The 56,368-nt window shown below is 63.5% G+C and carries 50 protein-coding genes and 1 pseudogene; 34 read left to right on the top strand and 17 right to left on the bottom strand.

The features are described from left to right. Window positions 1-189 precede the first annotated feature (189 nt). Window positions 190-1,188 carry a polyprenyl synthetase family protein gene (locus tag AC4CS3_RS20910; protein ID WP_490785080.1) on the bottom strand — a complete coding sequence of 333 codons (999 nt, stop codon included), beginning with the start codon at window positions 1,186-1,188 and terminating at the stop codon, window positions 190-192. An 89-nt stretch (window positions 1,189-1,277) separates the two neighbouring features. Beyond that, complete coding sequence (locus tag AC4CS3_RS20915) at window positions 1,278-1,466, bottom strand: hypothetical protein (protein ID WP_308193892.1); 189 nt, start codon at window positions 1,464-1,466, stop codon at window positions 1,278-1,280. Window positions 1,467-1,488: 22 nt separating this feature from the next. Between AC4CS3_RS20915 and AC4CS3_RS20920 the strand changes: the two genes are divergently transcribed. The 24 genes and pseudogenes from AC4CS3_RS20920 to dnaE all read left to right on the top strand — a co-directional run bounded on the left by AC4CS3_RS20920 (window position 1,489) and on the right by dnaE (window position 28,910). After that, a complete protein-coding gene (locus tag AC4CS3_RS20920) occupies window positions 1,489-1,791 on the top strand; it encodes a hypothetical protein (protein ID WP_490785049.1) in 303 nt (100 codons plus the stop codon). Between the two features lie 182 nt (window positions 1,792-1,973). Beyond that, window positions 1,974-3,176, top strand: coding sequence for a DNA polymerase IV (dinB, locus tag AC4CS3_RS20925; protein ID WP_490785081.1), 1,203 nt, complete (start codon window positions 1,974-1,976; stop codon window positions 3,174-3,176). Between the two features lie 235 nt (window positions 3,177-3,411). Beyond that, entirely contained in the window at window positions 3,412-3,777 is a 366-nt protein-coding gene (locus AC4CS3_RS20930) for an SCO2097 family morphological protein (RefSeq protein ID WP_059389148.1), read from the top strand. Between the two features lie 377 nt (window positions 3,778-4,154). Beyond that, window positions 4,155-4,586 (top strand): division/cell wall cluster transcriptional repressor MraZ, encoded by a 432-nt coding sequence (gene mraZ, locus AC4CS3_RS20935; RefSeq protein WP_490785050.1) that lies wholly within the window; start codon window positions 4,155-4,157, stop codon window positions 4,584-4,586. Window positions 4,587-4,765: 179 nt separating this feature from the next. Continuing rightward, the gene (rsmH, locus tag AC4CS3_RS20940) at window positions 4,766-5,764 is read left to right on the top strand and encodes a 16S rRNA (cytosine(1402)-N(4))-methyltransferase RsmH (protein WP_490785051.1); all 999 of its coding nucleotides are present in this window, start codon (window positions 4,766-4,768) and stop codon (window positions 5,762-5,764) included. Beyond that, window positions 5,761-6,426, top strand: coding sequence for a cell division protein FtsL (ftsL, locus tag AC4CS3_RS20945; protein WP_490785052.1), 666 nt, complete (start codon window positions 5,761-5,763; stop codon window positions 6,424-6,426). Before rsmH ends, ftsL begins: the two co-directional genes overlap by 4 nt. Before the next feature lie 54 nt (window positions 6,427-6,480). After that, window positions 6,481-8,277: a peptidoglycan D,D-transpeptidase FtsI family protein gene (locus tag AC4CS3_RS20950; protein ID WP_490785053.1), complete on the top strand. Its 1,797-nt coding sequence runs from the start codon at window positions 6,481-6,483 to the stop codon at window positions 8,275-8,277. A 159-nt stretch (window positions 8,278-8,436) separates the two neighbouring features. Continuing rightward, window positions 8,437-10,074: a UDP-N-acetylmuramoyl-L-alanyl-D-glutamate--2,6-diaminopimelate ligase gene (locus AC4CS3_RS20955; protein WP_490785054.1), complete on the top strand. Its 1,638-nt coding sequence runs from the start codon at window positions 8,437-8,439 to the stop codon at window positions 10,072-10,074. 6 nt (window positions 10,075-10,080) lie between these two features. Then, a complete protein-coding gene (locus AC4CS3_RS20960; protein ID WP_490785055.1) occupies window positions 10,081-11,571 on the top strand; it encodes a UDP-N-acetylmuramoyl-tripeptide--D-alanyl-D-alanine ligase in 1,491 nt (496 codons plus the stop codon). Then, entirely contained in the window at window positions 11,568-12,677 is a 1,110-nt protein-coding gene (gene mraY, locus AC4CS3_RS20965) for a phospho-N-acetylmuramoyl-pentapeptide-transferase (RefSeq protein ID WP_437773203.1), read from the top strand. The genes AC4CS3_RS20960 and mraY overlap by 4 nt, the downstream gene beginning before the upstream one ends. Beyond that, a complete protein-coding gene (gene murD, locus AC4CS3_RS20970; RefSeq protein WP_490785056.1) occupies window positions 12,659-14,260 on the top strand; it encodes a UDP-N-acetylmuramoyl-L-alanine--D-glutamate ligase in 1,602 nt (533 codons plus the stop codon). Before mraY ends, murD begins: the two co-directional genes overlap by 19 nt. A gap of 2 nt (window positions 14,261-14,262) precedes the next feature. Further along, on the top strand, window positions 14,263-15,567 hold the full coding sequence (gene ftsW, locus AC4CS3_RS20975) for a putative lipid II flippase FtsW (RefSeq protein ID WP_490785057.1): 1,305 nt from the start codon (window positions 14,263-14,265) through the stop codon (window positions 15,565-15,567). Between the two features lie 6 nt (window positions 15,568-15,573). Then, on the top strand, window positions 15,574-16,680 hold the full coding sequence (murG, locus tag AC4CS3_RS20980) for an undecaprenyldiphospho-muramoylpentapeptide beta-N-acetylglucosaminyltransferase (RefSeq protein WP_490785058.1): 1,107 nt from the start codon (window positions 15,574-15,576) through the stop codon (window positions 16,678-16,680). 95 nt (window positions 16,681-16,775) lie between these two features. Then, a pseudogene (murC, locus tag AC4CS3_RS20985) lies at window positions 16,776-18,050 on the top strand (UDP-N-acetylmuramate--L-alanine ligase); the annotation flags it as partial. After that, entirely contained in the window at window positions 18,043-18,882 is an 840-nt protein-coding gene (locus AC4CS3_RS20990; RefSeq protein ID WP_490785059.1) for a cell division protein FtsQ/DivIB, read from the top strand. The pseudogene murC and the gene AC4CS3_RS20990, both read left to right, overlap by 8 nt. Before the next feature lie 215 nt (window positions 18,883-19,097). Continuing rightward, on the top strand, window positions 19,098-20,327 hold the full coding sequence (gene ftsZ / locus AC4CS3_RS20995; protein WP_236816900.1) for a cell division protein FtsZ: 1,230 nt from the start codon (window positions 19,098-19,100) through the stop codon (window positions 20,325-20,327). 38 nt (window positions 20,328-20,365) lie between these two features. Next, complete coding sequence (locus tag AC4CS3_RS21000; protein WP_490785060.1) at window positions 20,366-21,061, top strand: purine nucleoside phosphorylase YfiH/LACC1 family protein; 696 nt, start codon at window positions 20,366-20,368, stop codon at window positions 21,059-21,061. Continuing rightward, window positions 21,054-21,803, top strand: a complete 750-nt coding sequence (locus tag AC4CS3_RS21005) for a YggS family pyridoxal phosphate-dependent enzyme (RefSeq protein ID WP_490785061.1) — start codon at window positions 21,054-21,056, stop codon at window positions 21,801-21,803. Before AC4CS3_RS21000 ends, AC4CS3_RS21005 begins: the two co-directional genes overlap by 8 nt. An 88-nt stretch (window positions 21,804-21,891) precedes the next feature. Next, window positions 21,892-22,422 carry a cell division protein SepF gene (locus AC4CS3_RS21010; RefSeq protein WP_345446866.1) on the top strand — a complete coding sequence of 177 codons (531 nt, stop codon included), beginning with the start codon at window positions 21,892-21,894 and terminating at the stop codon, window positions 22,420-22,422. 104 nt (window positions 22,423-22,526) lie between these two features. Further along, entirely contained in the window at window positions 22,527-22,814 is a 288-nt protein-coding gene (locus AC4CS3_RS21015) for a YggT family protein (protein WP_490785062.1), read from the top strand. A gap of 164 nt (window positions 22,815-22,978) precedes the next feature. Next, entirely contained in the window at window positions 22,979-23,659 is a 681-nt protein-coding gene (locus tag AC4CS3_RS21020) for a DivIVA domain-containing protein (RefSeq protein WP_437773212.1), read from the top strand. Window positions 23,660-23,751: 92 nt separating this feature from the next. Further along, window positions 23,752-24,372 (top strand): signal peptidase II, encoded by a 621-nt coding sequence (gene lspA, locus AC4CS3_RS21025; RefSeq protein WP_490785063.1) that lies wholly within the window; start codon window positions 23,752-23,754, stop codon window positions 24,370-24,372. Continuing rightward, the gene (locus AC4CS3_RS21030; RefSeq protein ID WP_437773214.1) at window positions 24,365-25,291 is read left to right on the top strand and encodes an RluA family pseudouridine synthase; all 927 of its coding nucleotides are present in this window, start codon (window positions 24,365-24,367) and stop codon (window positions 25,289-25,291) included. Before lspA ends, AC4CS3_RS21030 begins: the two co-directional genes overlap by 8 nt. 61 nt (window positions 25,292-25,352) lie before the next feature. Next, window positions 25,353-28,910, top strand: coding sequence for a DNA polymerase III subunit alpha (gene dnaE / locus AC4CS3_RS21035; protein WP_490785064.1), 3,558 nt, complete (start codon window positions 25,353-25,355; stop codon window positions 28,908-28,910). Between the two features lie 51 nt (window positions 28,911-28,961). On the opposite strand, the gene AC4CS3_RS21040 is transcribed toward dnaE, so the two are convergent. Then, window positions 28,962-29,420, bottom strand: coding sequence for a flavin reductase family protein (locus tag AC4CS3_RS21040; protein WP_441414828.1), 459 nt, complete (start codon window positions 29,418-29,420; stop codon window positions 28,962-28,964). A gap of 158 nt (window positions 29,421-29,578) precedes the next feature. Between AC4CS3_RS21040 and AC4CS3_RS21045 the strand changes: the two genes are divergently transcribed. From AC4CS3_RS21045 to nrdR, 3 genes are all read left to right on the top strand, one after another. Continuing rightward, window positions 29,579-30,130, top strand: a complete 552-nt coding sequence (locus AC4CS3_RS21045) for a hypothetical protein (RefSeq protein WP_490785065.1) — start codon at window positions 29,579-29,581, stop codon at window positions 30,128-30,130. Window positions 30,131-30,139: 9 nt separating this feature from the next. Beyond that, window positions 30,140-31,513 (top strand): histidinol dehydrogenase, encoded by a 1,374-nt coding sequence (gene hisD, locus AC4CS3_RS21050; protein WP_490785066.1) that lies wholly within the window; start codon window positions 30,140-30,142, stop codon window positions 31,511-31,513. 170 nt (window positions 31,514-31,683) lie between these two features. Next, on the top strand, window positions 31,684-32,196 hold the full coding sequence (gene nrdR / locus AC4CS3_RS21055; RefSeq protein WP_234753861.1) for a transcriptional regulator NrdR: 513 nt from the start codon (window positions 31,684-31,686) through the stop codon (window positions 32,194-32,196). Between the two features lie 50 nt (window positions 32,197-32,246). Here the strand turns inward: nrdR and AC4CS3_RS21060 are convergent, their stop codons facing one another. The 3 genes from AC4CS3_RS21060 to map all read right to left on the bottom strand — a co-directional run bounded on the left by AC4CS3_RS21060 (window position 32,247) and on the right by map (window position 34,776). After that, complete coding sequence (locus AC4CS3_RS21060) at window positions 32,247-33,005, bottom strand: SDR family oxidoreductase (protein ID WP_490785067.1); 759 nt, start codon at window positions 33,003-33,005, stop codon at window positions 32,247-32,249. A gap of 16 nt (window positions 33,006-33,021) precedes the next feature. Further along, complete coding sequence (gene ppgK, locus AC4CS3_RS21065) at window positions 33,022-33,825, bottom strand: polyphosphate--glucose phosphotransferase (RefSeq protein WP_272909619.1); 804 nt, start codon at window positions 33,823-33,825, stop codon at window positions 33,022-33,024. 72 nt (window positions 33,826-33,897) lie between these two features. Continuing rightward, complete coding sequence (map, locus tag AC4CS3_RS21070) at window positions 33,898-34,776, bottom strand: type I methionyl aminopeptidase (protein WP_490785068.1); 879 nt, start codon at window positions 34,774-34,776, stop codon at window positions 33,898-33,900. A gap of 115 nt (window positions 34,777-34,891) precedes the next feature. On the opposite strand from map, the gene AC4CS3_RS21075 reads away from it, so the two are divergent. Further along, on the top strand, window positions 34,892-35,056 hold the full coding sequence (locus tag AC4CS3_RS21075; protein ID WP_345446838.1) for an SPOR domain-containing protein: 165 nt from the start codon (window positions 34,892-34,894) through the stop codon (window positions 35,054-35,056). A gap of 12 nt (window positions 35,057-35,068) precedes the next feature. Here AC4CS3_RS21075 and panB read toward each other — a convergent pair whose 3' ends face one another. Further along, window positions 35,069-35,980, bottom strand: a complete 912-nt coding sequence (panB, locus tag AC4CS3_RS21080; RefSeq protein ID WP_490785069.1) for a 3-methyl-2-oxobutanoate hydroxymethyltransferase — start codon at window positions 35,978-35,980, stop codon at window positions 35,069-35,071. Window positions 35,981-36,170: 190 nt separating this feature from the next. Between panB and AC4CS3_RS21085 the strand changes: the two genes are divergently transcribed. From AC4CS3_RS21085 to AC4CS3_RS21095, 3 genes are read left to right on the top strand one after another with little or no spacing between them, the layout of a single operon-like run. Next, entirely contained in the window at window positions 36,171-37,511 is a 1,341-nt protein-coding gene (locus AC4CS3_RS21085) for a glutamine synthetase family protein (protein ID WP_234753871.1), read from the top strand. A gap of 9 nt (window positions 37,512-37,520) precedes the next feature. Beyond that, window positions 37,521-40,532 (top strand): bifunctional [glutamine synthetase] adenylyltransferase/[glutamine synthetase]-adenylyl-L-tyrosine phosphorylase, encoded by a 3,012-nt coding sequence (locus tag AC4CS3_RS21090; RefSeq protein ID WP_490785070.1) that lies wholly within the window; start codon window positions 37,521-37,523, stop codon window positions 40,530-40,532. A 50-nt stretch (window positions 40,533-40,582) separates the two neighbouring features. Further along, window positions 40,583-41,104, top strand: coding sequence for a GNAT family N-acetyltransferase (locus tag AC4CS3_RS21095; RefSeq protein ID WP_490785071.1), 522 nt, complete (start codon window positions 40,583-40,585; stop codon window positions 41,102-41,104). Window positions 41,105-41,111: 7 nt separating this feature from the next. Here the strand turns inward: AC4CS3_RS21095 and AC4CS3_RS21100 are convergent, their stop codons facing one another. The 3 genes from AC4CS3_RS21100 to glnA form a co-directional block, all read right to left on the bottom strand. Further along, window positions 41,112-41,372, bottom strand: coding sequence for a hypothetical protein (locus tag AC4CS3_RS21100; protein WP_490785072.1), 261 nt, complete (start codon window positions 41,370-41,372; stop codon window positions 41,112-41,114). Window positions 41,373-41,748: 376 nt separating this feature from the next. Further along, complete coding sequence (locus tag AC4CS3_RS21105; RefSeq protein WP_490785073.1) at window positions 41,749-42,060, bottom strand: hypothetical protein; 312 nt, start codon at window positions 42,058-42,060, stop codon at window positions 41,749-41,751. 100 nt (window positions 42,061-42,160) lie between these two features. Then, window positions 42,161-43,585, bottom strand: a complete 1,425-nt coding sequence (gene glnA / locus AC4CS3_RS21110) for a type I glutamate--ammonia ligase (protein ID WP_234753877.1) — start codon at window positions 43,583-43,585, stop codon at window positions 42,161-42,163. 319 nt (window positions 43,586-43,904) lie between these two features. On the opposite strand from glnA, the gene AC4CS3_RS21115 reads away from it, so the two are divergent. Next, window positions 43,905-44,342, top strand: coding sequence for an RDD family protein (locus tag AC4CS3_RS21115; protein WP_490785074.1), 438 nt, complete (start codon window positions 43,905-43,907; stop codon window positions 44,340-44,342). 66 nt (window positions 44,343-44,408) lie between these two features. On the opposite strand, the gene AC4CS3_RS21120 is transcribed toward AC4CS3_RS21115, so the two are convergent. From AC4CS3_RS21120 to lipB, 3 genes are all read right to left on the bottom strand, one after another. Further along, window positions 44,409-45,173 carry a DUF4191 domain-containing protein gene (locus AC4CS3_RS21120; protein ID WP_236816957.1) on the bottom strand — a complete coding sequence of 255 codons (765 nt, stop codon included), beginning with the start codon at window positions 45,171-45,173 and terminating at the stop codon, window positions 44,409-44,411. Between the two features lie 89 nt (window positions 45,174-45,262). Continuing rightward, the gene (lipA, locus tag AC4CS3_RS21125; protein WP_437773224.1) at window positions 45,263-46,282 is read right to left on the bottom strand and encodes a lipoyl synthase; all 1,020 of its coding nucleotides are present in this window, start codon (window positions 46,280-46,282) and stop codon (window positions 45,263-45,265) included. Continuing rightward, on the bottom strand, window positions 46,279-46,947 hold the full coding sequence (gene lipB / locus AC4CS3_RS21130; protein ID WP_269993404.1) for a lipoyl(octanoyl) transferase LipB: 669 nt from the start codon (window positions 46,945-46,947) through the stop codon (window positions 46,279-46,281). Before lipB ends, lipA begins: the two co-directional genes overlap by 4 nt. Before the next feature lie 193 nt (window positions 46,948-47,140). Between lipB and AC4CS3_RS21135 the strand changes: the two genes are divergently transcribed. Further along, a complete protein-coding gene (locus AC4CS3_RS21135) occupies window positions 47,141-48,715 on the top strand; it encodes a serine/threonine-protein kinase (protein ID WP_490785075.1) in 1,575 nt (524 codons plus the stop codon). A 4-nt stretch (window positions 48,716-48,719) separates the two neighbouring features. Here the strand turns inward: AC4CS3_RS21135 and AC4CS3_RS21140 are convergent, their stop codons facing one another. Continuing rightward, window positions 48,720-49,619 carry a TIGR01777 family oxidoreductase gene (locus tag AC4CS3_RS21140; RefSeq protein WP_490785076.1) on the bottom strand — a complete coding sequence of 300 codons (900 nt, stop codon included), beginning with the start codon at window positions 49,617-49,619 and terminating at the stop codon, window positions 48,720-48,722. An 83-nt stretch (window positions 49,620-49,702) separates the two neighbouring features. Between AC4CS3_RS21140 and AC4CS3_RS21145 the strand changes: the two genes are divergently transcribed. After that, entirely contained in the window at window positions 49,703-53,251 is a 3,549-nt protein-coding gene (locus tag AC4CS3_RS21145) for a S41 family peptidase (RefSeq protein WP_490785077.1), read from the top strand. A gap of 87 nt (window positions 53,252-53,338) precedes the next feature. Here the strand turns inward: AC4CS3_RS21145 and AC4CS3_RS21150 are convergent, their stop codons facing one another. The 3 genes from AC4CS3_RS21150 to sucB all read right to left on the bottom strand — a co-directional run bounded on the left by AC4CS3_RS21150 (window position 53,339) and on the right by sucB (window position 56,177). After that, window positions 53,339-53,767, bottom strand: coding sequence for an OsmC family protein (locus AC4CS3_RS21150; RefSeq protein ID WP_490785078.1), 429 nt, complete (start codon window positions 53,765-53,767; stop codon window positions 53,339-53,341). Window positions 53,768-53,980: 213 nt separating this feature from the next. Then, entirely contained in the window at window positions 53,981-54,334 is a 354-nt protein-coding gene (locus tag AC4CS3_RS21155) for a hypothetical protein (protein ID WP_059389121.1), read from the bottom strand. A 124-nt stretch (window positions 54,335-54,458) separates the two neighbouring features. After that, a complete protein-coding gene (gene sucB / locus AC4CS3_RS21160; protein ID WP_490785079.1) occupies window positions 54,459-56,177 on the bottom strand; it encodes a 2-oxoglutarate dehydrogenase, E2 component, dihydrolipoamide succinyltransferase in 1,719 nt (572 codons plus the stop codon). Window positions 56,178-56,368: the final 191 nt, after the last annotated feature.

Raw genomic sequence — 56,368 nt, forward strand, 5'->3', positions numbered from 1 at the left:
CCGCCGCCGGCCCCCCCGGCCCCCCCCCCCCCCCCCCCCCCCACCCCCCACCCCCCCCCCCCCCCCCCCCGCCCCCCCCCCCCCCCCCCCCCACACCCCCCCCCCCCGCCCCCCACCCCCCCCCCCCCCCCCACCACTGTATTTAAGGCAGGTATTTAGACTGCCCTTAACGTGGATTTCTCCAAGAGTTCACGCGGCCCGGCTGACGGCGGCTTCGGCCAACTGCCTGAGCGCGGTAAGCGGGAGTTCAGCCAAGGGGAGGCTTTCCAACGCCTCGAAAGCTTCGTTGCTGAGTTCCTCGATCATGGATTCCGTGGCTTCGAGCGCTCCGCAATCCACGATGATCCGCCGGATCTCGGCAACCTCGGCCTCGCCAAGGTCCTGCCGTCCGAGCATGGTATCGATGTAGTTCGAATCAGCAGCCCCGGCCTGGTTGATGGCGAAGCCCACCAGCACAGTCCGTTTGCCTTCGCGGAGGTCATCTCCTGCAGGCTTTCCTGTCGTCCCGGGGTCTCCGAACACCCCCAGGACGTCGTCGCGGAGCTGGAAAGCTTCACCAAGGGGCAACGCGAAAGCGGAATAGCCTTGCAAGAGCTCTTCGCTGGCACCGGCCAAGGCGCCACCCAGGGCCAAGGGGTGTTCCGTTGAGTACTTCGCCGATTTGAATCGGATGATGGACTGTGCGCGGCGGACGGCACCAGCGCGGTCCCGCACGGGGCCCGCAACTTCCTCCAGGATGTCCAGGTATTGGCCGGCCATGACCTCGGCGCGCATCAGGTTGAAGATCCGCCGCGCAGGCGTGCCTGTTGCAGCCCTGCCACCAATCTCGGTGAACGCTTCCTCGCTGAACGACAGGCAGAGGTCTCCGGTGAGGATCGCGGCCGCATGTCCGAAGCGTTCGCTGTCGAGGGCCCAGCCCTCGCCCTCATGGAGCTGGCTGAACCGCTTGTGGACGCTTGGACCGCCACGCCGGGTGTCAGAGCGGTCGATGATGTCGTCGTGAATCAGGGCTGCAGCCTGGAAGAGTTCCAAAGCGCAGCCGGCAGTAATGATGTCCGGATGTGCGGACTCGCCTCCGGCACCTCGCCACCCCCAGTAGCACATCAAGGCCCGGAGCCGTTTGCCACCTGTCACGAGGCTCGTGATTGAGCCCATGAGGGGAGCGACATCGGGGGAGATGGTGGCCATGGTTTCTTGTTGCACCCCAAGGAAACCGTTAAGTTTGGCCGCGACGTCGGCCACGAAACGGCTCTGTTCCGAACCCAGGCTCTCCGTGGTCACTTGATTGACCCGGCGGCCACGTTGGCACCGATGGTGAACGTGGATTTGCCCGCTGTTTCCACTACCGAGATATTCACGGTTTCATTGTCGCCACGGAGGAAATCCTTTGATTTGATACTTCCCACGGTGCTGCCGGGAACTTCCTTAAAGCCCTGCGCCGTGAGCGCTGAGGTATAAAAAGCCACTACTGCGTCCGATGGGGACGCAATGGTGCCGACCAGGGCCACCGACGCCGGGGAGGAGTTCTTGTCGAAACTGCTGGATTCCACCGCTGCCTTGGGCATCAATGGAATCAGTTGCTGCGGGAATCCCGGAACCAGGGCGCCGACCGTCGCCGAAGCTCCTGCGGCCGCCGTGGACGTGGTGGCCGGCGCCGGACTTGCCGAGGCAGTGGCCGCCCCGGACGATGTTGGCGCAGCCCCTTGGGATGCCGTGCCTGCGGGGGACGACCCGCAAGCCGAGATGGTCAACGCGACGCCCGTGGCCAACAAGGCCATACTGACGGGTTGAGGCTTTCCAAAGAGCTTCACAGGGATTTCCTCCTGGGGACGACGCCGGATGCTGCCTCCAGTTTAGGGCGCCGGATGCGGCCACCAGTAACCAGTCCCGCGGCATAGGATTTCCTTGTGAGACCACAAGCAGAGAACAACGGGCGGGGCCACGGACAAGAATCCGCCCCGGATCCCGCTGCCCTGTGGGAACTGAGGCGCACCAGCATCCTCCACGTCGACATGGATGCCTTCTTTGTCTCGGTGGAATTGCGCACCCGGCCTGAACTCAAGGGAAAACCCGTCATTGTCGGCTTCCCGGTGGATCGCTCAGTTGTACTGTCCGCGTCGTACGAAGCACGGGCGCTGGGCGTGAAGTCTGCCATGCCCATGGCCAACGCTATGCGGATGTGCCCCAACGCTGTCATCATCGAGCCCCGCCACAGCCTCTACTACGAGGTGTCCCGGGAGTTGATGGGCATATTCGAATCGATAACGGACCTCGTGGAGCCCTTGAGTGTCGACGAGGCTTTCCTGGATGTCGGTGGCGCGATCCGGAGGCTTGGTCCGCCTCTCCAGATCGGCCATTTGATCCGGCGCCGCGTTGCGTCCGAGCTCGGAATCACTGCGTCCGTGGGAATAGCGGCCAACAAGTTCGTTGCCAAAATTGCTTCTACGCGCTGCAAACCCGACGGACTGCTGCTCATTGAGGAAGGGCAGACCGTAGCCTATCTCCACAGCCTGCCGGTGAACGCCTTATGGGGAGTCGGGGCCAAGACCGCCGATGTCCTCGCCAGGCTGGGGATCCGTACCGTGGCTGACGTTGCGGCCACGCCGCTGTCTTCCTTGAAAAAGGTCCTGGGAGCGTCGGGCGAGCACGTCCACCGATTGTCGATGGGCTTGGATCCGCGGCCGGTCACGCCTACCCGCCTCGAGAAGAGCATTGGTTCCGAGGAGACGTTCGCTGTTGACACCCCGGATGACGCACTCCTGCAGCGCGAGTTGCTAAGGCTCTCCCACCGAACCGCTTCACGGCTGCGGACAGCCGGAATGTTGGCCCGGACCATCGCGTTGAAACTGCGCTATGCGGATTTTTCGACAATCAGTCGCAGTAAGACAATGCATACGCCTGTAGACAGCGCCCAGTTGATCTATCAAGTTGCGAACCAGTTGCTGGCGTCCTTGGGGGAGCGGCCCATGAGCGTGCGCCTTGTTGGAGTCAGGGCTGAGCAGCTCGAACCGGCGGAACACACCTCGCTGCAGTTGAGCTTCGACCGCAGGGACGACAACTGGCGGGCGGCTGAACAGGCGCTCGACCGTGTCACCGAGCGATTCGGCAGCAAGACTGTCCTTCCGGCGACGCTTCTGGAGCCGCATGCGGAGCCCGACGGGCCGGGCGATCCCTAGGCTTCGAAGAGCCCTCGCGTGCCCTCCGGCGTGTCTTTCAGAACGGCGGCCAACAAACTATCCTAGAGGTACACAGATTTAGACCGTCTGGATAAATTGCCATGTTGCGTCTGTTCCGTGAGACCGTGTTCACAAGACCCGGTCTTCGGGAACCCTTTTTTGGGTTCGTCCGTTCAAGGGAACAGAGGCAACGGCCGCGGCGTATCCAGACGCTGGCCGACTAAAGGAGGTCGCGATGCCCCTCTCGGAGCACGAACAGAAGCTCCTCGAGCAACTCGAGAAGCAACTGCATGAGGACGATCCAAAGTTTGCCAATTCAATGGGCTCTGACCCCATTCGCTCATGGTCGACCAGGCACATCGTTATTGGCGTTCTAGGCACTATCGCCGGGATTCTCTTGTTGTTGGTAGGTGTGTCCTTGCAGAACATCTTCCTTGGCGTGCTGGGCTTCATTGTGATGGGCGCCGGCGTTTACTTTGCCACCCTGAGAAGGGCAGCCGGCGGGAAGTCGAAGAGTGCCAAGCCGGGCAAGTCAAAGAACTCATTCATGAGCAACCTCGAAGAACGCTGGGACGAGCGCCGCCGCGGCGAGGAGAGCTGAACGCTCCACCAGGGGCTTGTCGTCCACGGGGATGCCGAGTCCTCCACATTGCACCACCAGGCTCCGGCCTGATTGCGAAAAGACCCGAATATCGGGTCTTTTCGCATTTAACGCCACGTTCGCCGCACATCGTGAGCCTGCAAGCGCGGCTGGCGAAGCCGCGTCGAGCGCTTCCCTAGAGCGCCGCCGCACCGCGTCCTCCACCACCAATCACCACTGAGATCCAGGTGTTTTCAGGCTCCCGCGTTCGAAAGTGGGGCAGAAACACGCCGGATTGCGTTGACTGTGGGGGCTTGTGGAGTAAAGTGGAGCAAGTAAGAGGGTAGTGGCGGCGTGGGGCAGGTACGGGCACCTTTACGGATGGGGGCGGTGGGCCAGTGTTTCTTGGCACGCATTCTCCTCGTCTGGACGAAAAGGGCCGGATCATCCTCCCCGCCAAGTTCCGCGAGGAACTTGCTGACGGCTTGGTGCTCACAAGGGGCCAGGAACGTTGCATCTACGTCTTCAGCCAGCGGGAATTCGAACGTATTCACGAATCCATGCGGGAGGCCCCCATTTCCTCCAAGCAGTCGCGTGACTACATCCGGGTTTTCCTGTCCGGAGCCTCTGACGAGATACCTGACAAGCAGGGGCGCGTGACGATTCCGCCGGCGCTCCGGAGCTACGCAGGTCTTGAGCGGGAATTGGCGGTCATCGGCGCCGGAACCCGTGCAGAGATCTGGGATGCCCAGGCTTGGGATGAATACCTGGCCGAGAAGGAAGCCGCCTTCTCGGAGACCGACGACGACAACCTTCCCGGGTTCATTTAGAAACCGGGACAGGAAGCAGCAATGCTTCTTGGACGGGATCTCCAGCCGCCCATCACATTGTTTTCCTGGCTCACCTTCCCCGGAGCCAGGCGGACGCTGCGATAGGCGCGGATGGGGATCCGGCTCAAGAAGCGACCCGCCCAACTGACAGACGAACGATTCAGCTCTGAGGAGGCCGCATGGAGGAGCAAGACGCGCCAAAACCAACCTCGGAGCGACATGTACCGGTCCTGAAGGACCGGTGCATCAATTTGTTGGCACCAGGTTTTGAGGCCGCCCGCAACCGTGGCGAGACGCCCGTCGTCATCGACGCCACGTTGGGAATGGGTGGCCACTCCGAAGCGATGCTGCAGCGGTTCCCCGATCTGCACCTTGTTGGCATAGACCGGGACGAAGAGGCCCTGGCCCTCGCCGGTGAGCGCCTGCAACCCTTCGCGGCCCGCACTGACCTGGTGCATGCCGTCTATGACGAAATCGAAGATGTCCTCGTGGACCTTGGAATCCCGGAAGTGCACGGCATCCTCATGGATCTGGGTGTGTCTTCCCTCCAATTGGACGAGCGGGAGCGCGGCTTTGCCTACTCCTACGACGCGCCGCTGGATATGCGGATGGACACCAGCCGCGGCCAGACTGCCGCCGACGTCGTCAACAACTATTCCGAAGAAGACCTGGTACGGATTATCCGCAAGTGGGGCGAAGAGAAGTTCGCCGGCAGGATCGCAAACCGCATCGTCACGGCAAGGGCCGTCAAGCCTTTCGCCACCACCGGGGAGCTCGTCGAGCAGATTCGCGGCGTTGTTCCTGCGGCCGCCGCAAAGTCCGGCGGGCATCCGGCAAAGCGGACTTTCCAGGCCCTGCGGATTGAAGTCAACGAGGAACTCGACGTTCTGGAGAGAGCAGTGCCTGCCGCCCTCTCGGCCTCGGCAATGGGCGGGCGGGTAGTGGTGATGTCTTACCACTCACTCGAAGACAAGATCGTGAAATCGGTCTTCCAGTCCCGGTCCAAGTCGTCGGCCCCGCTGGGCTTCCCCGTGGAGCTGGAAGAACACAAACCGGAATTCAAGACCCTGACCAAGGGCACGGAAGTGCCCACACCTGAAGAAATCGCCGAAAACCCGCGTGCGGCATCTGCCCGCCTGCGGGCCGTGGAACGCATCAAAGCGAGGAGAACAGCATGAGCACCGCTGCCGCGAAGATCCTGCCGACCACGGTGGGGAACACCGCGCGTGCCCTGCCCGCCCGGGGACCGGAACGCGACACGACCCGCAAGGCGCGGACACCGCTCTCGCTCGTCCAGAGTGTTCCCGGACGACGGCGGACTCCCTTCGTCGTCTTTTGCTTCGGCGTGCTGGCGGCCGCCTTGTTAACTGTCCTGGTGCTCAACATCTCCGTTTCCACGGCCCAATACGACCTTGTGAAGCTCAGGAACGACGCTGCATCCCTGAACAAGCAGAACCAGGATCTGACACAGCAGGTCCAGAACTACCAGGCTCCCCAGAATCTTGCCGCCAAGGCCGCAGAATTGGGCATGGTAGCTTCCACTGCCACGGGCCAGATCGATCTGGACAACCTGACAGTCACAGGAAAGGCCACGCCGGCAACCAAGGGACAGAATCCCGGTGCCGTCATCGCTGCTCCTGCGGTTGCAGGCCAGTCCAGCGTCGCAGCTCCTGCACCCGCCAAGAACGATTCACTGGACAGCCGTAAGCCCAACGGTGCCGCCGACTCCACCGCGGCCAAACCGCAGGCGCCCGCGGTTCCTGCGGCACCGAAGCCGCCGGTTGTGGATCTCCATGGTGGTTCGGTCCCCGCTCCGCAGCAGAAGGTACCCGGGCAGTAGCGTCCAGCCGACCTGATTTCAGGTGACCAGCAAGGCAAGCAGCAAGGAATCGACGTGGTGCAGAAGACCGGCAAATCGAAGAACAAGAGGACGCCGGTGGCGAAGAGGCGCCTGCGCCTCGGCCTCGGAATCATGCTGACACTGTTGCTGGTGGTCGGGGGCAAATTGTTCCTCGTCCAGGGGCTGGACGTCGGTGGCCTGGCCGAGGCTGCCTACAACAACCGGCTGACCACCACCGTCCTGCCGGCCGAACGCGGCAAGATCCTTGACGCCAACGGCACCGTGCTCGCCAGCAGCGTGATCCGTTACAACATTGTGGTGGACCAAACGGTCAACACCAACACGTCTGAGTTTTCGCGCTACAACACCCAGACCCAAGCCATCGATAAGATCTCCAGGACCCAGGGGATAGCAGAGCTTTCCAGCGCCCTGGGGATGGACGTCAACCAGGTTACTCAGGCCGTGACCGGCGAGAAGAAATACAACATCGTGGCCAAGGAAGTGAAGCCGGACCTCGAGGACCGGATATCCCAACTCCACATCCCGGGTGTCGTCTCGGAGGGCATCAGCAAGCGCGTCTATCCCAACGGCAGCGTCGCCGGTGGCATCATCGGCTTCCTCAAGGACGGCACCACGGGCCAAGCCGGCCTTGAGCAGACCCAAGACGACCTCCTCCGCGGCAAGGACGGCAAGCGCGTCTTTGAGATCGGCGCCGACGGTCTCCGTATCCCCGTGGCAACCGATCTGTTGACCCCGGCTGTCAACGGCAAAGACGTCAAGCTGACGCTGAACACGGACATCCAGTACTTTGCGCAGCAGGCCATCCAGACCCAAGTCAACCAGCTCAATGCCGAGTGGGGATCAATCGTCGTTGAGGACATCAAGACCGGGAACCTCATTGCGATGGCGGATACGAACGCCCCGGATCCCAACGACCCGGGCAAAGTAGCGGCTGCGGACCGCGGCGTGCGGTCGGTGACGGCCGCCTATGAGCCTGGCTCGGTGGAGAAGATGATCACCGCGTCCGCTGCGATCAATGAAGGAAAGTCCAGCCCATTGGACACCGTTACCGTTCCTCCTGCCGTGACCATCGACGGCCAGACGTTCACCGATGCTTTCCTCCACGGAACCGAACAGCGGACCCTCGCCGGTATCCTCGGCTATTCGATGAACACGGGTACCGTGATGATCGGCAGCCGGCTGAGCAAGCAACAGCGCTATGACTATCTCCAGCGCTTCGGCATCGGGGAAGCCCCGGACATTGGCCTTCCCGCCGAAGCGTCAGGAATCCTGGCCAAGCCCGATCAATGGGACGACCGGCAGCAGTACACCGTCCTGTTCGGCCAAGGCGTTTCCCAGTCCACTCTGCAGACCGTCCGGGCATACCAAAGCGTGGCCAACGACGGCGTGATGCTGCAACCCAGGTTGATCGACGGCTACGTCGGGGCCGACGGGGTCGAAGCGAAAGCACCTGCCAAGGACGCCCGGCAAGTCGTTACCAAGGACACCGCGCAGCAAGTGCGGGACATCCTGGAGAGCAACGTGACGATGGGCGAAGTGAAAGATGCTGGCATCGACGGATACCGGGTGGGCGCCAAGACAGGAACCTCCGAGGCACCCCGCGAAGACGGCCTGCCTGGCTTCGATGGCTTCACGGCCTCCATCATTGGGATGGCGCCCATGGAAAATCCACGGTTCATCGTCGAGGTTGTTGTCCAGAGGCCCAAGGGCAACATCTACGGCATCACGCAAGGACCGATTTTCCGCTCGGTGATGGGCCAGGTCCTGCGCACCTACAACGTCCCGCCGTCCACCGGCACTCCGGCGCGGTTCCCCCAATACGGCAAATAAGGACCAGGACTGCAAATAAGGCCAGTACGGCAAGTAGTTCAGTTTCGCCAAGTAAGCTTGTTGGGCATCTGTCCGGCCACATTTAGATCAACCCATGCCGTTTGCGGGAGCCCAAGGGTTCCCGCGCGGCCAGTTTTACGAGTACCAACGGAGACCACCTTGTCAGAGCAGAATGATGCCGTATCGATCCCTACAGGGAACCCGCCGGCTACGGACAAACCCGGCTTCCGTCCAGCCGTCGTGGCGCCGGTTGCCCTGGAGGCCATCGCATCGTCCCTCGGAATCGCGCTGACCCCGGACTCAGCCGGTACGTCGGTCACTGGTGTGTCCCTCAACTCGCGCACCGTCGAGCCGGGAGACCTGTACTTGGCCCTGCCCGGTGCCACACGCCACGGGGCAGACTTTGTCACCCAAGCGGTGGCGGCCGGTGCTGTGGCCGTCGTGACCGATGAGGACGGCGCCCGTCAATTGGCACTCGAGGACCTTGCCGTTCCGGTGCTGATCGTTGGCGATCCCCGTGCAGCCGTCGGCACCCTCGCTGCCCTCGTTTATCGAAGCCAGCCGCTCGATGGGGTTTCGCCCACGCTTTTCGGTGTAACTGGTACGAACGGCAAGACAACGACGACGTATTTCATCAACTCCTTGCTCCGTGCCTTGGGCATGAATCCCGGCCTGATCGGGACGATTGAAATTCTTGCGGGGGGCGAGGCCATTCCGAGTCTGCTGACCACGCCGGAGTCAACGGACGTCCATGCCTTGCTCGCCCTCATGCGTGAACGTGGGTTGGAGGCGGCTTCCATGGAGGTCTCCTCCCATGCTCTTTCGTTCCACAGGGTCGACTCGGTGACGTTCGACGTTGCCGGCTTCACCAATCTGACGCAGGACCATCTCGATCTCCACGGAAGCATGGACGAATACTTCCGGACCAAGGCGGAGCTGTTCACGAGAGCGCGCGCACGGCGGGCCGTAGTGACCGTGGACGATCCGTGGGGGCGCTTGCTGGCCGAAGAGGCGGAAATTCCCCTGACCACGCTGTCGGCCACCGCCGGGAGCGAAGCTGACTGGACGGTCGAGTCTTCCAAACCACGCGGACTTGGAACGGACTTCGAATTGCGCCACCGCGATGGATCTGTCCTGCGCGTCCATACCGGATTGCCGGGAGATTTCAACGTCGCCAATGCGGCACTGGCCACCATCATGGTGCTCGACTCCGGCATCGACCGGTCGGCACTTCAGGCGGCCCTGGACAGCCATGATCCCTTCACGGTTTCCGTACCCGGCCGGATGCAGCTGATTTCCGATGCCCCGGCTTCCGTTGTCGATTTCGCGCACAACCCGGACGCGCTGGCGCGGGCCCTGAGCGCCATACGCCCGCAATCACCCGGATCCCGCGTGATTGTCGTTTTCGGCGCCACTGGACAGCGCGACCAGGGCAAGAGGCCGACCATGGGCGCCATAGCCGCCCGGCTCGCGGACGTCGTGATTGTCAGCGACGACGATCCTCATGACGAAGACGCTGCGGCGATCCGTTCGGAAGTCATCGCCGGCGCACGTGCCGCCCGCGAGTCGGAGGACCTTGACTGCGAGATCGTGGAAGCGTACCCCCGGGACGTCGCCATCCGCCAAGCCGTGGATCTGGCCACCGAGAAGGACACCATCCTGATCGCCGGCCGAGGACACGAGGTCTGGCAGGAAGTGAAGGGCGTCAACCTTGCCCTCGACGACCGGGTGGAACTGCGGGCGGCCTTGACAGCCAGGGGATTCAAGGTTTCCACGGACGAGCGGATAGAGTCCTAGACCGAGATGATTGCACTTACTGCGGCGGAGATCGCCGATATTACCAATGGCCGATTGGCAGCGGACCCGGGCATTGTCCCGGCGTCCATCGTTACCGACTCCCGTGAGGCGGCGGCCGGATCGCTGTACGTGGCCAAACCAGGTGAGAACGCTGACGGCCATGCCTACGTGGGCGCCGCTTTCGAGCGCGGGGCTGTCCTGGCGCTGACCGAGCGCGACGTTTCCGACGACGACGGCCGGCCGTACCCCGCCGTCGTCGTCGATGACGCCGTGATCGCGATGGGTGCCCTGGCCGCAGAGTCCGTGCGCCGCATCCGCGCCGCACGTGCGGCCCAGGGGGAGCCCTTCACTGTCATCGGGATCACAGGCTCGGCGGGCAAGACAACTACCAAGGACTTGCTCGCGGGCATTCTTTCCCGGGCCGGCGCCACAGTGGCACCGCAGGGTTCGTACAACGGTGAAGTCGGCGTGCCGCTCACCGTGTTCGGAGCCGATGCGGGCACGCGTTACCTCGTGATCGAAATGGGCGCCACCGGGGTCGGCCACATCAAATACCTCGCCGAGATGGTTCAACCGGACATCGGCGTCGTTCTTTGCGTCGGCACCGCCCACGCCGGCGAGTTCGGTGGGGTGGAGAACATAGCCAAGGCCAAGGGCGAACTCGTCGAAGCGCTGGGGCAGGACGGAACCGCCGTCATCAACCTCGACGACGCGCGCGTCGCGGCGATGGTCTCCCGCACCCAGGCCAAAGTGCTCGGAACCACCGCTACGGGCATTTCCGGCTCGGAGGTCGAAGCCAGGAACGCCGATATCGATGAGGACGGCCACCCGGAGTTCGAACTCATCCTTCCCGACGGCGGGGTCCCCCATCGCGTCCACAGCAAGCTGATCGGTGCGCACCACGTCACCAACCTGCTTGCCGCCGCGGCCGCCGCGTTCGCGGCAGGCCTCCCTGCAGCCGGGATCGCCGACTCGCTGAGCGAGCAGTCCCCGGCCAGCCGGTGGAGAATGGAACGCACTGAGCGGGCAGACGGCGTCACCATCATCAACGACGCGTACAACGCGAATCCGGAATCCATGCGTGCAGCCTTGCGCACCCTCGCCGACCTCGGCCAGGGACGCCGCACCTGGGCGGTGCTGGGCGCGATGCTGGAACTCGGCGAAGATTCCATCCGCGAACACACCATCGTGGGGACGCAAGTGGTTCGCTTGAACATTTCCAGGCTCGTGGTGGTTGGCCGCGAAGCCCGGGCGCTGTACATTTCCGCGATCCAGGAAGGCTCCTGGGGCGACGAATGCATTTTCGCTGAAACGGCCGACGAGGCCTACGAACTGCTGCAGGCCGAGCTCAAAACAGGCGACTTGGTGCTTTTCAAGTCCTCGAACGGGGTCGGCTTAAGGCATTTGGGGGATCGGATAGCATTACCTCCACAGGTCAGTACGAGTGCGAACACCGCGGCTGCAACTGCGGCCAATGAAGGGAACGAGCTGCTGTGATTGCACTGTTGATCGGCGCGGGCGTCGCCCTCCTGGTGGCTTTGGTCGGAACGCCACTCTTCATCCGGTTCCTCGTCACCAAGGGATACGGCCAGTTCATCCGCGACGACGGACCCACCTCGCACCACACCAAGCGCGGTACTCCCACCATGGGCGGGACGGTCGTGGTGGCCGCCGTACTCATCAGCTATGGGTTGACCCACCTGATCATGTGGATGATGAACCCGCGATCACCGGGCCCGTCGGCTTCGGGCTTGCTCTTGTTGTTCCTGATGGTGGGTATGGGATTCGTTGGTTTCCTCGACGATTTCATCAAGATTTCCAAGCAACGCAGCCTCGGACTCAACGCCAAGGCCAAGCTGATTCTCCAAGCATTTGTTGGCATCGTCTTCGCAGTACTCGTCCTGAACTTCCCCGACTCGCAGGGGATCACGCCGGCCTCCACCCATATTTCCCTTGTGCGGGACATTCCCTGGCTGAACCTGGCCTTCGGGGGCACCGTCCTCGGAGCCATCCTGTTCGTCATCTGGTCGAACCTGATCGTCACTGCGGCAACCAACGGCGTCAACCTGACGGACGGACTGGACGGCCTTGCCGCCGGCGCCTCCATCATGGTCTTCGGGGCGTACACACTCATGGGAATCTGGCAGAACAACCAGGCGTGCGGTTCACCCCGCGAGGCGGGCAGCGGCTGCTATTCGGTCCGCGACCCGCTCGATCTGGCGCTCCTGGCAGCTATTTGCAGTGCCGCGCTGGTGGGCTTCCTCTGGTGGAACACGTCTCCGGCGAAGATCTTCATGGGAGACACCGGTTCCCTGGCGATCGGCGGGGCGGTGGCCGGCTTTGCGATCCTTTCCCGCACCGAACTTCTTTTGGGCATCATCGGTGGGCTTTTCGTCCTCATCACGCTGTCAGTCATCATCCAGGTGGGCTACTTCAAGCTCACCAAGGGTAAGCGGGTCTTCAAAATGGCGCCCCTTCAGCATCATTTCGAACTCAAGGGCTGGGCCGAGATCACGGTGGTTGTCCGATTCTGGATTCTTTGTGGCTTGTTCGTGGCCGCAGGCCTTGGGATTTTCTATGCTGAATGGGTGGTGCTGCTATGAGCGCAAGTCCTCAAACCAAGCCTTCTGCCAACGACCGGCTCGAGAACCTCGTCAGTTGGGACTCCGACTGGAAGGGCCTGCGCGTCGTCGTGACCGGCATCGGCGTCTCCGGTTTCGCGGCCGCCGATACCTTGATCGAACTCGGCGCCCGGGTGGTGGTTGTTGACGCTGCCACGAGCGCCAAAGCCCTAGCGCAGGCGGACACCTTGAAGATCGTCGGCGCAGCCGACGTCCTCCTCGGCCAGGACGCCGTCAAAACGCTGCCCCGCGTGGACGGTGAAAAGCCCGAACTCGTCGTGACGTCGCCGGGCTGGCGGCCGGATCAGTCCCTCCTGGCAGCTGCCAAAAGGGCCCACGTACCGGTGTGGGGCGACGTCGAGCTCGCCTGGCGGGTGCGCGAACGCGAGGGCCGCAAGACGGCGGACTGGCTCACGATCACGGGTACCAACGGCAAAACCACGACGGTGGGCATGACCGAAGCCATGCTGCAGGCAGCAGGGCTCAAGGCAATCGCCGTGGGGAATGTAGGCACCCCCATCCTGGACGCACTCCGTGACCCTGTGGAGTACGACGCTTTCGCGGTTGAGCTTTCCAGCTTCCAATTGCACTGGATCGAATCGCTCTCCCCGGTGGCGAGCGTCTGCCTCAACGTCGCCGAGGACCACGTCGACTGGCACGGCTCCTACGAGTCCTACCTCGCGGACAAGGCAAAGATCTTCGAGAACACCCAGAAGGCGTGCATCTACAACGCCGAGCAAATCGAGACCGAACGCATGGTGGAAAACGCCGACGTGGTCGAGGGTTGCCGGGCGATCGGTTTCACCACCTTGACTCCGGCCATCAGCATGCTCGGCGTGGTCGAGGGCTTGCTCGTGGACCGTGCGTTCATCGAAGAGCGCAAGAGTTCTGCAGAGGAACTCGCGTCCCTGGCGGACCTGGGCACGGCTGCGCCGCGACACATGGTTGCGAACGCGCTGGCCGCCGCCGCACTGGTGCGCGCCTACGGCGTCGAACCGGCCGCAGTGCGTGAGGGGCTCAGGAACTATCTCCCCGGAAACCACCGTATCCAGCCTGTGGCCAAGCAGAACGGCGTCCTCTGGGTCAACGACTCCAAGGCGACCAATCCGCATGCTGCTTCTGCGGCCCTGTCGGCGTTCGATAGCGTCGTCTGGATCGCCGGCGGTCTGTCCAAGGGCGTCAACTACGACGACTTGGTCAAAAGCAACGCGCGCAGGCTCAAAGCGGTGGTGCTGATCGGCTCCGACACCGCGGACCTGGAAGCCTCCCTCAAGCGACACGCAGCGGATGTGCCCGTAATCGGGCAGCCCAAGGGCGACACTGAAATGGTGCAGTCCGCCGATTCAGCTGGTACCGCCGCGGAACCGTCTCCGATCTTCGGCGACACCGTGATGGCCCATGCTGTCGAGTCGGCAGCTAGTATCGCCGAGTCCGGCGATACCGTGCTGATGGCTCCGGCGGCTGCCTCCATGGACCAGTTCTCTTCCTACGCTCACCGTGGCGATGCTTTCATCCGGGCAGTGCGCGAGCTTGTGGAAGGCCAGGCACAGACCACCGAGGAGTAACAATGGTCAGCACGCCCACGCGCAGCGGGCCCGGGCGGACCCGGGCCGGCAAGGCAGACCCCGCCGGACGCGCGGCAGGCGTGGCGCGGGCCTCGCTGCCGTCCCGCATCCGCACGGGGATTTCCGGGTTTTGGTCGACCCTCGAAGGAAGCGGTAAATCGAGCGGCGGGTCAACCTACTACTTGATTCTTGGAGCTTCGCTTGCCCTGACGGCCATCGGGATCATCATGGTCCTGTCGGCGTCGAGCGTCGAAGCGATTGCGGCCGGCGAATCCCCGTACTCCATCGCCACTAAGCAAGGCATGTTCGCCGCGATAGGCATCGTTGCGATGCTGGTGCTTTCGCGGGTCAACGTCCTGTGGCTTAAGCGATTCGCATGGCCCTCGATCATTCTTGCCGGCGCCTTGCTGGTGCTGGTCCTGGTCATCGGCAAACGTGTTCTGGGCAACCAGAACTGGATCGAGATCGGCGGCTTCACCTTCCAGCCATCGGAGTACGCCAAGTTCGCGCTGGTGCTCTGGATGGCCACGGTTCTTTCCGTCAAGGCAAAACTTCTTGACAAATGGATGCACGCGCTGATCCCTGTCGTGCCGGTCTCCGGCGCCATCATCACCTTGATTGTCCTGGGACATGACCTCGGCACCTCGCTGGTGGTCATGCTCATCATGGCTGCGGGATTGTTTTTCGGCGGCGTCAACCTGAAGCTTTTCGCTGCGGCCGGTGGTGTTGCCGCAGCTGCCGCCCTGATCCTGGCGTTTACGAGTGGAAACCGAATGTGCCGGATCACCTCGTGGATGGGGCAGAGCTGCGCAGGGGCAAGCGACATCGGATTCCAGAGCGAACAAGGGCTCAGCGCCCTTGCTTCGGGAGGTTGGCTTGGTGTTGGACTTGGCCAGAGCCGGCAAAAATACCAGTGGATTCCCGAAGCCCACAACGACTTCATCTTCGCTGTCATCGGGGAAGAACTCGGGCTTGTGGGGACGATCGTGGTCCTGGTGCTTTTTGCCTTGCTCGCGGTTGCCATCTACCGGGTCGTCAGCCACCAGGAAGACTTGTTCGCCAGGGTGCTCGGCGGATCGATCATGGCGTGGATGCTTGGACAGGCCGCGATCAACATGGCGATGGTGGCAGGCCTGCTCCCCGTGATCGGCGTGCCGCTGCCTTTCATTTCCTATGGGGGTTCAGCGTTGGTGATGTCGCTATGCGGCGTGGGCGTAGTGTTGTCTTTGGCCCGCGCCCAAATGGCTCCTGCCAGCCGCTCCAAGCCGCGCTGGCGATTTGCGAAAACTGCACGAAAGCGTACATAGCACTCCATGAATTCCCAGCCCAAGCCCCTCTCCGTGGTCCTCGCCGGCGGCGGGACCGCCGGACACATCAGCCCCTTGCTTGCCATTGCCGATGCCATCAAGTCGCTGCGGCCCGATGCCAGGATCCTTGCCGTCGGCACACCCAACGGCATGGAAACGCGTCTCGTTCCGGCTGCCGGCTACGAGTTGGCCACCATCGACCGGGTTCCGTTTCCCCGGAAGCCTTCCGCGGATCTGCTCAAACTGCCCGGCAGGCTCGCGGCCGCCGTCAAGCAAGCCGGGCGCATTCTAGACGACGCGCAGGCGGACGTCCTCCTCGGCGTCGGCGGCTATGTCTGCACTCCCATGTACCTCGCGGCCTGGCGTCGCAGGATCCCCATCGTCATCCACGAGGCGAACACGCGCGCCGGGCTTGCCAACCGGGTAGGAGCGATGTTCACCAAACGTGTGGGTGTGGCCTTCCCCGAGACCCGGCTACGGCACGCCCGCCACGTGGGGATGCCCATGCGCAAGGCCATCGCCGGTTTGGACCGGGCGGCTTGGCGAGCGGACGCCAGGCAGTCGCTCGGTCTGGACGCCGGACAGCCTGCACTCATCGTGACGGGTGGTTCCTCCGGCGCCCAGAGCATCAACCGGACCATTGCCGGAGCCGTCGCCGCTTTGTCGGAAGCCGGTATCCAGACACTGCACATCACCGGCCGCGGCAAGGCAGTGACGAACGACGACGGCGCCCCCTTGGCTGCCGACGGCTACCATCAGGTGGAATACGTGGACGGCATGGAAAACGTCTACGCGGCCGCAGACGTCCTCCTTTCCCGATCCGGCGCGGCAACCGTCAGCGAGGTGGCCGCCGTCGGGCTCCCTGCGGTCTTCGTTCCGCTGCCCATCGGAAACGGCGAGCAGGCAATGAACGCCTCCGCGCTGGTCAAAGCCGGGGCGGCGCTTTTGGTCGATGACCGGGCCCTGACCGCGGAATGGCTCAAGACCGAGTTGATTCCGTTGCTCACGGATCAAGCCCGCCTTGAGGATATGGCCAGCAAGGCAAAGGAACTTGGCATCAGAAATGCTGATCGGCGGATGGCCGATCTCGTCTTGGAAGCGGTAACCGAATGACCCAGCCCCTCGCAGACATCGATTCCCTCGGCAGGGTCCATTTCATCGGCATCGGCGGCGTGGGCATGTCTGCCGTCGCACGCATCATGGTGGCCAGGGGCGTTCCGGTGAGCGGTTCCGACGCCAAGGACCTTCCCGTTATGCACGACCTCGGGTCCGCGGGGGCCCGGATCGCAGTCGGCTACGCCGCGGAAAATCTTCGTGACGCGCAGACCGTCGTCGCGGGTTCGGCCATCAGGGCGGACAATCCGGAGCTGGAAGCGGCCCGGGCGGCCGGCCTTCCGGTGCTCCACCGCTCGGAGGCCCTCGCGGCGACCATGGGCGCAGACCGTGTGGTGACCGTGGCCGGCACGCATGGCAAGTCCACCACCACCTCAATGGTTGCCGTGTTGCTCAAGGAAGCGGGCCTCGATCCGTCCTTCGCCATCGGCGCCAACGTACCCGCCCTCGGTGTCAACGCAGCGCACGGCACCTCGGACATCTTCGTTGCCGAAGCCGATGAATCGGACGGTTCTTTCCTTAACTACCGGCCCCTCATCGCCGTCGTCACCAACGTCGAGGCCGACCACCTCGACTACTACGGCACGCCTGAGGCTGTCTACGCCTCTTTCGACAGCTTCGCGGCACTCCTGCCCGCCAACGGCGTTCTTTTCGCCTGCGCGGACGACGACGGCGCCCGGGCCCTCGCGGAACGGACCCGTGCTGCGGGCAATACCCGGGTGCTGAGCTACGGGACCGCGGAGGACGCGGATATCCGCCTGCACGATGGGGGACCGGGCGATGTCCTGGTTTCTATCGACGGGCAGGAATACCGCCTTGATCTTCAAGTGCCCGGGCGGCACAACGCATTGAACGCGGCGGCCGCGTTCGGCGTCGCAGTCGAGCTCGGCGTGGCGCCCCAGGCTGCCGCGGCCGCCCTCGGCCACTTCACCGGAGCATCGCGGCGATTCGAATTCAAGGGACAGGGGAGGGGCGTGCGTGTCTACGACGACTACGCCCACCACCCAACGGAAGTCCGGGCCGCCTTGTCAGCTGCCCGCTCTGTGGCAGGCGGCAACAAGGTGCACGTGCTCTTCCAGCCCCACCTGTTTTCGCGCACCCGCGAGTTCGCGGAACAGTTCGCAGAAGCGCTTGGCGAGGCGGATACGGCCCTCGTGCTGGACATCTACCCTGCCCGCGAGGATCCCATTCCAGGAGTCACGAGTACCTTGATCACGGGGCGCCTCAAGAGCGGCAGGCTCGTGGCTGGCGGACAGGAAGCGCTGGACGCGGTTCTTTCGGCGGCCGGCGAGGGTGACATCGTCCTGACCGTGGGAGCCGGCGACGTGACGGCCTACGGGCCCCGGATCGTGGAGCTGTTGGGTGGCTGACACCCGGAAGCCCACTTTCAAGCCGCAGGCGGGCACCCGGCCCGGAGTCGTCAGTGCTGAACGCAGCCTCGACGATCCCGTCGGGAGCGCTTCGGGGTCCGCCGGCAGCAAGGACAACAATGTCCTGGCCTTTCCGGAGCCCAAGGGACGCAAGCGGCGGCGGACGGTGATCACGGCCTTGGCCATTATTGTGGCCCTGGTCGCCGGAATAATCGTTGCGGCGATCTACTCGCCGGTGTTCGCCGTGCGCACGGTGACGGTCGACGGCACCAAGCTGCTCCAGGCGGGGAGCGTCCAGAAGGCCCTGGAACCGGTGAAGGGAAAACCCCTTCCACAAATCAGCGACGCCGAGATTGCCGCGCTGCTCAAGCCCCTTGTCCAGGTGCGCTCCGTCAGTACCGAAGCCCGCCCGCCGTCGGAACTCTTGGTCCACGTCGTCGAACGGGTACCCGTGGCCCTGGTCAAGAGCGGCGACAACTATTCACTGGTTGACGTCGACGGCGTCCAGCTCGGATCAACCGCCGATACCGCATCGGTTGCCTTGCCCCTCATCGATGGGCAAGGAGCCAACCAGAATCTCTTCCGGGCGATCACTGCGGTTCTTGCGACCCTGCCGGCGGATGTCCTGGCCAAGATGGCCAGCGCGTCGGCCTCGTCGCCGGACGCCGTCGAGCTCAAGCTCACGGACGGCAAGATCGTTGTGTGGGGGAATGCGGACGAGAAGGAGCTGAAGGCGCGCGTCCTCCAGGCGTTGCTTAAGGCTCCCGCCAATCCAAAAGTTCCGGTGAATGTCTACGATGTCAGCGCACCGAGGCACCCGTTCACCAAATAGGCCATTTCAGGAAGTAACCCCACTGACGCACAGGGCTATTTTTCGGACTTTCACACGACACGCGGAGGCGGTCATTGAATGTCGGATTCATAGCCCATACCGTCACTTAAGAGTTACTTGACATAACTATAACCTTCAACTAGAGGGTTAAGGTCCAAGAATTCAAGTTGGACTCGATCTGTTTCGCTATAGGACACAAGCAAGGGGCACGAAACGTGGCAGCACCGCAGAATTACTTGGCCGTCATCAAGGTCGTCGGCATCGGCGGCGGTGGCGTGAATGCAGTTAACCGAATGATCGAAGTCGGCCTCCGCGGCGTCGAGTTCATCGCCATCAACACCGATGCCCAGGCTCTCCTCATGAGCGACGCCGACGTCAAGCTTGACGTCGGACGCGAGCTCACACGCGGTCTGGGAGCCGGCGCCAACCCCGACGTCGGACGCCAGGCAGCCGAGGACCACGCCGATGAGATCGAAGAGGTTATCCGCGGAGCCGACATGGTCTTCGTCACCGCAGGCGAAGGCGGCGGCACCGGAACCGGCGGCGCCCCCGTCGTGGCCCGGATCGCCCGCTCGCTCGGCGCCCTGACCATCGGTGTCGTCACGCGGCCCTTCACCTTCGAAGGCCGCCGGCGCGCCGGTTCGGCGGAGGCTGGAATCGACGCCCTGCGCGACGAAGTCGATACCCTCATCGTCATTCCCAACGACCGCCTCCTGTCCATCAGCGACCGTAACGTCTCCGTCCTGGACGCTTTCCGTTCCGCTGACCAAGTACTCCTGTCCGGTGTCCAAGGCATCACGGACCTCATCACCACCCCGGGCCTGATCAACCTCGACTTCGCCGACGTCAAGTCGGTCATGCAGGGCGCAGGCTCCGCGCTGATGGGTATCGGCTCAGCGCGCGGCGAGGACCGCGCTGTCAAGGCCGCAGAGCTCGCCATCGCTTCGCCGCTGCTGGAAGCGTCGATCGATGGCGCCCACGGCGTCCTGCTCTCCATCCAGGGCGGTTCGGACCTGGGTCTGTTCGAAATCAACGAAGCCGCAAGGCTCGTGCAGGAAGTGGCCCACCCCGAAGCCAACATCATCTTCGGTGCCGTCATTGACGACGCCCTGGGTGACGAAGCACGCGTCACGGTCATCGCCGCTGGTTTTGACGACGTCAAGGCCACGTCACCGTCAATGAACCAGTCTGCTGCCCAGCAGCCCGGTCAGCACCAGGCCCCGGCGGCCCCGGATCGTCCTGCACCGTCAGCTGCACCGGCCTATTCCGCGCCGCAGCACGTTTCCGCCGGCGTCGGCGCCTCCGGCTTGAGCAACTGGGGCCAGCAGCGCCCTTCGGCGTTGCCGGCTGACTCGGGCTTCGACGTCGACCTCCCGGCCGTCGTCGAACCGGACCTTTCGGGAAGCCGCACCGACGACCTCGATGTTCCGGACTTCCTGAAGTAGCAGGTCTGTTCAAACCCACCCAGGAGAGTTAGCCAGTAGTGTTTTGGTGGCGAAAAGAAGTGCGGCCCGGAATTTCGGTTGCCTTCTCCGATGACGATGCGGGCAACCTTGCACTGCACGTGGCGGACAATTCTGGCGATGTCATGGCGCGCCGGGTCCGGCTGGAAGCAGCAGCGGGGCTCGGCGAACGCCATTTCCAATACATGAACCAGGTCCACGGAAAAGCCGTCGAATTCATCTCCGTGCACGGGGACGGACCAACGGCCGACGCCATGGTGTCCAGGGGACAGCCTCTTGCGGTCATGGTGGCCGATTGTGTCCCCGTCGTGCTATTGGGCGACGTGGAGGACGAATCCGATCCGGTTCTTGCTGTGGTCCACGCCGGCCGGCCCGGGGTTGCCGCGGACATCGTTTCGGCCACGGTGGTCAATATGCGAAGCCAAGGTGCGGCGACCATCAGCGCCTGGGTGGGCCCTTCCATCTGCGGTGAATGCTACGAAGTTCCCGAACAATTGCAGACGGACGTAGCTGCCGCGGTCCCGGAAACCTGGTCCACAACCTCCTGGGGTACGCCGGCACTGGATCTGCCCGCAGGTGTGCGCGCCCAGCTGGAGGCCCTCGGCGTCACGGTCGAGTACTCGGGGGAGTGCACGCTGGAGACTGCTCGGCTTTACTCGTATAGGCGCAATCAGCAAACGGGCCGATTTGCAGGTTTGGTGTGGACGCATGAGTGAGAATTTCCCGACAGCGGAAAGCGCCGCGGGCGATCCACGGACCGCCGAGCTGCGCGAACGGCTCGCCGCGGTCCGCCAACGGATTTCGGCGGCAACCGCGGCGGCCGGGCGAAGCGAAGAGCCGCAACTGATAGTCGTCAGCAAGTTCCATCCCGCAGCTGACGTAGCCCGGCTGGCGGCACTTGGCGTGACCGACGTCGGCGAAAACCGCGACCAGGAAGCGGCCGCGAAGTCTGCCGAGCTGGCCGGACTCCCGGTACGTTGGCACTTTATCGGTCAACTGCAAAGCAACAAGGCCAAATCCGTCGCGAAATACGCGTTTTCCGTGCAATCGATCGACCGTCCGCAACTCGCCGAGGCCCTTGCCAAGGCCGTTGCACGCCAGCAATCCGAGTCCGGCAGACAGGACCTTGACTGCTACATCCAGGTCAGCCTTGAGGACGACGGCGGCGCCCACCGCGGCGGTGCCGCTCCGTCCGACGTCGAGCGCCTCGCCGAATCCATCGCCCTTGCCGCCGGGCTGCGCCTGGCCGGAGTGATGGCCGTCGCGCCGCTCGGCGCGCCCCCGGAGGAAGCGTTCGAGAAACTCGCTGCCATTTCACGGGATTTGCGGAGGCTGTATCCGGACGCCGTGGGGATATCCGCCGGGATGAGCCAGGACCTCGAAGCCGCCGTTCAATTTGGTGCGACACACCTGCGAATTGGCTCGGATATTCTCGGTTCGCGTCCGCGGGTGGGGTAGCGTCAAAGTATTGGAAGCGACGGGCCGGGATTTCAGCGATGTCAAGTCATGGGCGGCCCGCCTACTGCAGACACGATAGGAGTCCAGCATGGCTGGCGCATTGCGCAAGACAATGGTTTATCTTGGGCTCGCCGATGGCGATGAACACTACGAGTCTGAGCAGCACATGCAGCACGCGGACGAGGACCGGTCTGTTGACCACAATCGTGAAGAGCGCCGCGCTCCTGCACCTGTACGTGAAGTAGTTCGTGAAGTCCCCCCTGTCGCCGAAGAGGAATACCGCGCACCCGTGACACCTATCAAGCGTGCGGCATCTAGCCGCGAAGACGCCTCCGGACTGAGGCAGATCACCACCGTCCATCCCCGTTCCTACAATGACGCCAAGATCATCGGCGAAAGTTTCCGGGACGGCATCCCCGTGATCATGAACGTCACCGACATGGGCGAGGGAGATGCCAAGCGCCTCGTCGATTTTTCCGCCGGGTTGGTCTTCGGACTCCATGGCAGCATTGAGCGCGTCACCAGCAAGGTTTTCCTGTTGTCGCCGTCGTACGTCGAAGTTCTTGGCGACGACAAGAAGGTCAGCGAAGCCCAAGCAACGTTCTTCAACCAGAGCTAGCACAGTCATCACGGAATGCCAGGCAGAGCGATCTGCCTGGCATCTGTGTTGCAATAGAGGGACTGACCGAGAAAAGTGGCGAACTAGGAGATCTGAGCTAACCCGTGGGCATAGTTTTCGGCCTTTTGTACATTGCATTGCTGCTGTTCCTGGTCACCCTCGTCATCAGGCTCGTTTTCGATCTGGTGCAGATGTTTGCGCGGCAGTGGCGCCCCCGTGGCGGAGCCCTGGTTGCCGCGCACGTGGTCTATTCCGTGACTGATCCGCCCTTGAAACAGATCCGCCGGCTGATCCCGCCACTGCAGCTTGGTGGGGTGTCCCTTGATCTTGCATTCCTCATCGTGTTTATTGTCGTCAGCATCGCGATGGGATTCGTCTACACGCTGGCGTAGCTTTTCCGCAGGCCATTTTCCGTCAATCTGTTTCGTCGGCGAGTGGGCTGCAATCTCCGACCCAACACGATGGTGTTGAATTGGGGGAATCAGATGATATTTAGGTACCGTAGTTTTGAACGGCCGGAAGGCCTACTGACTAACTAGACCAACGAGGTGACCAGATGGCTTTGACGCCAGAAGACGTTGTCAACAAGCGCTTTCAGCCGACCAAGTTCCGCGAAGGCTACGACCAGGACGAGGTCGACGACTTTCTCGACGAAATCGTCGTCGAGCTGAGGCGTTTGAACCAAGAGAACGACGAGCTGCGCAAGAAGCTCGGCGAAGCCGGAAACCCAGTGGCTGCCAGCGCGGCATCGGCACCCGTGGTCGAGAAGGTGCCCGCACCGGTGAAGGCCGACAAGGACGCCCAGGCCAAGGCGGAAGCCGAAGCGAAGGCCGAGGCTGAGAAGAAGAAGGAGCCGGCTGTTGCCGCCGCTCCGGTTCCGGCCGCACCTTCGGCCGGCTCTCCGTCCGCCGAGTCCGCAGCCGGTCTGCTGGCCATGGCTCAGCAGATGCACGACAAGCACGTGGCCGATGGCGAGCAGCAGAAGGAAAAGATCATTGCCGAGGCACAGATCGAAGCTTCCAGCCTCGTCAACGACGCGCAGGACAAGTCCCGCAAGATCCTCGGTGCCCTCGAGCAGCAGCGCAGCGTTCTAGAACGCAAGGTGGAGCAGCTCCGCGGCTTCGAGCGCGACTACCGCTCCCGCCTGAAGGCCTACATCGAAGGCCAGCTGCGCGACCTGGATGCCCGCGGCTCAGTTGCGGCTCCTGAGGTCGGCGAAGCCGCCGCAGAGGTCTAGCAAGTATTCTGAAAGCCGGTGGCTGGGGATTCCTCGGCCACCGGCTTTCGCCTGTTAAGGCGCAGAAGCCACGGTTACCGAATGAAAGTACTATGAGCGACGAACAAACTGACGGCACAGAACAAACGAACGGCATCACTGAGCCGGTCCGCATCAAAGCCCATACGTGGCGTCCCGCACTGCTTTGGGTCTTTGCAGGCTTCGCCGTGTTCGCGTACGCCTTCGATCAACTGACCAAACTCTGGGTCACCAGCACCATGGTTGAAGGCGAGCGGATCCCCGTCCTTCCTCCTCTCCTGCACTGGTACTACATCCGAAACTCGGGCGCTGCGTTCTCCATCGGTGAAAACGTCACCTGGGTCTTCACGATCGTCATGGCGGCCGTTTCAGTGGTGATCCTTTTCCAAGTGCGTCGATTGGGGTCAGTCTGGTGGTCCCTGGCACTCGGCCTGCTGCTTGGTGGTGCGCTCGGAAACCTCACGGACCGTCTTTTCCGCGAGCCATCCTTTGCCATGGGCCACGTCGTGGACTTCATCCAGTTGCCCAACTTCGCTATTTTCAACATCGCCGACTCTGCGGTGGTTTCCAGCGTCGTGATTATCTGCCTGCTGACTTTGCGGGGGATCGGGCTCGATGGCTCCCGCCACCACTCCGCCGGTTCGGCGCCGGACAAGTCCGGCACGCCGGAAGGTGAGGATCCGGGCGATGTCTGAGCAATTCGTGGTGCCTGATGAGTTGGGCGGGGCCAGGGCCGACGCAGGCTTGGCGAAACTGATGGATATCTCCCGCTCCGCGGCCGCCTTGCTGATCGCCGAGGGCAACGTCACCATCTCGGCAAGCACGCTGGGCAAATCGGCGAAACTCGTTGCCGGGTCCGTGCTGGAAGTCACCGTTCCGGAACGCCGGGATCCCTTGGAAGTCGTGGAGGAAGTCGTGGAAGGCCTGAATATCCTGTTGGACGATGACGACTTTGTCGTCATCGACAAGCCTGTTGGCGTGGCGGCGCACCCGTCCCCAGGTTGGGTCGGCCCTACCGTGGTGGGTGGCCTTGCCGGTGCGGGATACCGGATCTCAACGTCCGGCGCGCCTGAACGTGCCGGCATCGTCCATCGTCTCGACGTCGGAACCTCCGGCGTCATGGTCGTGGCCAAGAGCGAACAGGCTTACACGGTGCTCAAGCGGGCCTTCAAGGAACGCACGGTGGAGAAGGTGTACCACGCAGTGGTCCAGGGCCTGCCGGATCCACTGGAGGGCACCATAGACGCGCCCATCGGGCGCCACCCGGGGCATGATTGGCGTTTCGCGGTGATCGAGGATGGCCGTCCCTCCGTGACGCACTACGAAGTCCTCGAGGCCTATGGCAAGGCGACCCTCGTGGAAATTCACCTTGAGACAGGCAGGACACACCAGATCCGGGTTCATTTCTCGGCCCTCAGGCACCCTTGCGCCGGCGATCTGACCTATGGGGCGGACCCGCGTTTGGCTGCCAACCTGGGTCTTACCCGGCAGTGGCTGCACGCGCGGCGGCTTGGCTTCAACCACCCCCGGACCGGCGAATGGGTGGAAGTCACCAGCGAGTATCCGGCGGATCTGCAGTACGCGCTGGAGCTCCTTGAAAGCGGTAACGCATAGGCGGATCCAAGCTTCGGGCGCGCCTCTCCAACTGCTCGGGCCCTGCCGGTAGACTGTCGTGGTGACTTCCAGCAATGACTCGTTCGTCCATCTGCACACCCACACCGAATACTCCATGCTGGATGGTGCGGCACGTCTTACTGAGTTGTTCGACGAGACCGAGCGGCTGGGCATGCCTGCGCTGGCCACCACGGACCACGGATACCTGTTCGGTGCCTTCGATTTCTGGAAGAAGGCCACGGACAAAGGCATCAAGCCGATCATCGGCGTCGAAGCCTATGTCACGCCGGGCACGGCGCGCGGCGACAAAGAGCGCGTTCGCTGGGGCGACGAGGGCCAGCGCAAGGATGACGTTTCCGGTGGTGGTTCCTACACCCACATGACGTTGTTGAGCTACAACAACGTCGGCATGCGCAATCTGTTCCGGGCATCCTCGATTGCTTCGCTCGACTCGGTGTTCGGCAAATGGCCCCGCTTGGACAGGGAGTTGCTGAACACGTATTCCGAAGGCCTGATCGCCACCACCGGTTGCCCTTCCGGTGAAGTCCAGACCCGCCTTCGGCTCGGGCAGTACCGGGAGGCGCTGGCCGCGGCTTCCGAGTTCCGCGACATCTTCGGTGCGGAAAACTACTTCTGCGAACTGATGGACCATGGCTTGGACATCGAACGGCGGGTCACCGGCGATCTGCTGCGTTTGGCCAAGGAACTGAAGCTGCCGCTTGTGGCCACCAATGACCTCCACTACACGCATGAGCATGACGCGAAGGCGCACGAGGCCCTCTTGGCGATCCAGTCGGGCTCCACGCTGCTCGAGCCCACCTATGACAACGGCGGCTCGCGGTTTGCGTTCTCCGGCAGCGGCTACTACCTGAAGTCACCGCAGGAGATGCGCGAGTTGTTCCGCGACCATCCCGAAGCCTGCGACAACACTTTGCTGATCGCAGAGCGCTGCGAAGTGTCCTTCAACACGGGCGCGAACTACATGCCGCGGTTCCCTTGTCCTCCCGGCGAGGACGAGACATCATGGCTCGTCAAGGAAGTAGCCACGGGGCTCGACTACCGCTACCCGAACGGCGTCCCGGACAAGGTACGGAAGCAAGCCGACTATGAGCTTGAGGTCATCACGTCCATGGGCTTCCCGGGATACTTCCTGGTGGTGGCCGACTTCATCAACTGGGCCAAGAACAACGGAATCAGGGTGGGCCCGGGCCGTGGTTCGGGTGCGGGTTCCATGGTGGCGTATGCCATGCGCATCACCGACCTCGACCCGCTGGAACACGGCCTGATCTTCGAGCGCTTCCTCAACCCGGACCGCGTGTCCATGCCCGACTTCGACGTCGACTTCGATGATCGTCGCCGTTCCGAGGTCATCGACTACGTCACCCGGAAGTACGGCGACGAGCGCGTGGCCATGATTGTCACCTACGGCACCATCAAGACCAAGCAGGCGCTCAAGGACTCCTCCCGTGTGCTCGGCTACCCGTTCAGCATGGGTGAACAGCTCACCAAGGCGTTGCCGCCGGCCGTCATGGCCAAGGACATCCCGCTAGCGGACATCCAGAACCCCGAGGCCAAGCGCTATGGCGAGGCCGGAGACTTCCGCCAGCTCATCAGCACGGACCCGGAGGCCGCCAAGGTCTTCGAGACCGCGCTGGGCATTGAGGGGCTGAAGCGGCAGTGGGGCGTACATGCCGCGGGTGTCATCATGTCTTCGGACCCCATCATCGACGTCATTCCTGTCATGCGACGCATCCAGGACGGCCAGGTCATCACGCAGTTCGATTACCCGACGTCCGAAGGCCTTGGCCTGATCAAGATGGACTTCCTCGGCTTGAGGAACCTGACGATCATTTCCGACGCCCTGGAAAACATCAAGATGAACCGAGGCGTCGACCTCGATCTCGAGCACCTGTCGTTGGACGATCCGGCGTCGTACGAGTTGCTGGCGCGCGGCGACACTTTGGGAGTCTTCCAGCTCGACGGCGGGCCTATGCGGTCGCTGCTCAAGCTCATGAAGCCTGACAACTTCGAAGACATCTCCGCCGTGTTGGCGCTGTACCGGCCGGGTCCCATGGGCGCCAACGCCCACACGGATTACGCCCTGCGTAAGAACAAGATCCAGGAAGTCATCCCGATCCACCCGGAGCTCGAGGAACCGCTCTCCGAAATCCTCGGTGGAACGTATGGCCTGATCGTGTACCAGGAGCAGGTCATGGCCGTGGCCCAGAAGCTGGCCGGCTACTCACTTGGTCAGGCCGATATCCTCCGGCGCGCCATGGGCAAGAAGAAGAAATCCGAACTGGACAAGCAGTTTGCCGGCTTCTCCCAGGGCATGCAGGACAACGGCTATTCCATGGATGCCGTCAAGACCTTGTGGGACATCTTGCTCCCGTTCTCCGACTACGCCTTCAACAAGGCGCACTCCGCCGCGTACGGGGTCATTTCCTACTGGACCGCGTACCTGAAGGCCCACTTCGCTCCCGAATACATGGCCGCCCTGCTCACTTCCGTGGGCGACGACAAGGACAAATCGGCCATCTACCTCAATGAATGCCGGCGCATGGGCATTACGGTCCTGCCGCCGGACGTCAACGAGTCAAGCCTCAACTTCACCCCTGTCGGAACCGACATCCGCTTCGGAATGGGGGCTATCCGCAACGTCGGCGTCAACGTCGTGGAAGCCATGGTGGCGGCCCGGGCGAGCGAGGGCTCCTACACCTCCTTCAAGGACTTCCTCATGAAGGTTCCGGCGGTGGTCTGCAACAAGCGCACCATCGAGTCCCTCATCAAGGCCGGTGCGTTCGACTCCCTCGGCCATCACCGCCGTGCGCTGGCGATGGTGCACGAAGAAGCGATCGATTCGGTCATCACGCTCAAACGAAATGAGGCGATCGGCCAGTTCGATCTCTTCGCCGGATTCGAGGACCAGGAGCCGCAAGCCTCCCTGAGCACGGAGATCCCGGACCTGCCCGAATGGGAGAAGAAAGACAAGCTCGCCTTCGAGCGTGACATGCTCGGACTCTACGTCTCGGACCATCCACTGCAAGGGCTTGAGGGCGTGTTGAGCCAGCACGCCGAGCAGTCGATCACTTCGATCCTGGGAGAAGACGGACCGCACGACGGGGCCATCGTCACCATTGCGGGCATGATCACCTCGCTCAGCCGCAGGATTGCCAAGGCAAGCGGCAACGCCTACGCGCGGGCGGAAATCGAAGACCTGGGCGGTTCCATCGAAGTCATGTTCTTCGGCCAGGTCTACGGCCCCATCGCCTCGGTCCTCGCGGAGGACCTGATCGTGGTGGTCAAGGGCCGCCTGCAGCGGCGCGACGACGGTGCGGTCACCTTGAACTGCATGGAGCTCTCGGTTCCGGACCTGAGCGAAAGCACCAACGGTCCCCTCGTCATCACGATGCCCACCTACAAGGCAACCGAGGCCGTCGTCACTGATCTTCGCGATGTTTTGACCACCCACCGGGGAAACTCCGAGGTCCGGCTCCACCTGCAAGGTGACTCCAAGGTCGAGGTCATGGGCCTGCCCGTGCACCTGCGCGTGAATCCCACTCCGTCGCTTTTCGGTGATCTCAAGGTACTTCTCGGCCCGACCTGCCTGGACAGTTGATGAGCCCAGCTTCCTGAACAGCCGCCGGTGACGCTGGATCTCCTGCCTTAACTAGATCTCATAATCGATCGGAACCGGCTGGCCGTAGGAACCCGAATGGTAAAGCAGGGGAGTATCCTCCTCGCCGACCAGTCCGTCGACAACCTCCACCACTACGATCGCGTTGTTTTCGAAGGACAGGCGCATCTGGATCTTGCCGATCAACCAGCCGGCGACGTTCTTGAGGATGGGGACATCGAAAGGGCCCGGTTCCCAGTGATCGCCCTCAAACCGTTCCTGGGTGCGGGCGAAGCGGTCTGCGAGGGCCTGGTTCTCAAGGCCGAGCATGTGCAGGCCGATATACGTCGAATTCGCCACCGCCGGCCAGGAACTGGAACTGCGGGACATGTTGAACGTGAAGCGTGGCGGCTCGGCCGACAGCGAAGCCACGGACGTCGCCGTGAAGCCGAAAGGCTTACCGTTGAGGTCGGCAGTGATGATGGCCACCCCCGCGGCATGCCGGCGGAACATTTGCTTGAATGTCGCTTCAAAAGCCGAATTGTCCGAGGCCACTTTGCCGATCTCCTGCGTGAGCTAGTGGTAATAACGCTGGTGGATTCAGCGTATTCCGCTGCCCGGCCCGGCGCTTCCTTGTTGAGCCTCCAGAAACGTTTGTTAATGTTTGTGTCATGACGAAGCCAACATCGAACCTTCTCGACTCCGGTCCGACGAGGGACACGGACCCGGGCACGGGTACGGACACGCGTCACCGCAAAAGGTGGCTATGGCTCGCCGTGCCTGCCGCATCGGGAATCGGGCTGGGTCTTGCATGGTGGCTATTGGCTCCCGGCGGCCTCAACGTGGTCTCCGGAAATCCTGCCCTCGCCGATCCCACTACCTCGGCGGGGCGGCTCCCGAGGGACTTGGTCCTGGCCGGGCTTCTGCTGCTTTCCGGCTGCTTCACGGCAGTCCTGCTCGACAGCAAGGTCCGGAAGCCGGGCCAAGGCATCCGCACGTTCCTGGCAGTCCTAGGTGGCGCGGTGGGGGCCTTGGTGGCTTGGCAGGTGGGGTTGCTGGCCGCGCACTGGTGGGGTCCCGCCTCAAGCGGAACCGACGGCTTCTCGTTGCGGTCGGCGACGGCACTCCTGCTGTGGCCGGGAGCGACGGCCCTTGTGACATTCCTCCTGACTCTTTTCAGCTTGATGGGAAAGCAGCAGGAGGCACCGCCGCTCGACCCGTAAAATGATCTGGTGACCATTTCTCCGGAGAATCCTGCCGAAACCGCCGCCCAGTCCCTGGACTTCCGCCGCATTGACTTGCGCGGACGATCCCTGACCCTGGCGGAGCTGCGTGCCGTGGTGCCCCGGGCGAAGCATCAGACCATGGCGGACGCCGAGCAAAAAGTCCTGGATATCATTGCCGCCGTCCGTTCCCGCGGCTTCGAGGCGCTCGGGGAGTTCGCGCTGGCGTTCGACGGCGTGGAGCAGTCCCACCCGCGCGTGCCGGCCGCCGCCCTTGCTGAAGCCCTTGAGAACCTGGATCCGTCAGTCCGCGCGGCCCTAGAGGAATCCATCAGCCGTGCCCGGCGCTTTGCTGACGGCCAACGGCCCGCGAACGTCGATGTGGAACTGGGGGACGGCGCCGTCGTCAGCCAGAACTGGGTGCCGGTGAGCCGAGTGGGACTGTATGTTCCCGGCGGCCTGGCCGTCTACCCGTCGTCGGTGATCATGAACGTCGTTCCGGCGCTGGCTGCCGGGGTCGCCTCGATCGCTTTGGCGTCTCCGCCCCAGAAGGACTTCGGAGGCTTGCCCCACCCCACCATCCTGGCCGCGGCCGCTTTGCTCGGCATTGACGAGGTGTATGCCATCGGAGGGGCCCAGGCGATTGTTTCCTTTGCCTACGGTATCCCCGGGGCTGCCGACGATCAGCCCATCGAGCCCGTGGACGTCGTGACCGGTCCCGGAAACATCTTCGTCGCCACCGCCAAGCGGCTTGTGAAAGGCGTCGTGGGGATCGACTCCGAGGCCGGCACTACCGAGATCGCCATCTTGGCTGATGCTTCCGCCCGTCCGGAGCTCGTGGCTGCGGACCTCATCAGCCAGGCCGAGCACGACCCCAAGGCGGCGTCTGTCCTTATCACCGATTCCGAGGAACTCGCCTCCGCAGTGCAGCGGGAACTAGCGGTGCAGGCAGGAACCACGAAGCACGGTGAGCGAGTCACCACGGCATTGTCGGGCCCACAGTCAGGCGTGGTGCTGGTAGACGATATCGAGCAGGGCATTGCGGTCTGCGATGCGTACGCGGCAGAACATTTGGAAATCATGACGGCGGAAGCGGCCGCGGTGGCCGCAAGGATCCGCAACGCTGGCGCGATTTTTGTAGGGGACTACAGCCCGGTCAGCCTCGGAGACTACTGCGCAGGCTCCAACCACGTTTTGCCCACGAGCGGTACAGCAGCCTTCTCTTCCGGACTGAACGTGACAACATTCCTTCGCGCCGTCCAGGTGATCAACTACGACAAGGCTGCCTTGGAACAAGTCAGCAAACACATCGTGAGCCTCGCCGACGCCGAAGACCTTCCCGGCCACGGCGACGCCGTCAAGATTCGTTTCGCGGGGCCCTAAACCACTACATGTATGGGTAACAACCACTACATATAGTAATTACAGTCTTGTCATTAGGCCTTATGTAGCCGTAAACTGGTGCCGGAAGTCAAACTTCCGGCACCAGTTTGCGTCCCCGGCCGATTCCGCCGTGGGACAGGGGTGCCGGAACCAAACAGGGGAGGCCCAGCGTGTATTGTCCGTTCTGCCGAAACCCCGACTCACGCGTTGTGGACAGTCGAATGGCCGACGACGGCTCAGCCATCCGCCGTCGGCGTCAGTGCCCCGAGTGCGGACGCCGGTTCACCACCGTGGAGACCACAAGCCTTTCTGTCATCAAGCGCTCCGGCGTGGGAGAGCCCTTCAGCCGGATCAAGATCATCAACGGCGTTCGGAAGGCCTGCCAGGGGCGTCCCGTGACTGAGGACGACCTCGCGATGCTGGCCCAGGAAGTCGAGGAAAATATCCGATCTTCCGGTGCGGCTGAAATCGACGCCCACGAGGTCGGCCTGGCCATCCTGGGACCACTCCAGAAACTCGACGAAGTCGCCTACTTGCGATTTGCCAGCGTTTACCAGGCCTTCGAATCGCTTGAGGACTTCGAATCGGCCATTTCGCTGCTCCGCCACGAAGCCGAAAGCGCAGCGGCCGAGAATGCGGCGAAAATCGCCAAGGGCAAGAGCTCCGAGAAGAGCCCCATCTAGCTCCGGTGGTGGCAGCGGAGGGGAAGCCGCAGCCACCACCGGCATCACTTCTATCGTCCGCCCGAGACCGGCAGTACGGCTCCGGTGATGTAACCGGCGTCGTCGGACATCAACCACAACACGGCGGCGGCCACCTCATCAGGTTCTGCGCCCCGGCCCATGGGGATCCCCGGGTTGAGCCGTTCCACACGGTCGGGCATCCCAGCGGCCGCGTGCAATCCCGTGTTGGTGCTTCCGGGCGCCACGGAATTCACCCGGATACCCTGTTTCGCTACTTCGGACGCGAGGCCAACCGTCAGGACGTCAACAGCGCCCTTGCTCGCAGCGTAGTGCGCCCACGTGCCGGGTGAACCCGCTTTGGTCGCGGTCGAGGAAACGTTGACAATGGAGCCGCCCGGGCCGCCGCTCTCGGTGGATAAGCGTCGAACAGCTTCCTGGCAGACGAAGATCAATCCGTTGACGTTGACGTCCATGACGCGGCGGATCGTTTCGCTCGGCACATCAATGAGATTGCCGATGAGGTTGCCCGTGATGCCGGCGTTGTTAACCACCGCGGTGACCCTGCCTAAGGAGGCCGCAGCGTCGAAGAGCGCGATAACCTGCGAGGGGTCGCTGACGTCGGCCTGTACGCTACAGGCCGTTCCGCCATTGGCCTGGATTTCCGCTGCAACGTTCCGTGCGCCGTCGGAGTCCTTGGCGTAGTTGACGACGACGGCGTACCCCGCTGCCGCTGCCCTGAGGGCTATGGCAGCGCCGATGCCCCGGCTCGCGCCCGTGACAATCGCGACGTCGGGCACGCCGTCGCCCATCCGGAAGGTTCCCGTGCTACTTGGCGAGCTTGTGGTGGAGGGCGACGTCAAGCGCGGCCCCCACGATTCCGGCGTCGTTCTTCAGTTCCGCGGTGACGATGCGGGTCCGCAGATTCAGGTGGGGGAAGTATTCGTCCGAACGCTTCGAAATACCGCCACCGATGATGAAGAGTTCCGGGGAGAACAGGAACTCGACGTGGGAAAGATAGCGCTGCAGCAGCACACTGTACTCTTCCCAGCTCAAGCCGTCGCGTTCACGGGCCACGGCGGATGCCTTCGTTTCGGCGTCGTGGCCGTCCACTTCGAGGTGGCCGAGCTCGGCGTTGGGCACGAGGTGCCCGTTGAAGATGAAGGCTGAGCCGATGCCTGTGCCGAGTGTGATGACCAGGACCGTGCCGTCGACGCCTTCGCCCGCGCCGTAGCGGGCTTCAGCGAGTCCGGCTGCGTCGGCGTCGTTGATGACCTCGACGGGACGGTCCAATCGCTTGGTGAGCAGCGAATCAATGTCGGTGTCGAGCCAGGACTTGTCCACGTTGGCGGCGGAGCGGACTACGCCGTGCTGGATGATTCCGGGGAACGTGACTCCCACGGGCGAACCCTTGGCGGGTGCATCTTCGCGGGCCGACAATTCTTCGACGATCTGTGCGATCACTTCGGCGACGGCTTCGGGAGTGGCGGGCTGCGGCGTCGGGATACGAAGGCGGTCCCCGAGCAGCTTGCCCTTTTTGAGATCGACGATGCCGCCCTTGATGCCGGTGCCACCGACGTCGATGCCGATCAGCGGGCCGTTCTTGTGGATCTTCTCATCCTTCTTGGTCAATGCGTTTCCGTTCATGGCAGGAGGGGTGGGCATGTCGCAGCACGAACGGCTGCAGGTGACCTTCCGGCGAGCTTAAGGAAGAGTCAGGATTTCGGCGCCGGTCTCGGTGACCAACAGGGTGTGTTCGAATTGCGCGGTCCGCTTGTGGTCGCGGGTGACTACGGTCCATTCATCGGGCCACATGTCCCACTCGATCGTTCCGAGGGTGAGCATGGGTTCAATCGTAAAGACCATGCCGGCTTCGATGACCGTGTTGTAGGCCGGCGCGGCGTCGTAGTGCGGGATGATCAGGCCCGTGTGGAAGGCCTCGCCGACGCCGTGGCCGGTGAAGTCGCGGACCACGCCGTAGCCGAAACGTTTCGCGTAGGACTGGATAGCCCGGCCGATCACGTTGATTTCGCGGCCCGGCGCTACGGCTTTGATGGCCCGGTTGAGCGACTCCCGGGTACGTTCAACGAGAAGCCGCGACTCGTCGTCGGCGTCTCCCACCAGGAAGGTGTAGTTCGTGTCTCCGTGGACGCCGTTGATGTAGGCCGTGATGTCGATGTTCAGGATGTCGCCGTCCTGGACGACGGTGCTGTCCGGAATGCCATGGCAGATGACCTCGTTGAGCGAGGAGCACAGGGACTTGGGGAAGCCCCGGTAGCCAAGGGTTGACGGGTAGGCGTGGTGGTCCAGGATGAACTCGTGGCCGATCCGGTCCAGCTGGTCCGTCGTGACCCCCGGCTCGATGTGCTTGCCGACCTCGACGATCGCCTGGGCCGCGATTTTGCTGGCGATGCGGATCTTCTCGATGGTTTCCGCCGATTTGACCTCTGAACCGGTGAACTTGGCCGGTCCTGGCTTGCCGACGTACTCCGGGCGCGGGATGGACGCCGGTACCGGCAGCTGTGGGCTGACGGTTCCACGGGTGAGCGTGCCGATGGGTGCGGTCAAAGCGGGAGAAGGCATAGATTGATCATATAAGGGACGCACGAGACGCAAGTAACTGAGTAGCTAAATATCGGCCCGCACGAAGGGCAACCGGCCCCGCCGAGCTTACGGCGGGATTCGCAAAGGAGAAACCGTGGCGGAGTTCTGGTACAACGTTCAGACACACCAAATCGAAGAGGACGCGTTGTCCGACTGGTCCCAGTTGATCGGTCCTTACAAGACCCGCGAGGAAGCCGAGCATGCCCTCGAAAAGGTCAAGGCCCGCAACGAAGCCTGGGACAAGGACGAGGAGGACTGAAGTTGTGTCCTCCTAGAAGGAGTGTTCCGGGCCTGGGAACTGGCCGGACCTGACGTCGTCTGCGTACGCCTTCGCTGCTTCGCTCAGGGTGGTGCGCAGATCCGCATATTGCTTGACGAACTTGGCCATCTTGCCGCCGCGCAGTCCGGCCATGTCCTGCCACACCAGGACCTGTCCCGTGGTTGCGTTGCCTGCGCCGATTCCGATAGTCGGCACGTCAATGGCTGCATCGACGGCGGCCGCGGTTTCCGCGGGAACCATCTCCATGAGTACACAGAACGCTCCGGCATTTGCGAGGGCAACGGCGTCTTCGACGAGGCGCTCGGCGTCATCTCCCCGGCCCTGGACGCGGTAGCCGCCCAGCGAGTGTTCACTCTGGGGCGTGAAGCCGATGTGCGCCATGACGGGAATGCCTGCCTGGACCATGGCCCGCACGGTTCCCGCATAGAACGCGCCGCCTTCGATCTTGACGGCGTGTGCCAGGCCTTCCTTCAGGAAGCGCACGCCTGTTGCCACTGCCTGTTCCGGAGACACTTCGTAGCTGCCGAAGGGAAGATCGGCCACAACCAAGGCACGCTTGGCGGATCGGGCCACTGCGCGACACAAGGGGAGGAGTTCGTCGACGGTCACCGGGAGGCTGGTTTCGTTCCCGAAGACGTTGTTGGAGGCCGAATCGCCGATCAGCAACACCTCGATGCCGGCCTGGTCGAAAATTTCAGCCGTGTATTGCTCGTAGGCGGTCAACATCGCAAAGCGCTCACCCTTGGCCTTGGCCTGTTGCAGGTGATGGGTGCGGATCCGGGCGGCGGGCTTCGGCGTTGAAGCAACCGCTGAAGCCCCGGAACCTGCAGCGGCAGGTCCGGTTCCGTAAGGCGCAGGAATTTCGGCGGGCATGCTGGAATCGGAACTGTTGCTTGGGGCCATGAATAGAGCGTATGCGGTACCGGCCGTCCTAGCCACCGGCGCATGAGGAGCCTCACATTTGTAAACGCTGTGTTACGCGAACCGGGGGTGCAGCCAATCCGGGCCAATGCTTAGTAGAGTGAATGCTGAGTTGTCGTCGGCTTCGTACCCCGAACCCGCGGCATGGACATTAACCCGGAAATGAGGCCCCATGGACCGCCAGCAAGAGTTCGTTCTGCGAACTATCGAAGAGCGTGATGTGCGCTTCGTACGCTTGTGGTTTACCGACGTCGTCGGTTCCCTGAAATCGGTGGCGCTTGCGCCGGCGGAAGTGGAAGGCGCCTTCGAAGAAGGTCTGGGTTTCGATGGCTCGGCTATCGAGGGCCTCGCAAGGGTGTTCGAATCCGACATGCTGGCCCAGCCGGACCCCTCCACGTTCCAGATCCTCCCGTGGCGCGGTGAAACGGAGCAGACCTCCAGGATGTTCTGCGACATCCTGACCCCCGACGGCGAGCCGTCGGCCGCCGACCCCCGCAACGTGCTCAAGCGCACCCTCGCCAAGGCCGCTGACATGGGTTTCACTTGCTACACACATCCTGAAATCGAGTTCTACCTCCTCAAGTCCCAGGACCTCGACGCCAACGGCGTTCCTGTACCGGTTGACGAGGGCGGCTACTTCGATCACGTGCCCGGCGGCGTGGCACAGGACTTCCGTCGTACGGCCGTCACCATGCTTGAATCCGTGGGCATCTCCGTGGAGTTCAGCCACCACGAAGGCGGACCCGGCCAGAACGAGATTGATCTCCGGTACGCGGACGCGCTCCAGACGGCCGACAACATCATGACCTTCCGCACGGTCATCAAGGAAGTGGCCCTGCAGCAGGGCACCTACGCCACGTTCATGCCCAAGCCCTTCACGGACCACCCGGGCTCAGGCATGCACACGCACTTCTCGCTGTTCGAGGGCGACACCAATGCCTTCTACGAGGCCGGCGCGGAATTCCAGTTGTCCAAGACCGCGCGCCAGTTCATTGCCGGTATCCTGCACCACGCGCCGGAATTCACCGCAGTCACCAACCAGTTCGTCAATTCGTACAAGCGCCTCTGGGGCGGCGGCGAAGCGCCGAGCTACCTGAGTTGGGGCCACAACAACCGCTCCGCCCTGGTTCGTGTGCCGCTCTACAAGCCGGGCAAGGGCCAGTCCGCGCGGATCGAATACCGCGGGATTGACTCCGCCACCAACCCGTACCTCGCCTACGCCGTATTGCTGGGTGCCGGGCTCAAAGGCATCGAGGAGGGTTACGATCTTCCGGCCGCCGCGGAAGACGATGTTTGGTCGCTGACCACGGCCGAGCGCAAGGCGATGGGTCACACTCCGCTTCCGGCCAGCCTCCACGATGCCATCCGCGCCATGGAGGATTCGGAACTCGTAGCAGACATCCTCGGCGAACAGGTCTTTGACCACTTCCTGCGCAACAAGCGTGCGGAATGGCAGGACTACCGGCTCCAGGTCACGCCTTACGAGCTCAAGCGCAATCTCGGCATTCTCTAGGCTGTGAGTGTGAGCCTGGCCCGCCGGCTCATCTCGGCCGGTTTCAGCGATCTTGAAAAGGGTGAACGGTTCCTTGCCGCGCGTGAACTCGACGGCATCGAGCAGGAGACGATCTTTGCCGGCCTGCACCTGAGCGCCAACCCGGACACCGCGCTCCAGTCGCTCGTCCGTTTGATTGAGAAGCATCCCTCACTCAGGCAGCTCGCGGGGGAGCACCCGGATCGCAGCGAGCCGCTTTACCGCTTGCTGGGGGCCTCCGAGGCCTTGGGGGAGTTCCTGATCAGGCATCCGGAACACCTGGACGTCTTTGATGTCCGCGTCAGCCCGGAGCCCTTGTCCGCCGACCCCCGTGAGCTTCGGACGAAGCTGCTCCGATCGGTGAAGGCGGACCCCAGCTCTCCACGTCCCGTTGCAGCGATGACGGGGGCCAGTGCCTACACCGCCCTCCGGACGGCTTACCGGCGCGGGCTGACCGAACTGGCCATTAAGGATCTCTGCGCCGCCAGTCCCCAGGACTTCATGCCGGCCGTCGGCGCCGAATTGGCCGACCTCGCCGGTGCGGCGATAGAGGCGGCACTGGCGGTTGCCAGGGCAGAAGCCGCGGCGACTTTCGATCCTGCCGATATTGCCGGCGTCGGGCTGGCCGTCATCGGCATGGGCAAGTGCGGGGCCCGGGAGCTCAACTACATTTCCGACGTCGACGTCATCTACGTGATCGAGGCGCCGGACCTGGAGGACGCCAAGGCTGCGACCATCGGTACAGCCTTGGCGACCGGAATCTCCCGTGCCATTTCGTCCACGGGATCCGAACCCGGGCTGTGGGAGGTCGACGCGAACCTGCGGCCCGAGGGGAAATCGGGTCCCCTCGTCAGGACGTTGCCCTCACACTTGAGCTACTACGCGAAGTGGGCTGAAAGCTGGGAGTTCCAGGCACTCCTCAAGGCGCGGACCATCGCGGGAGACAAGGATCTGGGTTCGCGTTACGAGCAGGCCGTCCAACCGCTCGTGTGGGCTTCGGCCGGCCGGGAAGGATTCGTGGAATCGGTGCAGGCGATGCGCCGCAGGGTGACGAACAACATCGCTCCGGCGGAAGAACAGCGCCAGATCAAACTCGGTCCCGGCGGCCTGCGCGATGTCGAGTTCACGGTGCAGCTCCTGCAACTCGTCCACGGAAAGTCCGATGAAACACTCCGGTGCCGGGACACGACGTCGGCGATATCCGCGCTTTCCGCGGGTGGCTACATCGGCCGTGTGGACGCCGCTGCCTTCGACGCCGCCTACCGCTATCTGCGGGTTCTTGAGCACCGCATCCAGTTGTTCCAGATGCGCCGTACCCACCTCATGCCTACGAGCCAGGAGTCTTTGCGGTTCCTCGCAAAGGCCGTCCTGGGGCCCTTTTCAACGGGCAGGCCGCATCCGGACGCCCTGATCGAAACCTGGCAGAAGACCAAACGCTCCGTTCGCGAACTGCACGATCGGATCTTCTACCGGCCGCTGCTCAACACTGCCGCGAAGCTGAGCACCGAAGACGCCCGGCTCACTCCGGAGGCCGCCCAAGGCCGGCTTGCAGCACTCGGTTACCGTGACCCGCAAGGGGCCATGCGCCACATCGAGGCCCTCACCGCGGGGGTCAGCCGCCGCGCCGCGCTGCAGCGGCAACTGCTTCCCATCCTTCTCGGCTGGCTCGCCGAAGGTGTAGACCCCGACGCCGGACTGCTCGCCTTCCGCCGCGTCAGCGAAACCCTCGGAACGACCCATTGGTATCTCGGGATGCTCCGGGACTCGCAAGCGGCGGCCGAGCGGCTTTGCCACGTGCTCTCCAACTCGCGGTTGATCGCCGATCTCCTGGAGGTTTCCCCGGAATCCGTTGCGTGGCTTGGTGCCGACAAGGAACTCATGCCGCTTAGCTTCGAAGCGCAGTGGCAGGAAATCCAGTCCAAGATGTCGCGCCACGCCGATCCCGCGAACGCGATGCGGCTCATCCGGCTCATCCGGCGCCGGGAAATCCTCCGGATCGCCATCGCAGACAGCTCAGGCCTCCTGGAACAAGATGCGGTGGGCGCGGCATTGGCCGATGCCGACCGGGCCGCGGTTCTGGGCGCCTTGCACGTCGCCGAGGCCATCGTGGGTTCCGATGGACCCCTCAAGACTCAGGTGTTGGTGGTTGCCATGGGTAGGCAAGGCGGACGCGAGATCGGCTACGGCTCCGACGCCGACGTCATGTACGTCCATCGCGCTCTTCCCGGGGCGAGTGAATCCGAAGCCCAGCAACAAGCACTTGCCATCGTGGGGCACATTTCCACCTTGCTGACCCAACCCCTCAAACCGGCCATCCAGGCGGAGCGGGTCCTTAGTGTCGACGCCGATCTGCGTCCCGAGGGGAAGAGCGGGGCCATGGTCCGTTCCCTCGAGTCATACGCGGAATACTACCGGCGGTGGTCCCTCATCTGGGAAGCCCAGGCGCTGTTGCGGGCCCAGCCAATGGCCGGCAACGACGATTTGGCCGCGGAGTTCCTCCGGCTCATCAACCCGATCCGTTACCCGGAATCGCTCGCGGAGACAGATGTACGTGAGATCCGACGCGTCAAGGCACGCGTCGAGTCCGAACGGCTCCCGAGAAACGCCGATCCGGCCAGGCATGTAAAGCTCGGCAGGGGCGGACTCAGTGACGTCGAATGGCTTGTGCAGCTGCTCCAGCTCCAACACGCAGGGAAGCATCCGCAACTCCGGACGACTTCCACGCTGCAGGCCCTCGACGCGATTGAGTCGTTGGGCTTGATCGACAGGAGCGACATCGTGTTGCTTCGCGAAGCCTGGCGGCTCGCGAGCCGCATCCGCTCGGCGAATGTGATTTGCACCGGGCGCGCCTCCGATGTCCTCCCTGCCTCCCGCAGGGATCTCGAGGCCGTTGCCAGATGGTGTGGTTACGCTCCTGGGCAAGCCTCGGTGTTCGAGGAAGATTATCTGCGCCTGAGCCGGCGGACCCGGGCCGTGTTTGAGAAGGACTTCTACGGCCAGTGAGCTCGATTCCAGCCGTCCCTGCGGAGGGCGGAGGGCGCTAAGCTCGAAGGATGCTGGAAACCGTGTGGCTCATTCCTTTGAAGGATCTCGACGACGATGCCCGCGCCATCACGCTCGGCGACGTCGCAGTGATGGAATTGGCCGCGGGGCAGGAAGACTTTGTCGGGGACCCGTTCAAGATGATGCTCATGGGCCTCGAAGATGAAAGCCGCCTGCCGTACGTGATCGAAGCGGCCGGTGCCGCCGTCGGAGTATTCACCCTGCAGGCCGGTGCCGCGACCTTGGCGGGATGGCCCGACGACGATTCGGCCTGGCTCCTGCGTGGCTTCCTGATCGACCAGACGCGCCAAGGGAGGGGCCTGGGCTCCCTGTCGGCTGCCGCTGCTGCCCGGGAAGCGAAGAAGCTGACAGCGAGGCTGGGCGGCGGGCAGACCGGCGTCGTACTTTCAGTCAACGAACGCAATCCCGCCGCCAAAGCCGCGTACGCAAAGGCGGGTTTTCTCCAGACAGGCAGATACCTGGGTGGTTCCGCCGGTCCGCAATGGACGATGTACCGGGGTTTCGGCGACTAAGCCGTAACTAGGGCTCGACGAGCGTCAGGATGGTCTCCGGGCGCACGCCATCGAATTTCATCGCCTCGGCCGCCGCTTCGGACTCCATCATTCGCTGGAACGTTTCCATATCCGGGACTTCGACTATCAAACCAACGCGGTTGGTTTTTCCCGGGTCGACGAACGTTCGAACAGTGAAGCCCAGGGGCCCGAAGAGTTCTTCCCGTTTGGGTGAGCTGAGCCAGTGCTCAACGTCATCGACCTCATGGAAGATCATCAAGGTTGTCATCGTATGCCTCCGCTTTGAGTAGTTGCGTCAGGAGCCGGAAGGGATGAGGACTCTCTTGAGCATCCTGATCACGCTGAACGTACCACGACGTCCACGGCGGCGACAGGGCACGGACGCTCGCTCACTTATATGGGCGTTTGGCGGGACGCTCGCCCACTTATATCGGTGCTTGGCGGGACGCTCGCTCACTTGCGCCGTCCATCTGGTCAACGCTCCTGCAGTCATGACTTCAAGGTGGGCAGGTTACCTATTTTTTGTGAGCGGGGGATTGGGGGAGAACCGTTATATGTGAGCGGGGGTTCAGGAAGAGCGGCTATATGTGAGCGAGGGTCAGGCGGGGAAGGTGGGTCTTGGCCGATTGGGATAATAAGCTTACTTACAGTAAGGTTGCTGAGGTTTGCACAGCGATAAAGGCAATCATCAGAATGTTTACGACTGAAACGGAAGGTACATCATGAATGTCATCCTCGGAATCGTCGCGGTCATCGCGATCGTTTTCTTTATCATTGGCGGAACTGTCAAGGCCCTGGGATTCCTTCTTTGGATCGCCCCGATACTGATAGTCTTGGCGATTATCGTCTTCCTCTTCAGGTTGATTAGCGGGCGCCGGCGGGTGTAGGAAAAATCGGGGGTCCGGCCCCGGCGATCCCGGGCCTTTACCAAAGAACGGCTGTGTCTTATCGGACACAGCCGTTCTTTTTTGTGGACTCGAGTCAGGGACGTTAAAAGGAAAAGGGCCACAGTTCACAAAATGAACCGTGGCCCTTCATTTGCCTCGTGCGGTGTTGCTAGACGCCGTAGTAGAGCTCGAACTCGTAGGGGTTCGGGCGCAGCGACAGCGGACGAATCTCGTACTCGTACTTGTACTCGATCCAGGTGTCGATCAGGTCCTGGGTGAAGACGCCGCCGGCCTGCAGGAACTCGTTGTCCTCGCGCAGTGCCTCGAGGGCTTCCTCAAGGGAGCCCGGAGCCTTGGGGATGTCCTTGGCTTCCTCGGCGGGCAGTTCGTACAGGTCCTTGTCGATCGGAGCCGGGGGCTCGATGCGGTTGCGGATGCCGTCGATGCCAGCCATGAGCTGGGCGGAGAACGCCAGGTACGGGTTGGACGCGGCGTCCGGAGCGCGGAACTCGATGCGCTTGGCCTTCGGGTTGGAGCCTGTGATCGGGATGCGGATGCCGGCGGAGCGGTTGCCCTGCGAGTACACCATGTTGACCGGAGCTTCGAAGCCCTTGACCAGACGGCGGTAGGAGTTGACCGTGGGGTTGGTGAAGGCGAGCACAGCAGAGGAGTGCTTCAACAGGCCGCCGATGTACCAGCGTGCGGTGTCGGACAGTCCGGCGTAGCCCTTCTCGTCGTAGAACAGCGGGTCGCCGTTGCTCCAGAGGGACTGGTGGCAGTGCATGCCCGAGCCGTTGTCACCGAAAATCGGCTTCGGCATGAAGGTTACGGACTTGCCGTACTCCCACGCGGTGTTCTTGATGACGTACTTGAACTTCTGCAGGTCGTCGGCAGCGTGCACCAGAGTGGTGAACTTGTAGTTGATCTCAGCCTGGCCAGCGGCGCCGACTTCGTGGTGCGAGCGCTCGACTTCGAGGCCTGCTTCGTCCAGGGCGAGGCACATGGCGTCGCGGAGGTCAGCCTGGTGGTCAACCGGCGATACCGGGAAGTAACCGCCCTTGAAGGGGGTCTTGTAACCGAGGTTTCCGCCTTCTTCTTCGCGGCTCGTGTTCCAAGGGGCTTCAATCGAGTCGACCTTGTAGAAGGAACCCTGCGGGGAGGATTCGAACTGGACGTTGTCGAAGACGTAGAACTCGGCTTCGGGAGCAAAGAATGCCGTGTCCGCAATGCCGGTGGAGGCCAGGTAAGCCTCGGCCTTTTCGGCAACGCCGCGGGGGTCGCGGTGGTACGGGTCGCCAGTGCGCGGGTTCACGATGGAGAAGTTCAGCGCGAGGGTCTTCTCGATGCGGAAGGCGTCGATGAAGGCCGTGGTTACGTCCGGGATGAGCTGCATGTCGGACTCGGCGATGCCCTGGAAACCGCGGATGGAAGATCCGTCAAAGAGCTGGCCGTTGACAAAGAAGTCAGCGTCAACGCTCTTGGCCGGCACATTGAAGTGCTGCTGGACGCCCGGAAGATCGGTGAAGCGGATATCGACGAATTTAACATCTTCGTCTTTGATGAACTTGAGGACTTCGTCCGCAGTCTTGAACATCTATGCTCCTAACGCATAACAGGTAACAGGCCCCTCGGGCCGTCTGGTCCAGCGCAAACCGAAAGCAGGGAAACAAAAAAGTATCCCTGATGCGGCGGCTAGCAACTTCTCCAACCATAGGGAAATGGGATTTCCCCGGAGTGTCGGTATTGTTTCGAGCAGGTTACAGAACTGCCTGCCGTGTAAACGCTACTGGTCTACTGCAGTGCCAGTCTATGTCTTACGCCTGTGTGTCTGTTTCCTTGTGGACACTGTGAACGATCCACCACCCGCGACCGCCGCCGCCAACCATCCCTTGGTGAAGCCGTAAGCTTGAAGCGTGGTTGATCGTAAAGATATTGGTTCATGGCTCACAGGGCCGGACACGTCCGGAATCTCCAAGTACCCGGGAGCACGGCTCGGCCTGCCGGAGTCCGGCCCCGGCTCGATGGCCCGGGCCGGCCGTCGCATCCTGGCAATCTGCATTGACTGGGTCATTGCCCTGGTGATCAGCAACTTTGCCTTCGGGGGCAACCAGTGGGCGACGCTTGCCGTGTTTGCCGTGGAGCAGATCCTTCTCATCGGCACGCTGGGCTATAGCATCGGACACCGGGTTGCCGGCATCCACGTAGTACGGCTCGGGGGAGCACAGGCAGGACCCCTGGCTGCCTTGGCCAGGACGATCCTCCTGTGCCTGGTGATTCCCGCGGTTGTTTTCGATCCCGACCAGCGCGGACTCCATGACAGAGCCATGAACACAATCCTCATTCGGATGTAACTTTCTACGCAGACAAAAAAGCCGCCCGCTCCCGGAGATTCCAGGAACGGGCGGCTTTCGTGTTGGTTAGCGTCCGCGTGCTGCCTTGCGGTCAGGCCGTGCCTTGTAGGGGTCGATGCCCTTGGGGATCGGCAGGCGGTTGCCTAGAGAAGAGATCCGCTTGCTGACAGCACCGACCTCAACCTTGGTGAGCTCGTTCTTGTATTTGTTCATGGTCTTTGCGATCTGGCTGATGGGCACCTGGCCTTCGCCACGGCCGCTTTCGATCACGTGAATGGTGACGTTCGGCAGGATACGTGCGAGCTTCTTGCGCTCGGCGTCAACCAGGGGCTTGACGCGGTGCGATGGTCCTTCGCTGACCAGCACGACGCCGGGACGGCCGATGGCGCGGAAGACAGCGTCCTGGGTGCGCGGGTTGACGGCGACCGGCTGATCCTCGGTGATCCAGCCGCGGCGCAGGGTCCCCAAAGCCGCACCGGAAGCTCCGGGCTGGTTCTCAATCTGTGCGAAGGCCGCACGTTCCGCGCGGCGCGACAGGATGAAGACAGCTGCCAGCAGGCCCAAGGGGATGCCGATGATCAGGCCTGTGACCCAGTTGTTCAGGAGGAGCCCGACGACGAGGCTGACAGCAATGACGCCAAGGAACGCCAGAAGCATGAGCCACACGACGATGGGGTCATTGCGGCGGGTCATCTTGAAGACCTCGCCGATCTGCTTCAGCTGGCTCGGCTTCTTGGCCTTGGCTTCCTTGGGCTTGCGGGAAAACAAGCCGCGTTTGGGAGCGTCGGCAGCCGATGTTGTCGAGTTGCTGGGATCAGGGGATTTCGCCATAGTGCCTTAATTCTACGTGATTTATGCCAAAGGACCGGACGCCGGATTTGTCCGGGGTCCGGTCCTTTGACCGTGCTTTAGCGGACGTGCTACGCGTGGTGTGCGAGGAGGGTGCGTGCTTCCTGGCGGGTGGTGCCGGAGTCCTGGATGCCTTCGGCGATGTGGGCCAGGTGGGCGGGGATTTCTCGGCCTTTTTTGCGCATCGCGGTGGCCCAGAGGCGTCCGGCGCGGTAGGAGGAGCGGACCAGGGGGCCGGACATGACGCCGAGGAAGCCGATTTCCTCGGCTTCGGTGGCGAGGTCGACGAATTCCTGGGGTTTGACCCAGCGGTCCACGGGCAGGTGCCGTTCGGAGGGGCGCAGGTACTGGGTGATGGTGATCAGGTCACAGCCCGCGGCGTGCAGGTCGGCCAGGGCTTCGGAGATCTCTTCGCGGGTTTCGCCCATGCCCAGGATCAGGTTGGATTTGGTCACCATGCCGGCGGCCCGGCCCTGGGTGATGACGTCCAGGGAGCGGTCGTAGCGGAACGCGGGGCGGATGCGTTTGAAGATCCGGGGCACGGTTTCGACGTTGTGCGCGAAGACCTCCGGGGCGGAGTCGCAGATCGCTTGGATGTGTTCGGGTTTGCCGGAGAAGTCGGGGATGAGCAGTTCGACGCCGGTGCCGGGGTTCAGTTCGTGGATCTTGCGGACGGTTTCGGCGTAGAGCCAGACGCCTTCGTCTTCCAGGTCGTCGCGGGCGACGCCGGTGACGGTGGCGTAGCGCAGGGCCATGGCCTGGACGGAGCGGGCGACCTTGGTGGGTTCGAACATGTCCACGGGGGAGGGTTTGCCGGTGTCGATCTGGCAGAAGTCGCAGCGGCGGGTGCATTCGGAGCCGCCGATCAGGAAGGTCGCTTCCTTGTCTTCCCAGCACTCGAAGATGTTCGGGCAGCCGGCTTCCTCGCACACGGTGTGCAGGCCTTCTTTTTTCACGAGGTTCTTCAGGCCCACGAATTCAGGGCCCATCTGGACCTTGGCTTTGATCCACTCGGGCTTGCGTTCGACCGGGACGGCTTTATTGCGCTGTTCAACGCGCAGCAGCTTACGGCCTTCAGGTGCCAGGGTCACTGGAGTGCTCCTTCGGGGCTGGATACGAGTGCTTCTTCGTGCTTGCGGAACTCTTCGATGAAGCGCTCGGCAATGTCGGCCGGGTTGATGGTCCTGCCGGTCTCAATGGACATGGTGGTGACGCTGGCGTCGGTGATGCCGCACGCGATGATCTGCGCGTAGGGAGCGAGATCGTTGCTGCAGTTGATGGCCACGCCGTGCATGGTGACGCCGTCGAGGACACGGATGCCGATTGCCGCAATCTTGCGGTCCGGGCCCTTGTCGTCGGCGAGGACCCAGACTCCGGCCCGGCCCTTGACCCGCGTGGCTTTGATCCCGTAGTCCTCCATGATTGCGATCATGACGGCTTCGAGGCGCTCGACGTAGTCACGGATCCCGGCGCGGTTCTTCAGCTTGAGGATGGGGTAGGCAATGAGCTGTCCCGGTCCGTGCCAGGTCAACTTGCCGCCACGGTCCACCGGTACGACCGGCGTTCCGTCAAACGGGCGCTCGTGGTCCTCCGTGAGCTTGCCAGCCGTGTACACCGCGGCATGTTCAAGGAGCAGGACGGTGCTCGGTTTCTCGCCGGCAACAACCTTGTTGTGGAGTTCGCGCTGGATATCCCAGCCCTGCATGTAGTCAACGAAATCCGGGGCAAGACCCAGCTGTGAAAACTCAAGAGTCATGGGGACAAGCTTAGACCCCGCTGGACGTACGCCATGATTTTGTGGCCAAGCTCTCAGTCGTACTCGGCCTGCTTGCGGGGCCGCGGCCCCCAGGGCCTGTGGATAACTTCTGCGGCAATCCGCGATTTCCTGTATTTGTTGAGGCATGGAGACTTTTTCGCCCGGCGAGAGTGGTCGGGACCATAAGGGGGACATGCCTTCCCAGGGGATCGAACCTTCCGAACCTTTGATCCCAGGCTTTGTTCCGGTCCGTGAGCTGGGGCGCGGCGGGAGCGCCACGGTGTGGCTCGCAACGGAGCAGCGGTCGCGGAGCAATTTCGCCGTAAAATGCCTTGGCCGGAGGCCGGCGACGGTGAATCCGGGCGAGGCGAAGTCATCGGTGCTCCGTGAGGTACGGCTTCTGTCCAGGCTGGACCATGAGCACCTCGTCAACGTCCACGGCGTCGTTGAGTTGGCAGGGTCCTTCGACGGCGGCTTGGGCGTGGTCATGGACTACGCCCCCGGGGGATCCCTCGGGCAGTTGGTGTCCAGCAGGGGGCGTCTTGGCGTGGGTGAGACGGTGACTATCCTGACGCCGCTCGCGCAGGCATTGGCCTATCTGCATCGCCAAGGCATGACACATTCCGATGTTTCGCCCGGCAATGTGCTCTTCACTGCCCAAGGGAAGCCGCTCCTGTCGGACATGGGCATTTCCCGCGTGGTGGGGGACGCTTCCGGGGTCCCGGAGTCCGGAACTCCCGGATTCGTGGATCCCTATCCGGTTGTCCGGGGGAGCGCGGAACTCCAGCCGCAGCGGGATACCTACTCCCTCGCTGCCCTTGGCTGGTATTGCCTCACCGGTTCTGCCCCGGACACTGCGGCACGCAGGCCGCCCCTGACACTCCTGGTACCCGCGGTCCCTACCGCCCTGGCTGTTGCGATCGAGGCCGGGCTTCATCCGGATGGACACCAGCGCCCCTCCGCGGCCGAATTGGGTGTCGCGGTCTACCGGAGCGCCGCGCCGGAAGCCGTGGACCTTTCGGCTTCGGTGCACGCGGCTGTTGTTCCGGAACTGATGACCCGGCGTCGGGCTTGCGGTCCTCGCTCAATGCAAGCCCGCATCGCGGCGCTTTTCAGCTTCCGCCGTCCGGAGGTGGGACGCAGGCGCCGGCGGGCGGTTGCGCCGCTTTCCGTACGACGGCGGGCGGCGTCCGTTGTGCTCGCCGTCGGGATAATCGTGGGCGCCGGATCAGTAGCCGCGGTGTGGTTGGCTGGCACAGGGTGGTGGACTGGCGATCGGGGACCGCGAGCCGAGGCCTCCGCTTCGGCGCCTCAGACCGTCCTCGGCGAAGTCCCAGCGGCGGTTGAGGTTCCCGCGGGGCTGTGGAGCCGGATCCGATCCACAAACCCCGAGGAAGCCATTAGGGGACTATCGGCGATCCGGGACACAGCGTTGAGTTCCGGCAAGTTCGAGCTCCTGGACCACGTCAATGTGCAGGGCTCGGCGGCCGCCGCCTCGGATGGGAAGCTCAGGGACGAATTGATCGGCGCCGGCTTGGTTCTCGCCGGCTTTTCCACGACCTTGACCAGCGTGAGCGTGGAGGGCCCTCCCAGCCCGGACCGGGCAACAGTCAATATCACGGCGGAAACGTCCGCCTATGAAGAACGGGACGCCTCAGGGAAGGTAGTCGGAGCGCGTCCCCGGGGCGAACCACAGGAACTCAGGGTGGTTCTCCTGCGTGGCGAGGACGCGTGGAGGATCACGGAGATCCTGGCAAGGCAGTCTTAAGCGATCACTTGCCGCCCTTTGCCACCCATCGGGCGGCCTCCGCCAGCGCGGGGTGCTGCCAGGTGAAGCCCGAGTCCATAAGCCTCGCGGGTTCCATGCGCTGGCTGGCGAGGACTAATTCCTCAGCCAGATGGCTTCCCAGGACGAGGCGCAGCGCGGGGGCCGGCACGCGGAGGAACGCCGGCCTGTGCAGAGCCGCCGCCAGTTGAGCGACGATGGCGTTGACGTCGGCGCTTTCCGGGGCGCACACATTGACGGGACCTTCGAGCGAGGAGTTGAGCAGGTATTCGAAGGCTGACACTACGTCCACGAGGGAAATCCACGGCCAATATTGCCGACCGTTTCCGAGCGGTCCGCCCACGCCCATCTTCAACAACGGAAGGAGCGGCCCCAACGCTCCGCCGTCAGGGCTGAGGACCACGCCGGTACGCGGCGTCATCACCCGTACGCCGGCAGGTGCCGTGTGGGCGGCGGCCTCCCAACCGACGCATAGGCCCGCCAGCATGCCTTTGCCTGGTCCCGAGTCCTCCCGGAGCAGGCCGGCACGGGACGAACCGTAGTAACCCGAGGCCGACTGGCTCAGGAACGTTCCGGGCGGAGTTCCTAGCCGTCCCATGGCCGCCGTGAGCGTTTCTGTTGTGCGCAAGCGTGAGTCGATGATGTCCCGCACGCGTGCTTTGGTCCATCGGCGCTCCCCGATGCCCGCCCCGGAGAGGTTGACCACCGCGTCTGCGCCGTCGAGTACCGCCTCATCCAGTTGACCGGCGGCCGGATCCCAATATGCCTCGCCGGCTCCTGTAGGCGGACGGCGAACCAGCCGGACGACCTCGTGCCCACTGCCGAGGAGATGCGCGGAGAGCGCGGTTCCGATGAATCCTGAAGCACCCGATATCACGATTCGCATGCCTCATCTCATCATGGCAAGCATCACTTCGGCATTACGGCAGGCCTCAAAGGGCTCGCTACTCCGTTGACTATGATCGAACAATGACCTCCTCCAGCTACTTCCGTTTCCCGCATTTGCACGGTGATTTGATCACTTTCGTGGCCGAAGACGACGTTTGGATTGCGCCCGTGGCCGGAGGCCGCGCGTGGCGGATTTCGGCCCAGCAGCTCCCTGCACGCAATCCCCGCTTCACCCCGGACGGCAAGCGGCTCGTCTGGACCACCATCGTCGGGGCAGCTCCCGAGGTGGTGACAGCCAATGTCGACGGCGGCGGGTACAAGCAGTTGAGCTACTTCGGTCACAGCACCACCCGCGTCAAGGGATTCAGCTCCTCAGGCGACATTGTGGTCACCACGGCTTTCGAACAGGCTGAGGGGCGGCACACGCATGCCTACGCCTTGCCGCTCGACGGCGGCCCCGCCGTCGAGCTTCCCTTCGGCCCCGTCGAATCGGTGGCATTCGGCCCGGAAGTGGGGGACGAGCGTCCCGTTGTCCTTGCCAGCGTGCTCTCCCGTGAGCCTGCCTGGTGGAAGCGGTACCGCGGCGGCACCGCGGGAAAGCTGTGGATCGACGCCGACGGGAACGGCGAGTTCGCCCGCTTGCTTCCCGAGCTCGACGGGAACCTCGCTGACCCGCTGTGGGTAGGCGGACGGATCGCCTTCCTCTCGGACCACGAGGGATACGGAAATCTCTATTCGGTGCAACCGGACGGTTCGGATTTGCGTCGGCACACCGATCACGAGGACTTCTACGTCCGGCACGCTGCGAGCGACGGCAAGCGGGTCATCTTCGAATCGGCGGGCGAGTTGTGGATCCTGCCGACGCTCGAGGCCGATGCCGAGGCGGTACGCCTGGACATCTCGCTGGGCTCGGCATCCCAGTCGCGCCGCCCATCACCCCTCAAAGCCGCCGCCCACTTGGGCGACGTCTTCCCCAACGCGGCAGGTTCGGCCAGCGCGGTGGAATCCCACGGAACCATCCACTGGCTGCGCCACAAAGACGGACCGTCCCGCGTGGTCGAAGCGACCCCGGGCGTGCGGGCAAGGCTTCCCCGCCCCCTTGTTGACGGGCGTATCGCCTATGTAGCGGACCACGACGGCGTCGATTCCCTGTACATCAAGAGGATTGCCCCGCGTTTTTCGCGGCCTGCCGTCGAGGCGCCAGTCCAGGACGCTGGACCCGCGCCACGCGAAGCTGAAGAGGACGGCGCCGGACAATTGCCCCGCCCGGTCTCGGCATCGGCCATTGCGGGACAGCCCGCGACGTCGGCGGTTCGGCTGCCGGAACCGCACGCGGAGCCCGCTACGGCGTCCGCGGACGCCGAGGCTGTCCCGGTCAACTCCGCGAAGGGCGGAGCCGAGGAGTCACGGCTCGACTTCCTGAGGATCGATTTCCCCAAGGCAGCCCGTCCAAGCGCCCTCGAAGCCAGTCCCGATGGCCGGTGGCTTGCCGTGGGTACCGCATTCGGGGACGTCTACCTGGCCGACACTGCCAGTGGCACCTTGTCGCTGCTTGTCAGCGTAGGGGACGGCAGCATCGAGGGCCTCGCATGGTCGCCGGACTCACAATGGCTCGCATGGTCCGAGCCTGTGACGTCCTTCGGGTCGCGGAGCAAGTTGCGCATGGTCAGCACCGCCAACCCGGAAGACATCGTGGACGTCACCGATGGCCGCTTCTGCGACGAATCGCCGGCCTTCACTCCCGATGGCAAATTCCTGGCGTTCCTCTCGAACCGCAGCTTCGATCCCGTGTACGACGGCCATGCCTTCGACTTGTCTTTCCCGAGCCCCATCAAGCCGTACCTCGTGGCGCTAGCTGCAGCCACTCCTTCGCCTTTCGGCCCGGTAGTGGACCTGCTGGACGAGGACGAAGCGGACGCTGTACCCGAAGGGAAGAACGGCGGGACGAACGGCGCGACGAACGGCGCGAAGGATGGTCCGGGGAATGGCGCCGGGACCGACGTCAAGGTCCGCGTGGACCGTGAAGGGCTGCCGTTGCGCGTCATCGGCGTCCCGGTGCCGCAGGGCAACTACTCGGCGCTTTCGGCCTCCAGCGGCGCACTGCTGTGGCTCGACACCCCGCTCTCGGGTGTCACGGGAGATGGCCGTGGCACGGTGCAGGACAAGGCGCCTGCTCCGGCCTTGGTCCGCTACGAGCTTTCGAAGCAAAAGCAGGTCACGCTCGCGTCCGCTGTTGAGCGCTACCGATTGTCCGGAGACGGCAAGAAACTGGTCTTCGTCAACGACAAGCAGGTTGTCGCCGTACCGTCCGACGCCAAGGCCGAGGAAGAATCGGGCGAGCTGGTCAAGGTTGAGCTGAACCGGATCCGGGTGGTCATGGATCCGTTGGCCGTATGGGGACAGGCATTCGACGAAGCGTGGCGACTGCAGCGGGACTTTTTCTGGACCGAAGACATGGCCGGCCAGGACTGGGATTCGGTGCACCGACGGTACCGCCCCGTCGTCGAGCGCCTGGGTTCGCACGACGACCTGGTGGACCTTCTGTGGGAACTGCACGGTGAGCTAGGCACTTCCCACGCTTACGTGCGTCCGGCGGCGGTGGGCGAACCCGGGAGCAATGGACAGGGAAGGCTCGGTGCCGACCTCAAGCTCACAGAGGCCGGTTGGGAGATCACGCGCATCCTCGCAGGAGACAGTTCCGACCCGCTGGCCAACTCGCCGCTGACTCGGCCGGGAGCCGACGCGAAGGTGGGCGACGTTGTCCTGGCGATCGACGGCGTCGGGCTCTCCGCGGACCGTACTCCGGCCAAACAACTGGTGGGCGCAGCGGGTCGGACGGTGGAACTCACGATCTTGAATGGCGGCGGGCACGGCGAGGCGGCCGGCCGGCAGCGGCGGATCGCCGTGGTTCCGGTGAAGGATGAGGAACGCTTGCGGTACCAGGAATGGGTGCACGCCAACAGGCGCACCGTGCGCGAGGCCTCGGACGGAAACTTCGGCTACCTGCATGTCCCGGACATGATGGCCAACGGCTGGGCCCAGCTTCACCGGGACCTCGATACCGAGACCGCGCTGGACGGGTTGATTGTCGATGTGCGGCGGAACCGTGGCGGCCACACCTCGCAGCTCGTGGCGGAACTGATCGGACGCAAGGTCACCGGCTGGAGCATGCCCCGCGGCGAAAAGCCGCGTACCTACCCGCACCACGCCCCGCGCGGCCCTGTCATTATCCTGACCGACGAATTCGCGGGTTCCGACGGCGACATCATCACCCAGGTGTCCAAACTCCGCGGCATCGGCCCGGTCATCGGCACCCGGACCTGGGGCGGCGTCGTGGGCATCGACAACCGTTTTTCCCTGGCTGACGGCACCGGCGTGACCCAGCCGCGCTATGCCACGTGGTTCTCCGGCGGCATCGGCTGGAGCGTGGAGAACTTCGGGGTTGAGCCGGACATCGAAGTGGTGTTCCCGCCCCACGCCTATGCGGCCGGCACCGATCCCCAGTTGGAGTACGGGATCGGCGCGCTCAAGGAAATGGTCCAGGAACTACCCACGGACCGGCCGCCGCTTCGTGAAGGCTACAGCAAGGTCCGCCCCGCTGCGTTGCCCGCGAGGCCGCAAAAGGGCTAGCTCAAGGCCTGCAATACGAAGTCCCCGCCCTTTCCGGAAGGAAAGGCGGGGACTCGCTTTTTGGACAGGTTTCGGATGTGTTGCCCGCTAGGAAGCGAGCGTGGCATCCAGCGTGATCGGAGTCGCCCGGAGTGCCTGGGATACCGGGCAGTTGACCTTGGCGTCCTCGGCGAGGCGCTGGAATTCTTCTTCGGAGACACCGGAGATGCGTGCGCTCACGGTCAAGTGGATGCCCGTGATGCCCTCGCCCGGCTGGAAGGTGACGTCGGCCTTGGTGTTGACCTCTTCCGGCGTGAAGCCTGCACCCGCAACGCCGTTGCTGAATGCCATCGAGAAGCATGCCGAGTGTGCTGCGGCAATCAGTTCTTCGGGGCTGGTCTTGCCTTCCGCGGACTCCGCGCGGGCCTTCCAGGTGACGTTGAAGGTCCCCAGTCCTGAGCTGTCCAACGTGGTGTTGCCGGCGCCTTCGATCAGGTTGCCGTTCCATACGGTGTGTGCGGTGCGTGTTGTAGCCATGTCCACTCCTCAGCGTCGTTGCGAATTGGCATCCGGATACCGGATGCCGCCGGGTTCAATCCTAGGGATTCGACGGCGGCCGCGCACCGCTTGTCCGCTCTCAGAGGATTGTGACTGCCACTGTTTGAGAAGCGACGGGTTTAAGCGGCGACGGCCGCCGGACGAATGTCCAGGCGGCCGCGCTGTTTGCTCAGGTCAGCGTGTATTCGCCGGTCACTGCCAGATCGTGGCGATGGCGATGTTGAGCAATCCCAGGCCTCCGACGCCGTGGGCCAGGCCCGTCGAGACCGGTTCGCCCTTCTTGACCTTGCGCGAGCCGATGACGGCGAGCACGGCCACTGCGAGTCCGATCGCGAACTTGATGCCGAGCTTGAAGTAGTTAGGGTCGGCATTGGGCAGCATGGGCAGGATTCCCATCATCGCAATACCCGTGATCAGCTGCACGAAGGCACCATCCCGCTGGCGCGGGTGGACAGTCGGCTGCTTCATGGTGGCGATCCAGTAGCCCACAATCATGGCTGCGCCGACGATGTGCAAGAACAGCAGGACGTTGAAGAGGATAGTCATGGCTCCAGCTTATCCAGAATCTTCTACGAGCCGTAGCAAAGCCACGGGGCAATATCCGGGCATGAAAAACGGGAAGGTCCCGGCGGTTTCCCGTCGGGACCTTCCCGTCACGCGATAACTGGAATCAGAGGCCCAGGTCGGCTTCGAAGGAACCTTCCTCAAGGCGGGCCCTGAGGGTCTGCAGGAAGCGGCCCGCGTCGGCACCGTCAACCAGGCGGTGATCGTACGTGAGGGACAGGTACATCATGGAGCGGATGGCGATCGAGTCGTCACCGTTCTCGTCGGCAACCACGACCGGACGCTTGACGATCGCGCCGGTGCCCAGGATGCCCACCTGGGGCTGGTTGATGATCGGCGTGTCGAACAACGCGCCGACAGACCCGATGTTGGTGATGCTGAAGGTACCGCCGGACAGCTCGTCCGGACCGATCTTCCCCTGGCGGGTACGGCCGGCGACATCGGCGATCTTGCTGGCCAGGCCGGCAAGGTTCAGGTTGCCGGCGTCCGAAATGACCGGGACCAGCAGGCCCTTGTCGGTGTCCACCGCAATCGCGAGGTGTTCCGCGTTGTGGTAGGTGATTTCCTGCTTGGCTTCGTCGTACGCGGCGTTCAGCTTGGGGTGCTGCTTCAAGGCTTCGGCCACGGCCTTGGCGATGAACGGCAGGAACGTCAGCTTGACGCCGTTCTGGGCCTCGAAGGAGCCCTTGGCCTTGAGGCGGAGCTTGGCGATCTTGGTCATGTCGACCTCGTGCACCTGGGTCAGCTGCGTCGAGGTTTCGAGGGACTCGCGCATGCGGCGGGCGATGACCTGGCGGATGCGCGGAGCCTTCTCGACGGTACCGCGGAGCGAGGAGGCCGCCACCTGGGCAGCAGCAGGCTTGCCGGGGGCTGCAGGGGCTGCGGACGCCGGGGTGGAAACGGAGGCTGCCTGCGCAGCCGTTTTCATTGCGTCGGCCGCGGCAAGCACGTCCTGCTTCCGGATACGGCCGCCGACACCGGTGCCTGTCACGGTGGTGATGTCGACACCGCTCTGGTTGGCCAGCTTGCGGACGAGGGGGGTGACGTAGCCGGACTCGCTCGAAGACGCTGCGGGTGCGGCAACCGGTGCCGGGGCAGCCGGGGCGGCTGCGGGAGCCGGGGCTGCCGGAGCGGGTACGGATTCAACAACGGGTGCTGCTGCTGCAGGTGCTGCTGCTACGGGTGCCGGTGCTGCTGCGGCGGGGGCGCCCGAGCCGATGACGGCAAGAACGGAACCGACTTCAGCGGTGTCGTCTTCGTTGACGCGGATCTCGAGCAAAGTGCCGGCCACGGGGGAGGGGATCTCGGTGTCGACCTTGTCCGTGGAGACCTCGAGGAGCGGTTCATCCACCTCGACGGTGTCGCCGACGGCCTTGAGCCAGCGGGTGACGGTGCCTTCGGTGACGCTTTCACCCAGGGCGGGGAGAGTCACGTCGTGACCCGATGCCTCGCCGGAAGCTGCGGCGGGGGCTGCGGCTTCTTCGGCTGCGGGAGCCGGTGCTGCTTCAGGTGCTGGTGCTGCTTCAGGTGCGGGGGCTGCCGGTGCTTCTTCCGCAGGTGCGGCGGCGGGCGCTGCAGCGCCGTTGCTGCCGCTGCCGATCCGAACCAGGGGAGCGCCGACTTCGGCGGTCTCGTCTTCAGCCACGAGAATTTCTTCGATGATGCCGGCAATAGGAGACGGGATTTCGGTGTCTACTTTGTCGGTGGAAACTTCGAGCAGGGGCTCGTCGACTTCCACTCGGTCACCAACCTGCTTGAGCCAGCGAGTGACGGTGCCTTCGGTGACGCTTTCACCAAGGGCGGGCAAGTTAACGGATTCAGACATGTCGTCCCCGTTCTCCTTATTGATCTTTAGTGCGGATGAGTGTTGCCTGCTGGGGTCCGGGGGGGGGCGGGGGGGGGGGGGGGGGGGCGGGGGGGGGGGGGGGGGGGGATGAGAGTGGGGGGGGGGGGGGGGGGCGCCGCGCCAGCGAGAGGCGCCCCCGCCCCAGCCCGCCCCAGGGCCACGGGCCCCAC

The sequence above is a fragment of the Arthrobacter sp. SE2 genome (genome assembly GCF_058244265.1).

Bases quoted from the DNA above. Each gene is read 5' to 3' on its own strand.
- ftsL (WP_490785052.1), top strand. From the start codon at position 5,761: ATGAGCACCGCTGCCGCGAAGATCCTGCCGACCACGGTGGGGAACACC.
- AC4CS3_RS21095 (WP_490785071.1), top strand. From the start codon at position 40,583: ATGCTGGAAACCGTGTGGCTCATTCCTTTGAAGGATCTCGACGACGAT.
- AC4CS3_RS20930 (WP_059389148.1), top strand. From the start codon at position 3,412: ATGCCCCTCTCGGAGCACGAACAGAAGCTCCTCGAGCAACTCGAGAAG.
- glnA (WP_234753877.1), bottom strand. From the start codon at position 43,585: ATGTTCAAGACTGCGGACGAAGTCCTCAAGTTCATCAAAGACGAAGAT.
- AC4CS3_RS20920 (WP_490785049.1), top strand. From the start codon at position 1,489: ATGGTGCCGACCAGGGCCACCGACGCCGGGGAGGAGTTCTTGTCGAAA.
- AC4CS3_RS21030 (WP_437773214.1), top strand. From the start codon at position 24,365: ATGTCTGAGCAATTCGTGGTGCCTGATGAGTTGGGCGGGGCCAGGGCC.
- AC4CS3_RS21100 (WP_490785072.1), bottom strand. From the start codon at position 41,372: ATGACAACCTTGATGATCTTCCATGAGGTCGATGACGTTGAGCACTGG.
- lipB (WP_269993404.1), bottom strand. From the start codon at position 46,947: ATGACTCTTGAGTTTTCACAGCTGGGTCTTGCCCCGGATTTCGTTGAC.
- AC4CS3_RS21010 (WP_345446866.1), top strand. From the start codon at position 21,892: ATGGCTGGCGCATTGCGCAAGACAATGGTTTATCTTGGGCTCGCCGAT.
- map (WP_490785068.1), bottom strand. From the start codon at position 34,776: ATGCCTTCTCCCGCTTTGACCGCACCCATCGGCACGCTCACCCGTGGA.
- AC4CS3_RS21140 (WP_490785076.1), bottom strand. From the start codon at position 49,619: ATGCGAATCGTGATATCGGGTGCTTCAGGATTCATCGGAACCGCGCTC.
- AC4CS3_RS21040 (WP_441414828.1), bottom strand. From the start codon at position 29,420: ATGTTCCGCCGGCATGCCGCGGGGGTGGCCATCATCACTGCCGACCTC.
- panB (WP_490785069.1), bottom strand. From the start codon at position 35,980: ATGGCCCCAAGCAACAGTTCCGATTCCAGCATGCCCGCCGAAATTCCT.
- rsmH (WP_490785051.1), top strand. From the start codon at position 4,766: ATGGAGGAGCAAGACGCGCCAAAACCAACCTCGGAGCGACATGTACCG.
- AC4CS3_RS21135 (WP_490785075.1), top strand. From the start codon at position 47,141: ATGCCTTCCCAGGGGATCGAACCTTCCGAACCTTTGATCCCAGGCTTT.
- AC4CS3_RS21150 (WP_490785078.1), bottom strand. From the start codon at position 53,767: ATGGCTACAACACGCACCGCACACACCGTATGGAACGGCAACCTGATC.
- AC4CS3_RS21145 (WP_490785077.1), top strand. From the start codon at position 49,703: ATGACCTCCTCCAGCTACTTCCGTTTCCCGCATTTGCACGGTGATTTG.
- AC4CS3_RS21045 (WP_490785065.1), top strand. From the start codon at position 29,579: ATGACGAAGCCAACATCGAACCTTCTCGACTCCGGTCCGACGAGGGAC.
- murG (WP_490785058.1), top strand. From the start codon at position 15,574: ATGAATTCCCAGCCCAAGCCCCTCTCCGTGGTCCTCGCCGGCGGCGGG.
- lspA (WP_490785063.1), top strand. From the start codon at position 23,752: ATGAGCGACGAACAAACTGACGGCACAGAACAAACGAACGGCATCACT.
- AC4CS3_RS21020 (WP_437773212.1), top strand. From the start codon at position 22,979: ATGGCTTTGACGCCAGAAGACGTTGTCAACAAGCGCTTTCAGCCGACC.
- AC4CS3_RS20910 (WP_490785080.1), bottom strand. From the start codon at position 1,188: ATGGCCACCATCTCCCCCGATGTCGCTCCCCTCATGGGCTCAATCACG.
- AC4CS3_RS21060 (WP_490785067.1), bottom strand. From the start codon at position 33,005: ATGGGCGACGGCGTGCCCGACGTCGCGATTGTCACGGGCGCGAGCCGG.
- AC4CS3_RS21120 (WP_236816957.1), bottom strand. From the start codon at position 45,173: ATGGCGAAATCCCCTGATCCCAGCAACTCGACAACATCGGCTGCCGAC.
- AC4CS3_RS20960 (WP_490785055.1), top strand. From the start codon at position 10,081: ATGATTGCACTTACTGCGGCGGAGATCGCCGATATTACCAATGGCCGA.
- murD (WP_490785056.1), top strand. From the start codon at position 12,659: ATGGGTGGTGCTGCTATGAGCGCAAGTCCTCAAACCAAGCCTTCTGCC.
- AC4CS3_RS21155 (WP_059389121.1), bottom strand. From the start codon at position 54,334: ATGACTATCCTCTTCAACGTCCTGCTGTTCTTGCACATCGTCGGCGCA.
- AC4CS3_RS21005 (WP_490785061.1), top strand. From the start codon at position 21,054: ATGAGTGAGAATTTCCCGACAGCGGAAAGCGCCGCGGGCGATCCACGG.
- sucB (WP_490785079.1), bottom strand. From the start codon at position 56,177: ATGTCTGAATCCGTTAACTTGCCCGCCCTTGGTGAAAGCGTCACCGAA.
- AC4CS3_RS21085 (WP_234753871.1), top strand. From the start codon at position 36,171: ATGGACCGCCAGCAAGAGTTCGTTCTGCGAACTATCGAAGAGCGTGAT.
- ftsW (WP_490785057.1), top strand. From the start codon at position 14,263: ATGGTCAGCACGCCCACGCGCAGCGGGCCCGGGCGGACCCGGGCCGGC.